Source organism: Pseudoalteromonas rubra, from assembly GCF_005887095.1.
GTDB classification, from domain to species: domain Bacteria; phylum Pseudomonadota; class Gammaproteobacteria; order Enterobacterales; family Alteromonadaceae; genus Pseudoalteromonas; species Pseudoalteromonas rubra_E.
Map to the genome: position 1 here is coordinate 1 of NZ_PNCI01000050.1, position 57,671 is coordinate 57,671.

Annotated in this window: 50 protein-coding genes and 1 pseudogene (1 of these 51 running past the window's edge); 20 read left to right on the top strand and 31 right to left on the bottom strand. The window is 48.3% G+C overall.

Going from position 1 to position 57,671, the window contains the following annotated elements; all coding sequences use genetic code 11:
- Nucleotides 1-235: 235 nt before the first annotated feature.
- From CWB99_RS19135 to prlC, 3 genes are all read right to left on the bottom strand, one after another.
- A complete protein-coding gene (locus CWB99_RS19135; RefSeq protein WP_138551471.1) occupies nt 236-991 on the bottom strand; it encodes a class I SAM-dependent methyltransferase in 756 nt (251 codons plus the stop codon).
- An 86-nt stretch (nt 992-1,077) separates the two neighbouring features.
- On the bottom strand, nt 1,078-2,217 hold the full coding sequence (locus CWB99_RS19140; RefSeq protein ID WP_138551472.1) for a response regulator transcription factor: 1,140 nt from the start codon (nt 2,215-2,217) through the stop codon (nt 1,078-1,080).
- 157 nt (nt 2,218-2,374) lie between these two features.
- On the bottom strand, nt 2,375-4,420 hold the full coding sequence (prlC, locus tag CWB99_RS19145) for an oligopeptidase A (RefSeq protein ID WP_138551473.1): 2,046 nt from the start codon (nt 4,418-4,420) through the stop codon (nt 2,375-2,377).
- A 254-nt stretch (nt 4,421-4,674) separates the two neighbouring features.
- Between prlC and gorA the strand changes: the two genes are divergently transcribed.
- Complete coding sequence (gorA, locus tag CWB99_RS19150) at nt 4,675-6,033, top strand: glutathione-disulfide reductase (RefSeq protein ID WP_138551474.1); 1,359 nt, start codon at nt 4,675-4,677, stop codon at nt 6,031-6,033.
- A 62-nt stretch (nt 6,034-6,095) separates the two neighbouring features.
- Here the strand turns inward: gorA and CWB99_RS24905 are convergent, their stop codons facing one another.
- Nucleotides 6,096-6,275 carry a DUF6693 family protein gene (locus tag CWB99_RS24905; RefSeq protein ID WP_432760837.1) on the bottom strand — a complete coding sequence of 60 codons (180 nt, stop codon included), beginning with the start codon at nt 6,273-6,275 and terminating at the stop codon, nt 6,096-6,098.
- Nucleotides 6,276-6,328: 53 nt separating this feature from the next.
- Nucleotides 6,329-7,549 carry a helix-turn-helix domain-containing protein gene (locus tag CWB99_RS19155; RefSeq protein WP_138551475.1) on the bottom strand — a complete coding sequence of 407 codons (1,221 nt, stop codon included), beginning with the start codon at nt 7,547-7,549 and terminating at the stop codon, nt 6,329-6,331.
- 131 nt (nt 7,550-7,680) lie between these two features.
- Here CWB99_RS19155 and CWB99_RS19160 point away from each other — a divergent pair, with 131 nt between their 5' ends.
- Nucleotides 7,681-8,067 carry a hypothetical protein gene (locus tag CWB99_RS19160; RefSeq protein WP_138551476.1) on the top strand — a complete coding sequence of 129 codons (387 nt, stop codon included), beginning with the start codon at nt 7,681-7,683 and terminating at the stop codon, nt 8,065-8,067.
- A 430-nt stretch (nt 8,068-8,497) separates the two neighbouring features.
- Nucleotides 8,498-8,787 (top strand): annotated as a pseudogene (locus CWB99_RS19170) (glutathione-disulfide reductase); the annotation flags it as partial.
- A gap of 63 nt (nt 8,788-8,850) precedes the next feature.
- On the opposite strand, the gene CWB99_RS19175 reads toward CWB99_RS19170, so the two are convergent.
- From CWB99_RS19175 to CWB99_RS19200, 6 genes are all read right to left on the bottom strand, one after another.
- Entirely contained in the window at nt 8,851-9,855 is a 1,005-nt protein-coding gene (locus tag CWB99_RS19175; RefSeq protein WP_138551477.1) for an alpha/beta hydrolase family protein, read from the bottom strand.
- Between the two features lie 279 nt (nt 9,856-10,134).
- Nucleotides 10,135-11,424, bottom strand: coding sequence for an FG-GAP repeat protein (locus CWB99_RS19180; RefSeq protein ID WP_249332002.1), 1,290 nt, complete (start codon nt 11,422-11,424; stop codon nt 10,135-10,137).
- A gap of 158 nt (nt 11,425-11,582) precedes the next feature.
- Complete coding sequence (locus tag CWB99_RS19185) at nt 11,583-12,947, bottom strand: TrkH family potassium uptake protein (protein WP_138551479.1); 1,365 nt, start codon at nt 12,945-12,947, stop codon at nt 11,583-11,585.
- 53 nt (nt 12,948-13,000) lie between these two features.
- The gene (locus CWB99_RS19190; protein WP_138551480.1) at nt 13,001-13,654 is read right to left on the bottom strand and encodes a potassium channel family protein; all 654 of its coding nucleotides are present in this window, start codon (nt 13,652-13,654) and stop codon (nt 13,001-13,003) included.
- A 66-nt stretch (nt 13,655-13,720) separates the two neighbouring features.
- Nucleotides 13,721-14,398: a response regulator transcription factor gene (locus tag CWB99_RS19195; protein ID WP_138551481.1), complete on the bottom strand. Its 678-nt coding sequence runs from the start codon at nt 14,396-14,398 to the stop codon at nt 13,721-13,723.
- 3 nt (nt 14,399-14,401) lie between these two features.
- Nucleotides 14,402-15,430, bottom strand: coding sequence for a sensor histidine kinase (locus CWB99_RS19200; protein WP_138551482.1), 1,029 nt, complete (start codon nt 15,428-15,430; stop codon nt 14,402-14,404).
- A gap of 349 nt (nt 15,431-15,779) precedes the next feature.
- On the opposite strand from CWB99_RS19200, the gene CWB99_RS19205 reads away from it, so the two are divergent.
- From CWB99_RS19205 to CWB99_RS19220, 4 genes are all read left to right on the top strand, one after another.
- On the top strand, nt 15,780-17,279 hold the full coding sequence (locus CWB99_RS19205) for a calcium-binding protein (RefSeq protein ID WP_138551483.1): 1,500 nt from the start codon (nt 15,780-15,782) through the stop codon (nt 17,277-17,279).
- A 126-nt stretch (nt 17,280-17,405) separates the two neighbouring features.
- On the top strand, nt 17,406-18,002 hold the full coding sequence (locus CWB99_RS19210; protein ID WP_138551484.1) for a hypothetical protein: 597 nt from the start codon (nt 17,406-17,408) through the stop codon (nt 18,000-18,002).
- Nucleotides 18,003-18,049: 47 nt separating this feature from the next.
- Entirely contained in the window at nt 18,050-18,421 is a 372-nt protein-coding gene (locus CWB99_RS19215; protein ID WP_138551485.1) for a hypothetical protein, read from the top strand.
- Nucleotides 18,422-18,574: 153 nt separating this feature from the next.
- Nucleotides 18,575-18,964, top strand: a complete 390-nt coding sequence (locus tag CWB99_RS19220; protein WP_138551486.1) for a MerC domain-containing protein — start codon at nt 18,575-18,577, stop codon at nt 18,962-18,964.
- A 27-nt stretch (nt 18,965-18,991) separates the two neighbouring features.
- Here the strand turns inward: CWB99_RS19220 and CWB99_RS19225 are convergent, their stop codons facing one another.
- The 5 genes from CWB99_RS19225 to CWB99_RS19245 all read right to left on the bottom strand — a co-directional run bounded on the left by CWB99_RS19225 (nt 18,992) and on the right by CWB99_RS19245 (nt 26,088).
- Nucleotides 18,992-19,894: a GTP-binding protein gene (locus tag CWB99_RS19225; RefSeq protein ID WP_138551487.1), complete on the bottom strand. Its 903-nt coding sequence runs from the start codon at nt 19,892-19,894 to the stop codon at nt 18,992-18,994.
- Nucleotides 19,895-19,963: 69 nt separating this feature from the next.
- A complete protein-coding gene (locus tag CWB99_RS19230; RefSeq protein ID WP_138551488.1) occupies nt 19,964-20,464 on the bottom strand; it encodes a DUF6702 family protein in 501 nt (166 codons plus the stop codon).
- The gene (locus tag CWB99_RS19235; protein ID WP_138551489.1) at nt 20,457-22,931 is read right to left on the bottom strand and encodes a M1 family metallopeptidase; all 2,475 of its coding nucleotides are present in this window, start codon (nt 22,929-22,931) and stop codon (nt 20,457-20,459) included. Before CWB99_RS19235 ends, CWB99_RS19230 begins: the two co-directional genes overlap by 8 nt.
- A gap of 51 nt (nt 22,932-22,982) precedes the next feature.
- Entirely contained in the window at nt 22,983-23,657 is a 675-nt protein-coding gene (locus tag CWB99_RS19240) for a DUF1826 domain-containing protein (RefSeq protein WP_138551490.1), read from the bottom strand.
- Between the two features lie 277 nt (nt 23,658-23,934).
- Nucleotides 23,935-26,088 carry a M3 family metallopeptidase gene (locus CWB99_RS19245; RefSeq protein WP_138551491.1) on the bottom strand — a complete coding sequence of 718 codons (2,154 nt, stop codon included), beginning with the start codon at nt 26,086-26,088 and terminating at the stop codon, nt 23,935-23,937.
- 200 nt (nt 26,089-26,288) lie between these two features.
- On the opposite strand from CWB99_RS19245, the gene CWB99_RS19250 reads away from it, so the two are divergent.
- Nucleotides 26,289-27,620: a dihydroorotase gene (locus CWB99_RS19250; RefSeq protein WP_138551492.1), complete on the top strand. Its 1,332-nt coding sequence runs from the start codon at nt 26,289-26,291 to the stop codon at nt 27,618-27,620.
- Between the two features lie 16 nt (nt 27,621-27,636).
- Nucleotides 27,637-28,530 carry a GTP cyclohydrolase FolE2 gene (gene folE2, locus CWB99_RS19255; protein WP_138551493.1) on the top strand — a complete coding sequence of 298 codons (894 nt, stop codon included), beginning with the start codon at nt 27,637-27,639 and terminating at the stop codon, nt 28,528-28,530.
- Nucleotides 28,531-28,578: 48 nt separating this feature from the next.
- Here folE2 and CWB99_RS19260 read toward each other — a convergent pair whose 3' ends face one another.
- The gene (locus CWB99_RS19260; protein WP_138551494.1) at nt 28,579-29,064 is read right to left on the bottom strand and encodes a DUF1579 domain-containing protein; all 486 of its coding nucleotides are present in this window, start codon (nt 29,062-29,064) and stop codon (nt 28,579-28,581) included.
- Between the two features lie 71 nt (nt 29,065-29,135).
- Nucleotides 29,136-32,708, bottom strand: coding sequence for an amino acid adenylation domain-containing protein (locus CWB99_RS19265; protein ID WP_138551495.1), 3,573 nt, complete (start codon nt 32,706-32,708; stop codon nt 29,136-29,138).
- Between the two features lie 277 nt (nt 32,709-32,985).
- On the opposite strand from CWB99_RS19265, the gene purU reads away from it, so the two are divergent.
- Nucleotides 32,986-33,816 (top strand): formyltetrahydrofolate deformylase, encoded by an 831-nt coding sequence (gene purU, locus CWB99_RS19270; RefSeq protein WP_138551496.1) that lies wholly within the window; start codon nt 32,986-32,988, stop codon nt 33,814-33,816.
- A gap of 57 nt (nt 33,817-33,873) precedes the next feature.
- Here purU and CWB99_RS19275 read toward each other — a convergent pair whose 3' ends face one another.
- Both CWB99_RS19275 and acs read right to left on the bottom strand, forming a co-directional pair.
- Complete coding sequence (locus CWB99_RS19275; protein WP_054014446.1) at nt 33,874-34,527, bottom strand: response regulator transcription factor; 654 nt, start codon at nt 34,525-34,527, stop codon at nt 33,874-33,876.
- 86 nt (nt 34,528-34,613) lie between these two features.
- On the bottom strand, nt 34,614-36,551 hold the full coding sequence (gene acs / locus CWB99_RS19280) for an acetate--CoA ligase (protein WP_138551497.1): 1,938 nt from the start codon (nt 36,549-36,551) through the stop codon (nt 34,614-34,616).
- Nucleotides 36,552-36,875: 324 nt separating this feature from the next.
- Here acs and CWB99_RS19285 point away from each other — a divergent pair, with 324 nt between their 5' ends.
- The gene (locus CWB99_RS19285) at nt 36,876-38,054 is read left to right on the top strand and encodes a DcaP family trimeric outer membrane transporter (RefSeq protein ID WP_138551498.1); all 1,179 of its coding nucleotides are present in this window, start codon (nt 36,876-36,878) and stop codon (nt 38,052-38,054) included.
- A 64-nt stretch (nt 38,055-38,118) separates the two neighbouring features.
- Here CWB99_RS19285 and CWB99_RS19290 read toward each other — a convergent pair whose 3' ends face one another.
- From CWB99_RS19290 to CWB99_RS19300, 3 genes are all read right to left on the bottom strand, one after another.
- Complete coding sequence (locus tag CWB99_RS19290) at nt 38,119-38,811, bottom strand: DUF3581 family protein (protein WP_138551499.1); 693 nt, start codon at nt 38,809-38,811, stop codon at nt 38,119-38,121.
- A gap of 135 nt (nt 38,812-38,946) precedes the next feature.
- Entirely contained in the window at nt 38,947-39,591 is a 645-nt protein-coding gene (locus CWB99_RS19295; RefSeq protein ID WP_138551500.1) for a cytochrome b/b6 domain-containing protein, read from the bottom strand.
- 113 nt (nt 39,592-39,704) lie between these two features.
- Nucleotides 39,705-40,859: an iron-containing alcohol dehydrogenase gene (locus tag CWB99_RS19300; protein WP_138551501.1), complete on the bottom strand. Its 1,155-nt coding sequence runs from the start codon at nt 40,857-40,859 to the stop codon at nt 39,705-39,707.
- A gap of 152 nt (nt 40,860-41,011) precedes the next feature.
- Here CWB99_RS19300 and CWB99_RS19305 point away from each other — a divergent pair, with 152 nt between their 5' ends.
- The 3 genes from CWB99_RS19305 to CWB99_RS19315 all read left to right on the top strand — a co-directional run bounded on the left by CWB99_RS19305 (nt 41,012) and on the right by CWB99_RS19315 (nt 42,900).
- Nucleotides 41,012-41,887: a LysR family transcriptional regulator gene (locus CWB99_RS19305; RefSeq protein ID WP_138551502.1), complete on the top strand. Its 876-nt coding sequence runs from the start codon at nt 41,012-41,014 to the stop codon at nt 41,885-41,887.
- 85 nt (nt 41,888-41,972) lie between these two features.
- Nucleotides 41,973-42,455 (top strand): glutathione peroxidase, encoded by a 483-nt coding sequence (locus CWB99_RS19310; protein WP_138551503.1) that lies wholly within the window; start codon nt 41,973-41,975, stop codon nt 42,453-42,455.
- A 1-nt stretch (nt 42,456) separates the two neighbouring features.
- Complete coding sequence (locus tag CWB99_RS19315; RefSeq protein ID WP_138551504.1) at nt 42,457-42,900, top strand: MarR family winged helix-turn-helix transcriptional regulator; 444 nt, start codon at nt 42,457-42,459, stop codon at nt 42,898-42,900.
- 90 nt (nt 42,901-42,990) lie between these two features.
- Here the strand turns inward: CWB99_RS19315 and gltX are convergent, their stop codons facing one another.
- The 4 genes from gltX to proB all read right to left on the bottom strand — a co-directional run bounded on the left by gltX (nt 42,991) and on the right by proB (nt 47,209).
- Nucleotides 42,991-44,478: a glutamate--tRNA ligase gene (gene gltX / locus CWB99_RS19320; RefSeq protein ID WP_138544207.1), complete on the bottom strand. Its 1,488-nt coding sequence runs from the start codon at nt 44,476-44,478 to the stop codon at nt 42,991-42,993.
- A gap of 100 nt (nt 44,479-44,578) precedes the next feature.
- Nucleotides 44,579-44,944 (bottom strand): glutaredoxin family protein, encoded by a 366-nt coding sequence (locus tag CWB99_RS19325; protein ID WP_138551505.1) that lies wholly within the window; start codon nt 44,942-44,944, stop codon nt 44,579-44,581.
- Between the two features lie 69 nt (nt 44,945-45,013).
- On the bottom strand, nt 45,014-45,967 hold the full coding sequence (locus CWB99_RS19330; RefSeq protein ID WP_138551506.1) for a GGDEF domain-containing protein: 954 nt from the start codon (nt 45,965-45,967) through the stop codon (nt 45,014-45,016).
- Between the two features lie 117 nt (nt 45,968-46,084).
- The gene (proB, locus tag CWB99_RS19335) at nt 46,085-47,209 is read right to left on the bottom strand and encodes a glutamate 5-kinase (protein WP_138551507.1); all 1,125 of its coding nucleotides are present in this window, start codon (nt 47,207-47,209) and stop codon (nt 46,085-46,087) included.
- A gap of 180 nt (nt 47,210-47,389) precedes the next feature.
- Between proB and CWB99_RS19340 the strand changes: the two genes are divergently transcribed.
- Nucleotides 47,390-47,593 carry a hypothetical protein gene (locus tag CWB99_RS19340; RefSeq protein WP_138551508.1) on the top strand — a complete coding sequence of 68 codons (204 nt, stop codon included), beginning with the start codon at nt 47,390-47,392 and terminating at the stop codon, nt 47,591-47,593.
- 18 nt (nt 47,594-47,611) lie between these two features.
- On the opposite strand, the gene CWB99_RS19345 is transcribed toward CWB99_RS19340, so the two are convergent.
- A complete protein-coding gene (locus tag CWB99_RS19345) occupies nt 47,612-48,112 on the bottom strand; it encodes a DUF1543 domain-containing protein (protein ID WP_138551509.1) in 501 nt (166 codons plus the stop codon).
- Nucleotides 48,113-48,246: 134 nt separating this feature from the next.
- On the opposite strand from CWB99_RS19345, the gene CWB99_RS19350 reads away from it, so the two are divergent.
- On the top strand, nt 48,247-49,890 hold the full coding sequence (locus CWB99_RS19350) for an amidohydrolase (RefSeq protein ID WP_171045400.1): 1,644 nt from the start codon (nt 48,247-48,249) through the stop codon (nt 49,888-49,890).
- A 53-nt stretch (nt 49,891-49,943) separates the two neighbouring features.
- Here CWB99_RS19350 and CWB99_RS19355 read toward each other — a convergent pair whose 3' ends face one another.
- A complete protein-coding gene (locus CWB99_RS19355; protein WP_138551510.1) occupies nt 49,944-50,174 on the bottom strand; it encodes a YgjV family protein in 231 nt (76 codons plus the stop codon).
- Between the two features lie 316 nt (nt 50,175-50,490).
- On the opposite strand from CWB99_RS19355, the gene CWB99_RS19360 reads away from it, so the two are divergent.
- The 3 genes from CWB99_RS19360 to CWB99_RS24195 all read left to right on the top strand — a co-directional run bounded on the left by CWB99_RS19360 (nt 50,491) and on the right by CWB99_RS24195 (nt 53,986).
- On the top strand, nt 50,491-51,147 hold the full coding sequence (locus tag CWB99_RS19360) for a Crp/Fnr family transcriptional regulator (protein WP_138551511.1): 657 nt from the start codon (nt 50,491-50,493) through the stop codon (nt 51,145-51,147).
- A gap of 243 nt (nt 51,148-51,390) precedes the next feature.
- The gene (locus tag CWB99_RS19365; protein ID WP_138551512.1) at nt 51,391-53,331 is read left to right on the top strand and encodes a hypothetical protein; all 1,941 of its coding nucleotides are present in this window, start codon (nt 51,391-51,393) and stop codon (nt 53,329-53,331) included.
- Nucleotides 53,332-53,836: 505 nt separating this feature from the next.
- The gene (locus CWB99_RS24195) at nt 53,837-53,986 is read left to right on the top strand and encodes a hypothetical protein (protein WP_171045401.1); all 150 of its coding nucleotides are present in this window, start codon (nt 53,837-53,839) and stop codon (nt 53,984-53,986) included.
- Between the two features lie 6 nt (nt 53,987-53,992).
- Here CWB99_RS24195 and recA read toward each other — a convergent pair whose 3' ends face one another.
- Nucleotides 53,993-55,045, bottom strand: a complete 1,053-nt coding sequence (recA, locus tag CWB99_RS19370) for a recombinase RecA (protein WP_138551513.1) — start codon at nt 55,043-55,045, stop codon at nt 53,993-53,995.
- A 65-nt stretch (nt 55,046-55,110) separates the two neighbouring features.
- Nucleotides 55,111-55,602, bottom strand: coding sequence for a CinA family protein (locus CWB99_RS19375; RefSeq protein ID WP_138551514.1), 492 nt, complete (start codon nt 55,600-55,602; stop codon nt 55,111-55,113).
- 24 nt (nt 55,603-55,626) lie between these two features.
- On the opposite strand from CWB99_RS19375, the gene mutS reads away from it, so the two are divergent.
- Nucleotides 55,627-57,671: the 5' portion of a DNA mismatch repair protein MutS gene (gene mutS / locus CWB99_RS19380; protein WP_138551515.1), read on the top strand. 544 nt of this gene lie beyond the right edge of the window; only the first 2,045 of its 2,589 coding nucleotides appear in the window; the start codon lies at nt 55,627-55,629; the stop codon falls past the right edge of the window.

Genomic DNA, 57,671 nt, shown 5'->3' on the forward strand with positions numbered 1-57,671 from the left:
AGTGCAGGATGACCGGAGGTGGTTTTAGGGCTAGTGCCATTAGTGATCAGCTGAGTCGTCTGTGAGTAGTTCCCGCATCAAGTGCAGGATGACCGGAGGTGGGTTGAGGGTTAATGCCATTGGTGATCTGCTGAGTCGCCTGTGAGTAGTTCCCGTATCAAGTGCGGGATAACCGCCTGTTTCTTAGCACTCAAATCGAATACGAGATAACAGGCAGGGTTTTTGGAGGTTGGTATTACTTCATTGCCGCTTTAACATACACATCAAAGCGGTTCTTTTTGGTCTCGACCTGCATGCTAGGTTTTTGCTCATTCAGAAATGGCGCATAGTCGGGTCGCTTGACCACCACACGTTTCGATGCCAGTGCATGAGCAAACGGTAGCAAGGCATCGGCGTCGGCATCTCCGCCTACCAAAGACTGGAATACCCGCATTTCTTTTTTAACCTGTGCTGATTTCTCACGATGCGGAAACATAGGGTCCAGATACACCACATCTGGCTGTAGCTCGCTCTGTGCCAACAGGTCGTGGCTGGAGCCAAACACCATACGCATATTTTGCTGCATCCAGCTGCCTATCTCAGCGTCCTGATAAGCGCGTTCCAGACCATCAAACAATAAAGCCGCCACAACCGGGTGACGCTCGTGTAAGATCACCTCACAGCCCAGCGCAGCCAACACAAAGGCATCTCGCCCTAACCCTGCTGTGGCATCCAGCACCACGGGAGTTGCCCCTTTATTTAGCCCCACCGCCTTAGCTATGGCCTGCCCTTTACCGCCGCCAAACTTACGACGATGTGCGCTCGCACCCGTAACAAAGTCAACCCTGATACCGCCCAGCTTAGGCTCATCAAGCTTTAAAAGCTGCAATCCGGCCTCATCAAAGGTTAAACGAAAATTAGGATTGTCCTGCTGCCAGGTATGCAAAGCAAACTGCTGTTCAATACGCGCTAAATAGGGACGGTTTTCGGCAAAAGGGGTATGAATGATCAACAGCAGGCTCCGCAAATAGTAACGCGTAGATTATATCTGGATCATCACGGTTATGAAATCTCTGTATTGCGCACGCTGAGCTGCGATTAAAACAACTCTATGTCTGTCTGTGCTGGCACGTCTTCTTCACCCCAGGGTTTGGCCATCTGGTTTAAACTCTGGATAAGTTCATGCCGAACTTCGGTGATTTCACCCAGTTTATAGCGAATAATCGAAAATTCGTCATTAACCAATGAAAAGTGCTCATACAACTGTTTTATTTCAGCTTGCTTACCATTGGCCTGCTCATCGGCCACATACTCCGAAAACTCGGTCAGCTTGCTGTTAAATGCCGTAGCAACATCGCCCAGTTGATCGCTCAATGATTCGAACGCAAGGCCAATTTGCTCTACTTTATTCAAAGCCACCTCACTGACTTCCATATCCTTGATTTTAGCATTGGTGGCTTCGAGGATATGCGGCAGCAGATCTTTGTAACGGCCGTATAATCCTACGTCATCCATCGGCATGTTCTTGATCAGCAGAGATACTTTAGGATAATTAATAATAGTACGACGACCAAAATCCACAAAGCGGTCGCCATCACGGTGTTTTTCAAGCAGCTCCTGCTCCAGTGGCTGAATGGCCCCTTCCTGCGAATAAAACACTTCGCCCTCGTGATACCAAAACGCTACCGCAACCTGCAATTGCAAGGGTACAAAGAATTCAAAAAAGTACTCAGACAGAGTATTAAGGTCATGAGCATGATATGACTGACCCACATAGCGCATGATCCGGCCCATATCGCCAGAATCCGACATCGCAATTTCGGCTGTGATCTGTGCTTTTTGCACATCCTGCTTAAGCTTAAGCGATTGGCGACGATACTCATCCAGCACTTTGATACGCGCCAGCATTTCATCGCTGTCGAAAGGTTTAACAATGTAGTCGGCCCCACCAGCATTGTAGCCACGCATTCGCTCAGAAATGGCACTCTTAGACGACAAAAACATCACCGGAATATCACACAACTGAGGATTGGCTTTGAGCCGCTCACACACTTCAAAGCCCGAAGGGCCAGGCATTTCTATGTCAAGCAGAATAATATCCGGCTGCTGCTCCTGGGCCATTTTCAGCCCTTCTTCCCCACTGTATGCGTGGATAACTTTGCAGCTGTGCAATAAGGATTGTTCGACAATGTGATGTACCAGTTTATCGTCATCAACGGCCAGTACTAAATTGCTCATGCAGCGGTCCCTACAAGGTTGGTTCTCTAAAACAGCATAGCGCGAACTGTCTAATTTGCGAATGGAAAACACCACACAAATGACTTATGTGGTGTTTTTAAGCTAACTCTGGCGACATGCGGGGAACAGGTGTTCAAAAAGCCGCCAGCAAGAGGGGTTATGCCGCTTTTTCGATGCCACTGTGACGCAGCAGCGCATCGACACTGGGTTCACGACCACGGAAACGAGTGAACAGCGTCATAGGATCTTCAGACCCCCCTTTTTCAAGGATATGCTGCATAAAGTCGGAACCTGTCTGGCCGTTAAAGATCCCTTCTTCCTCAAAGCGCGAGAACGCGTCGGCCGACAGTACTTCTGCCCATTTGTACGAGTAGTAGCCAGCGCTGTAACCACCTGCAAAAATATGGCTAAAGCTGTGCGCGAAGCGGTTGAATTCCGGCGCCTTCACAACCGCAATTTTCTCTCTGACCGCATTCAAAGTGTGCTGAATCTGACATGGCTTAGCCGGGTCAAAGTCAGCATGGATATGAAAATCGAACAAAGAGAACTCTAACTGACGCAGCATCTGCATCGCTGACTGGAAATTTTTCGCCGCCAGTAGCTTGTCCAGTAATTCTTTTGGCAATGGCTCACCCGTCTCATAATGACCGGATATAAACGCCAGAGCTTGTTCCTCGTAGCACCAGTTTTCCAGGAACTGACTTGGCAGCTCTACCGCATCCCAGGCAACCCCGTTGATACCCGCAACCGGTGCCGCATCAATTTGGGTCAGCATATGGTGAATACCATGACCAAACTCATGGAATAAGGTCGTTACTTCGTTGTGAGTAAACAGTGCCGGTTTATCACCAACCGCTTTATTGAAGTTACACACAAGGTAGGCAACTGGCGTTTGTAACTCGCCACTGGCACGCACTTTACGACCCATGCAGTCGTCCATCCAGGCGCCGCCACGTTTGTGCTCACGGGCATACAGGTCGAGATAAAAGTGACCGCGCAGGGTGCCTTGTGCATCATGAATTGCAAAGAAGCGCACATCCGGGTGATAGGTATCAAAGTCCTGAATTTCAGTCACTTTAATGCCGAACAAACGATTAACCGTTTCGAACAAGCCGTTTAATACGGTATCCGCCGGGAAGTAGGGACGCAATATTTCGTCAGAAATGGCATATTTGGCTTGTTTCAGCTTCTCACCATAATAGGTATAGTCCCAGGCAGCCAGCTCAGTGGCACCGTGTTCTTTTTCAGCAAATGCTCTTAGCTCCGCCAGTTCTTTCTCGGCCTGAGGCTTGGCGTGCAGCGCCAGATCGTTCAGGAAGGTAAATACCTGCTCAGGAGACTGTGCCATCTTAGTGGCCAGTGATTTATGCGCATAGCTGTCAAAACCCAGTAGCTGAGCAAGTTCATGGCGCAGTGCCAGCTCTTCACTCATCAACTCCGAGTTATCAAATTCTTTGGCGTTCGGGCCTTGATCAGACGCTCGGCTCACATAGGCACGGTACATTTCTTCACGCAGCTCACGGTTATCGGCATACGTCATGACCGGCAGGTACGAAGGGATGTCAAGTGTGAATACCCAGCCTTCGAGCTCTTTGCTCTGTGCTGTATGTGCCGCCAGTGCCAGTGCAGACTCTGGCAGACCCGACAAAACGGCTTCGTCGGTCACATGCTTAGTCCAGGCTTGTGTTGCATCCATCACATTATTACCAAACTTAGACGACAGCTCAGACAAACGCGCACTGATTTCGCCATAACGCTTTTGTTGTTCTGGTGCCAGTGCAATGCCCGACAGCTTGAAGTCACGCAACGCATTTTCTATGGTTGTTTGCTGGGCAGTGCTCAGTGTTGCAAAGGTGTCTGACTCTTTCAGCGATTTGTATGCCTGATATAGGCCCTGATGTTGGCCCACATAAGTACTGTATTCTGAGATCAATGGCAGACAAGCATCAAATGCCTGACGTAATGCGTCGTTATTAACCACCGAGTGCATATGCGAAACCGGCGACCACATGCGCGACAACTTATCGTCAGCTTCTTCGAGCGGCAGCACCAGGTTTTCCCAGCTGTATGAATCGTTTTTCAACACCTCGTCCATAGTGTCTCGGCAATGTGCGATGGCTTTTTTCAGTGCCTCCACAACATGTTCTGGTTTGATTTTTGAAAACGGTGGCAAGCCTTCCATACCAATTAACGGGTTAGTCATAACGCCTCTCTGTTGATCTTTGATTATCTTTTGTATTTGGGGTGTTTCTTTAAAAAAAACAAGGTATACCAGCCAATCCAGACAAATTAAATCGGGGTTGGCTCATTGAGTCATAGATTGACCTGGTGGGCCACACCTGTGTGCCATCGAAAAAAGCGATGCCCCCTATCGGAAAAATTTATCCCGCCAGACTTTGCCCCGGCAGATATAGTGTTAAGCTAGGGCCATTTATCAGCATTTACAGAGATTAAAGCATGGCACAACATTTTGATTATATCGCCATTGGTGGCGGCAGCGGCGGTATTGCTTCAGCTAACCGGGCAGCAATGCGTGGCGCTAAAGTCGCGCTTATTGAGGCCAAACACATGGGCGGCACCTGTGTAAACGTGGGCTGCGTGCCTAAAAAGGTAATGTGGCACGGTGCCCAGGTGGCCGAAGCCATTAAGCTGTACGCACCGGATTATGGCTTTGATGTGGAAGTAAAAGACTTCGACTGGAGCAAACTGGTTGAAAGTCGCGAAGCTTACATTGGCCGTATTCACCAGGGCTACAACAAGTATCTGGCCAGCAATGGCGTGACCGTGATCAATGGCTTTGCTAAATTCGTCGACAACAACACGGTAGAAGTTAACGGTGAGCACTACACCGCCGACCATATCTGTATCGCCGTGGGTGGTCGCCCGTCTATCCCGAATATTCCGGGCGCTGAGCTGGGCATAGACTCTAACGATTTCTTTGAACTCAAGGCACAACCTAAAAGCGTGGCTGTGATTGGCGCGGGCTACATTGCCGTTGAGCTGGCGGGCGTACTGCACAGCCTGGGCACAGAAACGCACCTGTTTGTGCGTAAACATGCCCCGCTGCGTAACTTTGATCCTATCCTGGTCGACACCCTGACCGAAGTCATGGACAAAGAAGGGCCAACACTACACACTCACAGCGCACCTAAATCACTGAGCAAAAACGACGACGGCAGCGTGACTTTGCACCTTGAAAACGGCGAATCACATACGGTTGAGCACGTGATCTGGGCGATTGGTCGTGAGCCAGTGACTGATAAAATCAATCTGGCTGCCACCGATGTGGCCATCACAGAAGGCGGCTACGTCAAAGTAGATGAATATCAGAACACCTCGGTATCTGGCATTTATGCTTTGGGCGACATTATGGACGGCGGCATTGAGCTGACGCCTGTCGCGGTTAAAGCTGGTCGTATGCTGGCAGAGCGCCTGTTTAACCCGGATATGCCCAACGCAAAAATGGACTACAACCTGGTCCCGACCGTGGTCTTCAGCCACCCGCCCATCGGCACTATCGGCCTGACCGAACCAGAAGCTGTTGCGCAGTACGGTGAAGACAACATCAAGGTCTACACTTCAACCTTTGCAGCCATGTACACAGCTGTGACCCAGCACCGTCAGCCTTGTAAAATGAAACTGGTGTGTGCCGGTGAGGATGAAAAAATCGTTGGCCTGCATGGCATCGGCTTTGCGGTTGATGAAATGATCCAGGGCTTTGGCGTGGCCATGAAGATGGGCGCAACCAAAGCAGACTTTGATTCGGTTGTAGCTATTCACCCGACGGGTTCTGAAGAGTTTGTTACTATGAGGTAGTTCTCTTCGAAATCAGAAAATAAAAAGCGCGAATTTGTAAAATTCGCGCTTTTTATTTTTTACTAGTTTAATCTGTCTGATATCGAATATTTCTTAACCGTTAGGTTATTTAAAACGAGTTTAATTAGATAAAGTAGAAAAAAGGGAAGTGCAATACCAAAAGTCATCACAACAACTAACTGCCAGAGCAGAATAGGAATAAATACATCAGAAAACTTTAAATTAAGATTGAATTTGTACATAAATTACCGCCATTAAAGACAAACACTTACACTATACCATGCTGAACTTCCACTCACTTTGGTACCCAGGGTGTTTCTGCCTTGCTTGTTTTAACCAGATCACGGTACTGACTTGGCGTTTTACCAGTATGCTTTTTAAACACCTGATTAAAGCTAGATTTTGAATTAAATCCACAATCGTAGGCAATACTAATTAACCTGTCACTTGTAGGCCTTTTTATCAGTTCCTCAATCACCGCATCCACCCTTAATTGGTTTATCAACTCATAGAAGCCACCTGAAGAATGCAGGGCCAACACGTCAGACAGCTGATGTCTGCTTATATTGAGTTTTTCTGCAAGTTGAATTTGGCTGAAATCAGGTTGTAAATGGTGTTTGTTCGTCCTGAGTTCTTGCTCGACCAACATTAAAAGCCTTTTCTGTTGTGCTGATACCCCAGGTTTAATTCGCTCTGCGGAGCCTTTATCAGTATCAGTCACCTCCTCCTTTACGAGAGCACGATTAAAGCCTGCTGGCCGCCCATAGCAAATCAACAGATAACTTAAAGAAAATATACCTACCACAGTAGACAAATAACTCAACGCAATCAGCTTATCTGATTTATCAAGTTCCATAATGACTGCTGTCACAGAGACGATAAACACACTCGCCATCATCAGGTAGCAAATCACAGTGACGGTAAGCAACCAACACAGCTGGCGAAAAATACGATTGTCGCGTTGTTGCCACCAAAACATAAAAATTTGCCAGCTACCGTAGGCCAGATAAAGACAAAAATGCCCTGCGGTTACCAGAGATATCATGGAAAACCGCTCAGTAAAGGGTCTGGTTGATACCGTTTGTAAGTTGACAGCTTGCTCAGTCAGAAAATCACTTTGCTCATACAGTGATACTGAAATGAAATACCCTACCCACACAAGAAAGGGTAATAGGTGGATCGCATCTTTTTTATCAAACCGATACGCTGAATTTGTCATTGTCATTACAAACGCCATAAAAATGGGACCCAACAACAAATAACTGTTTAATCGCTCCCACATCGTTATAAGCAGCATATCCGATTCAAAAAGACCACTGTCTACATAGAAGCCAACACACATGTTGATTGAAACAAGCAATATAAAAGCGGCAAGCCATCTGCCCGGACCAGAAAACCTCAAGAGATACAAGGATTGAATGAAGGCTTGAATACAGCCTAAGGCAACGATATTACTAAAACTGAACATCAAGACTCCCTTGTATTCAAAAACACGTCCATTCTGGCCTCTTTGCACCTTTCAACAAGAAATTAAAAACTGATAAATCAAAAAGATAAAAATAAACAGTCCATACTGGCCAGTATCACCGAAAAGCGCTCGGCACGAGCTTAACATACAAAACCACACCAACAAATCAGAAGTTAAGTATGAAGTCAAAGGTAGAGTTATTATTAAATTACATTGTTATCGTAATCGCAGTGGCTTATGGCGCTATGGTATTTATAAGCCTTAATTTTAAACTAACGCCAGAACAGATGAGCAACCCGGGCATGGTCATCGCATTTTTGATCTCCTGCACATTCAACATTGCAAGGGTAAAAGAAAAAGCAACAAGCTTTAGAATTCACCTTACTTCTCTGTTTGCGAACATACTCACGTTTAGTTACGCAGCAGCATTCACGGTCCAAGATCCATGGATAGCGAAAGTCGTCACGACTATTTTAATGGGAATAATACTGGCGTTTTCTTTATCTGGCACAATTCAGTGGAAAAAAGGTGCTGCCAGTCAAAAGGCATATCGTACTCAGCATTGATGAGACACAGGCACGGACAAGCAGAGGCAGATGTTAACCTCTGCTTGTTAAAGTTCACATCGCTTTTAAGTAGCTGACTTATCAAAACCAGCCGTAATAAAAACCCACTTATTCATTAAAAGGAAAGTCATGAATAAAACTTCAACAAGCGTTTCTATTGCAACAATACAAAACGGCGTCGTCCGCTCTGAAGGTTAACTCTCAGCAACAAAAGAAGCCTTGATTTTCGAGCCGTTGAATAAAAAGTACGGATTAGGGCCGTACCATATTGAGCGAAGCGCCATATCAAAAATAGAGATGTGTTATGGTAAGGGCGCAGGTGTATTGCCTGTTACGACTGAGGCAATCAGAATTACGCTGGTAAGCGGTCATAGCTATGAGTTTATCATTGCTAATGCGAAAGAATGGCTGGCTATTTAAACCCACTCAGCCAACCGGCACTACCTGCCTGACCGAGCCAGAAGCCATCGCACAGTATGGTGAAGACAACATCAAGGTCTACACTTCAACCTTTGCGGCCATGTATACCGCAGTAACCCAGCACCGCCAGCCATGCAAAATGAAACTGGTGTGTGCCGATTAGGACGAAAAAATCGTCGGCCTGCACGGCATCGGCTTTGGCTTTGGCTTTGTCATGAGATGGGCGCCACCAAAGCCGACTTTGACTCGGTAATGGCGATTCACCTTACGGTGTCTGAAGAGTTTGTAACCATGAAGTAGTTCTCTTATTGATATAACAAACTTGAACTTTAAGTGCCTGTTTTTTTGCTATGCCCTCATCTGCTATAAGTGCGAATGAAACCAGCCAGACAGCTCTGCAAATACCGCACGCCTGTTTTTCTCAAGAAAGTGATTATCATTTTTATAAATAATCAGTTTATTCGGTATTTTCCCAGCGTTAAGCGCTTCTGAGAATCGTCTCGAGTTATCCACTGAAACACGCTTATCTTGATCTCCATGCAGTAATAATATCGGAGTTTCTTTCGATAACTTTTCTACCCATGAAATCGCGGAACGACTTAGCAGTTGAGCGTCTTTATCAGATTCATAGAGTGGAATCCTGTTTTTATACACTTTCTCCATGTTTGGACGATATTCTAGCTCCTTTTTCAAATCAACAACACCAGCCACTGCCGCGATTGCTTTTATACTTGGAATTTTCTTTGCCGCAAGGTATGTTTGCATCGCACCACGACTTACGCCATACATCCCCACTCTTTTTATATCAACACCTTCGATATGAGGGATAATATCCATAAGCGCAACGATGTCATTGACATCCTGACCGCCAAACTCATCAAGGTTGTCTTCCTTAGTAAATGTCCCTCGATATTGACTGCCCACAATGACGAAGCCTTCTTTGGCCAATGGAAATAGGTTGGCCATCATACTGCCAAAGACAACCGCCCCATAATTTCCATTGCCTCCGCGGTTATAGATGATGACGGGGGCTTTTTCAGAAAGCACTATTGGTTTAATTACAAAACCCTGAACGTCTATGCCATCTACACGGTATGTGAATGTCTGACATGATAGTTTGCTTTTAAAGTAGTTAAAATCTTCCTCTGTGAACCTGGATTTGAATCCAGAGAGCTTTTTCATTGCTTTACTCGTCTCAATACCGTTTGACGAAAACTTCCTCTGCATTGCACTCTCCCAGGTAGAATACTCAGAAAAAATTCCTCGATAGCAACTTTTTACATTATTTAGCTCACTTTTTACTTCACTCCCAACAGCACTCGTACTTGCAAATGAAAGTAAAAGTAAAACAACAACAAATCTATACATAAAAATTCCTAGAATGGGCTTATTTTTAACTCTCTTAGCTTTTCAAGTGAGTATGTTTCAGGATATTGGTAGTACCATTTTACAAAGGTCTCCTCACCAAGTAGGTCATAGATCAACTCATACTGAGTTCTCTTTCGATCCATTACTTCGTCTAAACTTCTTTCTTAGAACGCAATTACTCAATGATTAATGATGGTTAACACGCCAGAATACGCTTGGCAAACTAAAAATTGCCCAGAGTAAACAAGTTAAACGTATGCCATATTTCATCTGTCACTATTACTGCGAAGACTTCACTTTCCCTTTCTCCGCGACAGAAATATGGTTTTCAATATGAAATGCGCTGTACTGGTTCAGGTCCTGTACGTAGACCGCACCGGACTCTTTACCATTGGCGTCATGATGTGGAGTGGCTATCACAGCTTTACCGTCGGAGAGGCCGACATTCCAGCCGAGCTGATCGCCTGGCTGCGCATTTTTAGCGACCACTTTGGATGAATAGTACCAGCCATCAGCGCGCTTTTTATAAACATATAACGCGCCGGTGTCTTTGCCTTGTGCGTCATGGTTCATCGCACTGATGATCGCCATGTCACCACTGAGTGCCACACCGCGGCCAAAGCGATCATCAGCTGCACCATCAGGAGAAGTCAGTTTTTGCGCCTCGGTCCAGCGTGTGCCGTTGCGCTCAAAAATATAGGCAGAGCCGGCATCCACGCCCAGACCCTCTACGTCATCGCGTCGTGCCGAGATGAGTGCCGTATCTCCTGAAATTGCGACCCTGACGCCAAAGATATCGGTATCACCGCCATCGGACGCCATTAACTTGGCTTGTTGTTGCCATTGATTATCTTTGAGCACATACACGTATACAGCTCCGGCGTTTTCTGCCGTTTTGTCATGCAAGTCAGCGCCAACGACTATGGTATTGCCATCAACCGCGACGTCGATGCCAAACAGATCGCCCGCCGTGCCATCACTGGCCATGATTTTGCTGTGGTAGCGCCAGCCATTCCCTGTGCGCTGAAAAATATAGGCCGCGCCCGCGTCATTCGCTTTTGTATCGTTGCGTGGTGCACCGATGACCAGTGTCGTGTCTGTTAATGCCAGGCTCTGGCCAAAGGCATCTCCGGGTTTGGCATCGGGCGCGGTAAAAATCTGCGTCTGTGTCCATGTATCGGCATTGCGCTCAAAGGCCACCACCGCGCCGGCATCTTCGCCTTTATCATCCCGCCTCATACCACCGAGCATGGCAATATTGTTGTTCAGGACCACCTTGCCACCCAGCGTACCGTCGGCGAAGAGTGGCTCTGCAACCAGCTTGCCTTGTTGCTGCCAGCCTTTATCACCGAGCACATACACATACCCGACACCGCCATCTTTGATGCCATTCACATCAGCCTGATGTGCGCCCACCAGCACAGTATTGCCGTCAATTGCCGCACCGTAACCAAAATAATCTTGCGCCTTGCCATCATTGGCCAGTAATCTATCTTGGGCAACGCTGTGGCCAGCCAGTGCAGTCAGTATGACGCAGACGCTCAGCTTTATCGTTGATCTTACTGTCACGTTCCTTCCTTTTATTTTTATTGAGTCCAGCATAACTTGTCTGACTTTGGATTATTTTTCAACAGTCTGCACAATTTCTGCCTATAAAATAGGAACGCTGTGCGATGGCCTCCCCTGAGCCAAGCGCAACCAAATGGGTTATTGTTTTCATGCAGCCACTATCCTATCGCCAGCTTTGTCTCGGTATAACGGAGTTTCTTACGTCGCGGGCTGGCAAGAAAATAAGCCAAAGTTAACGGCCCTAGACGACCCATAAACATCATAAATATAATGATCAATTCACCCGCTTCAGATAACTCAGCAGTCAGCCCTCGAGACAGCCCAACAGTTCCCAGTGCAGACACAGTTTCAAATATAACATCTATCATGGGCGCATCCTCAACGAGGAGTAACGCAAATATTGCAAACCAGGTCACAACGATAGAGATCATGGTTAAAGCTAAAGCCTTACTGACAGTTTCTTTTGCTATTTCTCTTTTGAATACATAAACCTGTTCATCACGCTTCAAATAGGCATAAGTGGACAATATTAAAACCATAAAGGTGACCACTTTAATACCACTTGCGGTACTCAGAGAGCCCCCGCCGATAAACATTAACACCAGCATAACCGAGGTAGTCGCATCTTCGAGCTGATCGATTGCAAGTGTGTTAAACCCGGCCGTTCTGGGTGAAACGGCCTGAAACCAAGATGCCAGCCACTTACCTGACTCACTGAGAGGTGCCAGGGTGTTCGGGTTATCGCGCTCTATCAGATAAATCACCAGCAGTGCCAGTACATTGATAAGCAAGGTGCCTGTGATCATCATTCGGCTGTAAACCGACAGCTTTGACCAACACCGATTGCGTCTTAAATCCATCCACACCGAAAACCCCAGGCCACCAACAATAAATAATCCGGTAATCGTCAGATTAACAATTGGGTCTTCAACATATGGCATCAGGCTGTCAGCGTGTAATGCAAAGCCCGCGTTGTTAAATGCACTAATTGTATAAAAAAAGCCATGGAACAAACTCGTTTTCCAGCCCAGTTCACTTTGCCAGTGCCAGCTCAAAATAAGCATACCGAGCAGCTCGACCACCAATGCAAACAGCAAAACAGATTTAGCCGTCGAAACCAGAGTCGATGAGTCAGTTTGATTGAAGGCTTCCCGGGCAACTGTGCGTTGTAAAAAGCCAATTTTTCCACCCAATGCAATTAAGGTCACAATTGCAAAAGTCATCAGGCCCAGGCCACCGCATTGGATCAGCAAAGCAATCACAACTTGTCCAAACAAAGTAAATTGCGTACCTGTGTCAACGACCACCAGGCCGGTCACAGTGACCGCAGAAGTCGCAGTAAACAAACTTTGTATCCAGGTGATTGGCTCGTGTACCGCTATGGGTAGTTTGAGCAGACAGGTGCCAACAAGGATCAACAGCAAGAAGCTGGCACATAAGATCAGCGGAGGGGCGCCCGCTATTTTTTTGCCAGACTTTGGCTTGCGCTCAATTGGCGTGACTGATGGGTGCCACAAAATCATATTTTTCTCGTACAGTAAATCGCTAACTAAAAGGGCTGCTTTTCAGGAATATGTCACAACAATCTGGGAGCCAGATACTTTAGCTCTGCACGTGTGCCACACAGCAAGACGATGTCATTGGCCTGTAAGACAAAGTCATGACCCACCTGATTGAACACCTCTTGCTCGCGCTTTACCAAAACAACTTGCACACTGCCTCGGGCATCGGCAACAACCTGCTCAAGCGGGCTGTTATTTAGAGATTTACGAATATGTACTTCAACAACATACAAACCATGACCTATCGACAGATAGTTATTTACCATAGGGTAATTTAGCGCCTGTGCAACACGCGCTCCCATTTCTTCTTCGGGATGAATGATCCGCTGCACACCAAGCTTAGAGACAATGGTATGATGTGCACGTGTGCTTGCTTTAACCCAGATTTCTTTAACTCCGAGGTTTTTTAACGCAAGTGTACATAACAAACTAGCCTGCATGTCCTCGCCTATTGCAATCAAAACCGCCTCGCTCTTATCAAGCGCAAGTTCACGCAGTGCACTCTCGTCGGTGGCATCACAGATCACGGCTTGAGTCAGCTCTTCTACATACCTTTCGATGATTTTTGAATTATGATCTACACCCGTCACGGTATGACCCAAATGGACCAGTTCAAGGCTGGCTGCGACCCCAAAACGTCCCAGACCGATAACAGTAAAATGCGCCATATTTATACCTTAAGTTGTTTTAATCACTGTACCCCGCCAGATTTGATGAGGTATTCGAAAGCGTACTTATACCAGGCGATAGCCAATGCCAGGCTCAGTTTTTATCACCCTTTGTTCATCCGCATTATCATTGAGCTTTTTACGCAATTGGCTCACCAATACGCGCAAATAGTGCGTATCCTCTACGTGTGTCTGCCCCCAGACCTCTCTTAACAACACACTTTGCTCAACCAACTGGCCGGGTCGGTCCAGCAGCATTTTTAAAAACGCAAATTCCTTTTTGGTCAGGACCACTTCTTCTCCTGAGACCCAAAACTGATGGGTACTTGTGCGCATTGCAAGGGCACCAAAACACACTCTGTCGTCGACAGGCTCAAGACTTACTAAATCTCTTATCAGTACTTTGATCCGCACGATTAACTCTCTAATCGTAAACGGTTTACTGAGATAGTCATTGGCACCGGCTTCTAGCAGTCGTATTTTCTCGTCTTCCTGATCTCTTGCCGTAAGAACCAGCACTGGCGTTTTGTGGGTTTGGCGCAGCTGAGTAAGAAAGCTCAAACCGTCCCCATCAGGTAATCCAAGATCGAGTATGATCACATGAGGCTGGAAATGCGCCAGATGCTCATTGGCCTCTGCAAGTGTGCCAGCCCCAAGATAGTCAAACCCTTCAGCAGCCAATGAAATACGAATAAAGGTGTGTATTTGGGGCTCATCGTCAATCACCATAACTTTATATCGCACGCGTCACCCCTCTGTGTGGTTAGTAGGCAGCGTAATACGGATTAAGCATCCGTGTGACAAATCAATGCATTCAATTGTTCCCTGATGAGCAGAGATCACACCTTTAGCAACACTGAGACCCAGCCCAGAACCGGAGTCATTGCTTCTGTTTGCGGCACCACTATAAAAAAGCTCAAACATATTTTTCACTTCATCCTTATTCAGTGATTCGCTCTGGTTGAAAATATCGACCTGAGTTTGCCCCTGGGATTGGCGTAGTGTGACGGTCACAGGGCTAGCCTGTGGAGAATATCGCAGTGCGTTATCCAGAATATTGAACAACGCTTGCTCAAATAGCGCCCGGCTCACGGCAACTTGTTGTAAGCCCTGCTCAGCGACGACCTGTATACGCTCAGCCGTATTTGAAAAGCGGGCAACCACAGTGTCTAAAATGCTGAGAACAGATTCCGGCGTTTGCTTTATCCGGATCACGCCATGCTGAAGCTTGGTGGCTTGCAGTAGGTTTTCAATATACTGATGCAGCCTGTGGCTCTCTGTTATCGCACAGTCCAGTAGTTCGTTCTTTTCAGTGTCATTCAGTTGCGCCTGATACTCTTTCAGGGTGGTTACGTTACCAATAATACCAGCCAGTGGCGTACGCAGATCATGTGATACCGAGAGCAAAATTTGATGACGCAGCTTAACCTGCTCTAATGTATTTTGCTGTTTCCGATAACGCTCAGCGAGCTGACTCGTCGTGAAAGCCACAATCAAAAAAACCAGCAAGTTCACTATGTCATCGAAGTGGAACATTTCCAGGGAGTAACGCGGCATAGTGAATAAAAAATTAAAGCACACCGCTTCTGCGACCGCAGCAATATAGGCCAGTTTAGCGCCGCACTGTAGCACGACAACAACAACCGAAAGCTGGAGTATCAGCAGCACCGCAATGGTGGACCCTATCCAAATGCTCATTCCCCAAGATACCGACATTGCGATTGCAAACATAGATACAGCGGTAAAATGACGATTCATGAACCAACCAACTGCCATATAAATCACTTTAGACAAGAACTTTCAAGACACTGTAACAAATGCGCCGAGCGACTTCGCGTAAAAAAAGCGTAAAAATCCCTCCCCTATTCACTCTGATGTTCTCTTCGCACAAGCTACCAACTAGCCAAATTAGCGGCCTTACTCACTCTGTGCGTGAGTAAGGCTTGTGTCAGATACAAATAATTGCACCACTTGCGAAGAGGCAAAATACACATGAACAACACAATTGCGATTGTCATGTAGCTAAATAGCCTGTCAATACAATTCCAAACTCCATATTCCGTGCAGATTTTTCCGCTACCCTCGCAATAAAAGTACCTAAAACAAAAAATCTAAGGATTTCATAATGAACACCAAGTTAAATGCGCTCTGTCTGGCGGTTGCGCTGGGCGTCTCGGGCCAGGCGATGGCAGCCTGTAGCGGGCTTGCGGGCGGCGCTTCGGCTTATCTGGACGGCGAGACACTGAAAGTTAAGGGGTCACGCCACAGCGAACAATTCACGCTCAGTAAATCGGGCGATACCCTGACCGTAACCCGTAAAGTGGGTAGCAGTAGCAGCTGTGAAGTCTTCTTTATGAGCCAGATCAGCGCGCTTGAAGCGCGCCTGGGCAATGGGGCCGATTCGTTCAATGCCAGCAATATTTCGGTGCCGCAAACCTTGTATGGACAATATGGTAACGACACCCTGATCTCCGGCAATCAGAACGATCGGCTCTACGGTGGCCGGGGCAACGATACCCTCAAGGGCAACAGTGGTAACGACCAGCTGTTCGGTGAAGATGGCAGCGACACTCTGCACGGCGGCTGGGGTAATGATCAGCTCAAAGGCGGCAACCACCATGACAAGCTGTTTGGTGATTATAACGACGACACCTTATGGGGCGACGATGGCGGCGACTTGTTAATGGGCGGTCAGGGGACCGATGTGCTCTATGGTGGCAACGACAACGACTATCTGGGCGGTGGCTGTCGCCTGTCTAATGCTAACAATAGCTATATTTATGAACAAAGTAGCTGTAACAGCAATCGCGATGGCAACGATAAACTCTACGGCGGCGCGGGTCATGACGTGCTCAGCGGTGACAAGGGCAACGACACCTTGTATGGCGAGGATGGCAATGACTACCTGACCGGTAATGGCGGTCGTGAAGATCGCCTGCACGGGGGCAACGGCAATGATGCCTTATATGAAAATGGCGATGGCAATCCAAACAGTCTGCGCTGGCACAAAGCCTGGGGTAATAATGGCGATGATATCCTCTTTACCAATGGCGAAAACTCCAACCAGGAAGGCGGTAAAGACAATGATGTGATCATCACTTCTTCCAGTGGCTATGAGGCAAAAATCCATGGCGGAAAAAGTGCCGACTTCATATGGACTGCCGATGCTGCGCCTCAGGGCACCTGTGGTAAAGGCGATGATAAGGGCATGGTATTCCTGAACAGCTGTGAAGGCACCACCTGGGTGAAAGACTATCAGGGATTGCTGTCCAAGGTAGACAACAGAAGTAACTTTAATAACCCCTATTACGAGGCGGCCAACGCAGTAGTTGAAATGTCTGGTGAGTACTCAGGCTACAACAATGGCTGGCGTAGTCTGGGTGTACGCCCGACTCCCCTATACGACATTGTATCCAGTGCCGTCTTTGGCCGCTGGCTGAGCGATCAGTCCACTTTGCCATACTCTTACTATGAGTGGCGGGTTGATTATAATGTTGGAAGCTCAGGCATTTACGGCACTTACTTTAACTGTATGGAAAACAATGTGGCCTATATGTGCCGCCACATTATTCAGCAAACTGAGACCTGCTATAACAGCAGCGGTGATTCAATTAGTTGTAGTTAGTCAATTTTTGTTCTCACAGGCAAGGACGCCAGTCAGGAACTATTGCTCAAGCATTCATGTCAGGCATAGCCATGTCTGTGTAAATAAGGTACAAAGAAAGCCTGTCGAGCCAAGGACTGTGATCTTATGAACCCCCATCCCGGTTGTTACCTGCTCCCCGCTTTACTCAGCGGGTGCATGACCTCACCAACACACGTTGCTCAACCCGCCACCGAACGCCTGACTGAATCTTTCATTCGTACCCAAGTGGTGATGCCCGGCTATCAGTTGATCTGGCATACTTGCAGAAATCACGTATCAACAGGAAACTGGCCAACCATGACAGGCCAGAAAGACAACTCTATTTTCAGCGAGTTAACGACCACCCGAACAACAGATAAGGAATACCAGCAGTCCTTTCAGTTATCCGTTATGAATACACCAATGCAGTATAGTCTTACCCGTGAAGGCCCGATATCTGAATCATACCAAGTGCTAATCCAGGCCAGCTTTGACCAAGGTGACTATACACACAGCGTAAATTTTAATTGTACAAAGGATGGCCTGACGGAAGAAGCGTTAACGCGGCTAACACAATATACGACTTCAGTTTTCAACATATATAAAACAGTGCAGAGCGGGCAGATATTCCTGCCACAGAAGACTCAGCCGGTAACAGATTACGTGATCAGAGCAACATTGTGCACCTTGCTGACGCTGACACCTGACCAATGCCGAACTTAGCCCAAAAAGAAAGTTAATGTAATAACTTACAAACCAGGAGGTTGTTTATGACTGTACTGCTTTATATCGCCGCTGTGCTGCTCATTTTAGTCTCACTGGCTCACTCTTATCTGGGCGAGCGCTTTATTCTCATCCGGCTGTTTAAGCGCGATAACCTGCCACAGCTGTTTGGCAGTAGCGATTTTACCATCCGCACGTTGCGCTTTGCCTGGCACCTGACCTCCATTGCCTGGCTGGGGTTTGCTGCACTTTTGCTTGCGCTGGCTTCACCTGAATTCACACCAACTATGCTGCTACTAATCATCGCGGCGACATTCGTGTTACACAGCGCACTTGCGCTGTTTTTATCAAGAGGAAAGCACTGCTCATGGTTATTGTTTGCCGTAGTGAGCGTGCTGCTCATAGTGGCTGAAAGATAACAGGCTTAAGCGACATAACCCCACGTATGATCTGCTTCAACAGGCTATTCAACCACAGAATATTGATATAATATAACAACTCTTTTTTTATACTCAGCCACTCGTTTGATGTCTCTGCATAAGCGGCTGCAAAAATTAATCAGGTGAGAAACCATGAAAAACCTGTCTGAACGGTTAGACAAATATGCCATCAGCCTGTCTGCAATGTGCGTTATTCATTGCTTGTTTGTACCTCTGCTGGTTGCCCTGCTTCCAGCTTTCGGTGCAACTTTCCTGTCAGATGAGGCATTTCATCGCTGGCTACTTGTCGGTGTACTGGTGACCAGTAGTAGCGCATTGTTCCTTGGGTGCAAGAAACATAATCAGTGGCGCATTTTAGGCTACGGCACCGCAGGTATCGGCGTGTTATTCTTCGCCGCATTCTTTGCCCATGACTTAATGGTAGAGGAAGGAGAAAAACTGCTGACAATTTTAGGCAGCGTGTTGCTGGTGATAAGCCATTATAAAAACTTTAATCTGTGTCAGACGGGGCGTTGCCACTAACCCACCCTGCATGGCCGCACTTTGCAATCAATGTGCGGCCAAAACCTGAGTAACAATCTCATTCAATTTGCCAGGATCACTGCCCGGTCCCACAACCAGTAATTTACTCCCCGTAACCGGTTCCCCTTTAAAGGGCCTTATCGACACGGCGCCATCCGGGCATCGCTCAAAATAGGTGTAATCAGAATTTGCACCAATTCGTGTGCAGCCTTTAACGCGCAGAATGGTCTTAGGAATGCGTGCACATAAAGCCTCAATACAGGCCTCGTCTGGCAAAGCAAGTAACACCACAGAGCAAGACGACCAGTGAGATTTTTGATGCTCAAATACATCAACACTGCCCGACACCGGCGACAGCTCTGGCAGCTGCCAAAGTGCAAGTTCATTGACGCGCTGAATTGTTGCGTGCGGGTTCACCTGGTGCAGTTCATCCTTAACAGTCTGTATGCGCGCTTCCGATAAACCTGTGGTATGTGTGAGCACAATAAGCGAAGAGACCTGCACCTGATTGGCTTCCAGTGCATTATGTTCACCTCGACGTTGCCAGTTTTTGGCATCGACCACCGCAATTTGTACTGGTGGCTTAAAACGAGCATCCAGCCCCACACCCAAAAATCCCATTAAACGGCAGGCATCGGATGTGCCATTCGCTTCAATCAGTGTGATCCCTCGCTTGCGCTGTGGAATACGATTAATGCTGTCGCGCAATGCCGTGATACCGCTGCAACAAATGCAGCTGCCATCAAGCGGTTTTAGTGCGCCCTCACTTAGCTGTCCGGCCAGTTGCCTTGCATCCAGCTCGGCATGCTCATAATCATTGAGGATCACATAGGGATCCCAGTCGGCTTGCTGAGCCTCAAGTAGCAGACGTTTTAACAGCGTGGTTTTGCCTGCGCCCAAAAATCCCACCAGTACAAGGACAGGTTCCACTCTACCTCCGAAAAAGCCCTATCTGAGTAGGGCAATAAAACGAAAAAAACACAAGTAACTAGCGCCAAATCAATGCTCGAATATGACCTGTAGCCAGTCAGCCTGATCAGCAAAATACAAGGTTTTTACCTTACCCTTGCCCTCTACATTGACCATATTAACTTGCGTTGGCCACAGTTCTCGCAATGCGCCATTGAAAAGTTTAAGCCCTTTTACCTGCTCAGGGATTGCCGACTCCTGGTATACCCAGAAAAACTTACCTTCAGCTTCGAACCCTACGTCCGCAAGAGGTAAGGCTCTATCTTGCAATGACATAATAGCAAACTGCCCGGCAACATACTGAGAGAACTGCGCCTGTGTTTGGGCAGAGCGAAGAATATCCGCTCCCCCACCAAACAAGTGCTCAACTGCATGCTCAGCATCATGTAGATAAAAACGATGTATTACCTCCAGCAATCGTGTCTGTTCGTTAAACAATACCGTTGTCTGGGCAGCTTTTAGCTGATGCGCATAAGCGGGCCCTATCAAAAATAATAGCGCCCCCAGAACACTCAGTAATCCCTTAATCATGTCGCTCTTGTGCCTCATTTTTTTCATTCTCAGGCGCTAATTCAGTTTTAATGTCCTGCATAATGTCACGATGCACTTTTTGCGTGCGCTTTTTGGCTTTAAACGCTTCCAGACGTGATGGAATGATCTGTCTTGGATAGTGGTTGTTTTCGACGTCAACATCGGCGGTTTCCCAACCAGGATCGACAACCACACTTTGGATCTCTTTCTCTTTGTCTGTGACAATGAGTTTTCGTACTTTTTTCGGGGTCCGACGCCATATCTCAGCGGGTATGTATTGCTGCTCTTTGGTGCCATCCATATAAGTCAGCTCCAGCAAGATGGGCATCACTAAACCACCCAGATTAGAAAACTCCAGGACATAGTAGTTTTTATCCTCCTGAACAGCACGTTCCAGAGTACGACGCTCCCAAGGTTTGAGGGATTTCAGAAACTCCTGATACTTATTTCGTTCCTTATTCGTGACTGTAAAGCGGTCATGTTCATCATAAAAATCACGAACATCTGGGTTACTGTCAATCCACAATTCACGTCCCTCGGCCTTATTGCGCTCAACAAACAAAGAAGATGGCTTGTTCTGTTCAATCGTGCGTAAACGGGCAAAGTCGATATCCGGGTTATGGGTATCCAGACGCAGCTTATATACTTTGTCGATAGCGATATCTACATGATCTGTCGTATAAAACCAACCACGCCAGAACCAGTCGAGATCAACACCTGACGCTTCTTCCATGGTTCTGAAAAAGTCCGAAGGCGTAGGGCGCTTAAACTTCCAGCGTTGTGCATACTCCTGAAAAGCGAAATCAAACAACTCACGTCCCAGAATGACTTCTCTGAGAATATTCAAGGCAACTGCAGGCTTAGTATAAGCATTAGGCCCTAAGCGAAGCACACTATCAGACTGGGTCATCACCGGCACCTGGATTTCAGACTTCATATAGTCCACGATGTCTCTGGGCTCTACGCCCCAGGGAATATTGGGATCCCACTCCCGGCCAGCAACCCCATCTAAAAAGCTGTTAAGGCCCTCATCCATCCAAGTCCACTGACGTTCATCAGAGTTAACAATCATAGGGAAGTAGATATGACCAATTTCATGGATCACGACCCCTATCAGAAAGCGTTTTTCAGCCTGAGAATACGTACGAGAACCATCTTCTTGCAGTTCAGTACGGGGGCCATTGAAGGTGATCATGGGATATTCCATTCCGCCAACCGGACCATTAACTGATTGAGCTGTCGGGTAAGGATAGTCGAATGAGAAACGAGAATAGACCTCCATGGTATGAATAACAGACTCAGTCGAGTATTTCTTCCACAAGTTTCCACCCTCTTTAGGGTAAAAAGACATGGCCATCACCATCGGCGTTTCTTCACTGTCCTGATGGTATGCCTTGGCATCCCACATAAATTTGCGTGATGTACCCCAGGCAAAATCCCGCACATTGTCTGCTCTGAATTGCCAGGTTTTTTGTTTCGAGGTGCCAGCCTTTTCGTTTTCCAATGCTTCGTCCTCAGTCACAATAAAGACCGGACGCTTAGCGTGCTTGGCTTGTTCAAGACGCTCAAGTTGTGTTGCAGTCAGCACCTCCTGAGCATTGACCAATTCACCCGTCGCGCTGACGATGTGGTCTGCAGGCACAGTAATATTCACCTCGTAGTTACCGAACTCCAGGGTAAACTCGCCGCGACCTAAAAACTCTTTATTGGTCCAGGCTTCATAGTCAGTATATGCATGTAAACGCGGAAACCACTGCGCTAGCAAAAAGATGTCGTTACCGCCAGGGCGAGCATCGTCAGCAAAATGTTCATATCCGGAACGTGCCGATACGGCGTCTTCTTCTACAATATTAAAAGCAAAATCAATGTTAAATGTGAGCTGGCTGTTTGGTTTTAATGGCTGCGGTAAATCGATCCGCATTTGCGTACCTACTGTGGTAAAACTCAGCGCCTTACCAACAGCATCAGTCACAGAATGGATCTCATAGCCAAGTTCATTATCCGCCATAAACTGTTGGCGACGTAACTCACCAAGGCTAAGCTTGGCTGGCTCTTTGCCATTACTTATCTTGGTTTTTGGTCCCCTGCGCCCAATACCACCAAAGTTATTACTCTGGTTAGCCATTGAATCTGGCTTAAAGATGTTCTGATCCAGTTGTACCCACAGATACTTCAGTGTGTATGGTGAGTTATTGTGATAAGTGATTTCTTCCTTGCCAGAGAGACGGCGATTCGCTTCATCCAGGGTCACATTGATTTTGTAGTCAACCTGCTGCTGCCAGTATCGCTCTCCAGGCTCACCTGCGGCATTCCTGTATCCATTTGGTGTCGGCAATACTTCGTCAAGTTGACGAAATTTGTCCTCAAAACTGCCTTTAGTCTGATTAACCACAGATGCCTTAGCTGCATCAGTCGCGCCCAGAGTAAGCAAAGCTACAAAGGGAATTATATATTTTTTATTATTCATATCATTATCTTAAGTTAATGGTGCACTCAAACAGCAGACAGTAACGACTACTTAGTCAATGAAGTCCAGTGTAAGCAATAAGCGCGTTTCACCCGCTGCGGGGGCCGGTGAACGGTGTACCAGTGCGCCCTCTTCATTGCCAAGCCAGCCGGACCCTTTCAACAGGGCAACATCGCCAGTATTGAGTTGCTGAATGTCAGACTGACAGGTATAAATCCCGGACTCATGGTCCTTTTTGCCTTTACTTCCCGCGCCCAGCTTGCTGCGATCCACTTTGTTGTGCGGCAACCACTGAGAGGCAACCCCGCCCAATGTACTCACCAGCCGGCAGGGAATATGATCAACGTGGAATTTAGGACACATGGCTTTATTGAGTACCGTGAGCCTGAGCCCGGCACGTTTGAGTTCAAACAGCGTACAAAACATATCCACCAGCATTGCCAAATGCTCGCTCAATGCTGGCTTATCAATAAGCAGAGCAGACGCCGCGTGCAACTCACCCAGGGTATGCTCAGGTGTCGCCGCAATCGACAGCTGCAACTCACTAGCAGAGTAAAGTAGATCAGCCACTTCTGAGCTAAGTGCTTGACTCAGTTCACATTGCCAGACACTCAGGTTGATGTCTTCGCGATAAATATCCGTCAGAATATTCGGCTCAGTGGATATGGCAGCATACCGATTGGCTGGGATTTCTGGGTTTTCATTGGTGGCTAAAGCATTCGTCATGATCTTCTCCTACATCTGTATCTGGTTGTACGGCTTTCACAACAAGAGTTACAGTATAACATATCGAAGAAATTTAAACTGGTAATGCCAATCCGCATAATTAAGTAGTCAATCTCGGCGATAACGAGGCAAAAATTTGCGCACTGATACCTCAGGTAAAGGTTCTAAATGAGGAATTTTTAACACTGTTATCGGCAGATTTAATCTCTCCAATTGATTATGTATTTATGTGAATTGGTATTAGGACTGCCTGATGGCAGTCCTTCAGTCGTAGGCTTTATGGTGCGACGTTTAGTCCGCGGCGTTTAAGCAGCGCTTCGGTCGTCGGCTCTGTACCACGGAACGCTTTGTAAGATTCCATCAGGTCGCGGGAGTTACCCACTTCAAGAATGTTCTTACGATAGTGAGTACCAATCTTACGATTGAGTCCACCCTGTGACTGAACATAGGCAAATGCATCTGCCGCCAGGATCTCACTCCACATGTAGGCATAGTAACCTGCTGAATAGCCGCCACCCATTGAATGGGCAAAGTAAGCTGACTTATATCTGGGCGGTACATAGTCGATGTTCACGCCATGCTTAGTCAATGCGGCTTGCTCGAACTCAACCAGATCCTGCAAAGGCGCATCCGCCGCCAGCGCATGCCACTCCATATCCAACAGGGCAGCGGCAACATATTCCAGTGTATCGAAACCCATATTGAAGCTGCGGCTGGCAATGACTTTGTTCAGCAATGCCTGCGGGATCGCTTCTCCGGTTTGATAATGTTTGGCATAGTTTTGGATAACTTCCGGGTGAATTGCCCAGTCTTCTTCAAACGTTGACGGGAACTCCACAAAATCACGGGATACAGACGTCCCCGCTAAGCTTGGGTAAGTCACCTGAGACAGCATACCGTGCAGGCCATGACCCAATTCATGGAACATGGTCGTCGTTTCAGAGTAACTCAGTAATGTTGGCTGGCCTTCAGGCGCTTTTTCGATGTTCATCACATTGATCACAACCGGGCGCTGATTATCCAGGCCTGACTGTTGGACAAATGAGCTCATCCAGGCGCCACCACGCTTGCCATCACGGGCAAAGTAGTCAGCCATGAAAATAGCCAGGCTGGTACCATCGGCATCAAAGACTTCATAAGCTTTTACATCCGGGTGGTAAACCGGAATATCGTTGCGTGGCTTAAAGGTTACGCCATACAAGCGCTCCATCGTAAAGAACAAGCCATCTTCCAGAACGCGATTAAATTCAAAGTAGGCTTTCACCTGTGACTCATCCAAATCGAATTTATCCTGACGCACCTTGTCCGCATAGTACAACCAGTCCCAGGCCTGTAGCTCAAAGTCACCGCCCGTGGCGCGGATCTTGTTTTTAATAGCCTGAGCTTCTGATTCTACGTTCTTCAACAACGCAGGCACCATACTGGCAAACATGTCATAAACCGCGGATGGTGTCTTGGCCATTTGCTCATCCAGGCCATAGTGTGCCCAGCTCTCATAGCCCAATAGCGCCGCCTTTTTTGCTCTCAGCTGTGCCAGTTGTGCGACAATTTCGCGGTTGTTGTTGTCACCTTTTAAGCCACGATAAGCCGATGCACGCCATACCTGCTCACGCAGCTGACGGTCGTCCAGTTTGGACAGAATAGGCTGACGCGTGGTATTGGTGATCTTAATCAGGTACTGGCCAGGGTGTCCGGCTTGTTCAGCAGCCTCGGCCAGCTGGGCAATATGCGCATCAGACAGGCCAGCCAGTTTTGCTTTATCCTCAACCAACACGACATTGCTTTTCGACAGTGCCAGCAAATGCTGCGAGAACTGCGTGGTTAATGACGATAATGACGCATTGATCTCGCGGATCTCTTTTTGTTGCGCCTCATTGAGTTTGGCACCCGCTCTGACAAACCGCTTGTAAAAGACTTCTGTCAGGCGCTTTTCTTCGGCGCTGAGATTAAGCGCATTCAGCTGTCCGTAAACCTGGGCTACACGCTCATACAAGGCTTTATTCAGGTAAATGTTGTCGTAGTGACCGGCCAGTTTAGGAGCCAATTCAGACTGTAGCGCCCGGCGCTCTGCATTGGAGTCGGTGCCAGACAGGTTAAAGAATATCGCCTGGGTCCGCTTTAGTAATTCACCACTTCGCTCCAGCGCAACAATGGTATTACTAAAACTGGCAGGGTCTGTTTGGCTGATAATTGCATTCACTTCAGTCATTTGTTCAGCCATGCCCTGTTCAAATGCCGGCGCGAAGTGTGCGTCGTTGATGGTATTAAAATCCGGTGATTGATATTGCAATGTGCTTGATACCAGTAGTGGGTTCCCTTCAGTTACCGTCGCAGAGGCTGCGCCTTTTTGCAAGCCTGAAGTACGATCCCCACCCGTGCAGGCCGTTACAAGTAAGGCGGAACTCACCGCCAGTGCTAGCAACTTTTTCATCGTTGTTTCTCTCATCTGTAAAATAGAACAGATATGTTATAATATAACAAAACAATCAACAATCTTTGTTGCGCTAAACAGACCCATATGTGAGTTGGGTACGCAAAGAAAAGGCATGCGCAATGTCGCCTGGGCCTGCGTCGTGGCCCAGTTGAACCGCCTTAAGTTTTTGTTTATCTGTATAATTAATCAGGATACCAATGGCACGCTTAATAAAACACGCCACCTTAGTGAATGAAGGTAAGCTTTACGTTTCTGATCTCAGAATTGAAAACCAGTATATTGCAGAAATTGGCCCGGACTTATCGGCCAAGCCAAATGAAGAAGTCATCGATGCCCAGGGCATGTGGCTACTGCCCGGCATGATAGATGACCAGGTCCATTTCAGAGAGCCGGGCCTTACGCATAAAGGCTCCATTGCCAGCGAGTCGGCAGCTGCCGTCGCCGGTGGGATCACTAGCTTCATGGAAATGCCCAATGTCTCCCCTTCCACAACAACCCGCCAGGCACTGGCAGACAAACAAGCCATTGCACAACGAGATTCAGTCGCTAACTACGCATTTTACCTCGGCGCCACGCCCGATAACTTAGATGAAATCAAAGCCGTTGACCCACAATCGGTGTGCGGGGTTAAAGTGTTTATGGGTGCATCGACCGGCGATTTACTGGTAGAGCATCCCGCTGCCCTGGATGCGATTTTTAGAGAGTGTCCCACGCTTATCGCGACGCATTGTGAACAAGGCTCAGTGATCCAACACAATGCCAAGCGTATCGAGCAGCAATACGGCACACCGCAAATCATCCATCACCCAATGATCCGCGACGACGAAGCCTGCTATCAGTCATCTTCTTATGCTGTAGCGCTTGCTAAAAAATACCGCACTCAGCTACATGTGCTGCACTTGACCACAGCGAAAGAACTGAGCTTGTTCAGCACTGCCCCTTTGGCAGAAAAGCACATCACAGCAGAAGCCTGTGTCCATCATTTGTGGTTTAACGAGCAAGATTATCCGGCGCTTGGGAATCTGATCAAATGTAACCCGGCCATTAAAGCAGAATCCGATCGACTCGCATTGCTAAAAGCCCTTCATGACGGACGCATCGATATCATAGCCACCGATCACGCACCACACACCTGGCAAGAGAAAAACGTGCCCTATCCGCAAGCCCCTGCTGGCCTGCCACTGGTTGAGCATGCCTTGCTGAGCTTACTGGAGCAGGTCAAACGCGGCGCAATGACACTGGAACAGGTGGTTGAGAAAACAGCACATAACGTTGCAACGCGCTTTGCCATCGACAAACGTGGCTATCTCAGAGAAGGTTACTTTGCCGATCTGGTGCTGGTTGATCCAAATCACTCAACGCACGTACAACACGAGCAAACCCGTTACCTGTGTCAGTGGAGCCCGTTTCATAACACCACTTTCGCGCACCAGATCCGTGCCACTTTTGTAAACGGTACGCAGGTGTTTGATGGTGAAAAGGTAAGTTCTGAACACAATGCCGCACAGGCACTACGTTTTAACCGTTAAGTGAGACTCATAATTTATGATGCAACTTCCCGATATCGCGACTCATTTTGAACCAGACAGCCAGAGCCCGTTAAAGTGGGTCGGTATGGAAAAAATTGCACTGCCGATGCAGGTACGCTGCGACCAGAGCAGTGTCAACATCAACACACTCATGGATGTGTTTGTCAGCCTGGATACAGGCGCAAAAGGCATTCATATGTCGCGCCTTTACCTGCTTGCCAACAAAGCACTGGTGGGGACAGAGCTCACTTTCGCACAGCTCGATAAAGTACTCAAAGAGATAGTCGCGTCTCAACAGGGCCTCAGCCAGTCTGCCAAGTTAGTCCTGAAGTTTGAACTCCCATTGAACAGACCAGCGTTGAAAAGCAGCTACAGCGGCTACAATGCTTATCCGATAGAGCTACACTGTGAGCATCATGAAGGCAAAACCCACTGTAAGCTCATCAGTACAATCACCTATAGCAGTACCTGTCCGTGCTCTGCGGCTTTGTCTCGCCAGCTACTGAGTGAGACTGTTGCACAGCAGTTTGCCACGCAGGACAATATAGATAAAGCCCAGCTGCTGGAATGGCTGAAAGGACCGCACGGCTCTGTCGCAACACCGCACAGCCAGCGCTCTTATGCGTACATTGAAGCCGATCTGGCTGGCGGTCACTTGCCGGATCTGGCGCACTGGCTTGCGCTGTTTGAAGAAACCCTGGCAACACCTGTACAAACAGCGGTGAAACGCGAAGATGAGCAGGCATTTGCTGCACTGAATGCGAAAAATCTGATGTTTTGTGAGGATGCGGCAAGGCGTATTAAAGCAACGCTGGAGTCCATTTCTGAAGTCGTGGATTATCAGTTTAAAGTGGAGCATCAGGAAAGTCTGCATGCGCACAACGCCGTCGTATACGACCGCAAATCATAAAGGAAACAGCACATCCGCTTAGCATAATGCGCGGATGTGCTGTAAGGGTTAGAGACGGGTAAAGCTCATTTCCCAGTTGGTTTCCCAGCTCTGGCCACCATCTTTGGAAAAAGCCTGTGCCCAGGTTGGTTGTCCCGGATTAGTGGCATCCCAGATAAAGCGCACTTTAATGGCTTCGCCGTGATACTCCTCGTCGGCATAAAAACGCCCTACGCCATCTTGAAACTCGCCTACCACCGGGGTATCCATCATGCCTGGGTTGCGCCCATCCAGCCACCAGATTGACCACTGACCGGTGCGCTCGTTATATGAACGGATCGCCTTTGCCCGCACAGAGCCTTCTGGAAAATGCAGATGATTGTCTTCCACGTTGCCAAATCCGCCCAGCGTGTTGAGCGTTGAGGATTCCCCTGTGAACTCTATCCACTCATCGCCGCCATTAAGTATGTCCTTCAGACGGCGGTGCTGTACCGACCATTGGCCAACCATAAAATCGAAGTCGCCGGGTGCACCAGGTGCATTGGATTGAAGCATAGTCATCCCTTGTTTTATTATCGTCACTGGCTGCTACTCTAGCATGGACACTGTATAAGTAAACAGTGCATTTATGACGAAATCCCGACAGTTTCAGACATGGCAATGACTGGTTCTGGCTTGGCGCAAAATGCCAGTAACCGGCCCATAAACCAGCTGAACACTTCGCTCTGGCCGCTCAAGTTGCATTCACCGTTGCATATGCCCTGTAACACCTGCTGCACATCTGCGCAGATCAGAGCAGCGACCGCCTCTGGTGTTATAAGACGTATACGGCATTCGGGTAACTGCGCCCTGATTTTACTATCCTCGCTGACCTTGCCCTGCAACAAAGTCAGCGTATATTTACTGGCTGATGTGCTGATCTTCAGTCGTAAGTCAGGTCCATTGCCAGGCTGCGTCTTTTGCCACCTTTGCAGATTGGCTAAAAATTCAGCCCACCAATTATCCAGCGCCGTTGCCTCAATCGACCTTTTAGGCCCGGATACCGATGCTCTGGCAAACAATGCTTCCACTTCTTGCACCGCATCTTGCAATGCCGCCAAGGTCGCATCTACATCGTCTTTAGTGTGCGCTGCAGAGCAGATAAACCGCAAACGTCCGCGGCCGGTTTCGACTATCGGATAAGTCACGGCTGAAGCCTGAATGCCTTTTTCAAACAAGCGCTGCACAATCGCATATAGTTTATCTTTGTCGCCAAAATGTGGGGTCACAATGGGTCCGTCCCCACTGCCTAAATCAAACCCGGCGGCACTGAATTGAGCCCGCATATAACGGGCAGTGTCCCACAACCGTTCACGCAGTGCGTCATCCTGACTGATCCGCTGCAGTGCCGTAAGCGCTGCGGCGATATCTGCCGGACTCACTGACGCCTGAAAAATATAGGCTCTGGACGAGGCTTTTAGCAGCTCGACATACTCAGCACTGGTTGCAACGACGCCGCCCAGACTGCCCAGCGATTTGCTCAACGTGGTCATGATAAAGTCAACCTCCTCGCTTACCCCCTGCTCAGCGCAGATCCCGGCGCCACGCTCACCATAAAACCCAAAGGAGTGCGCTTCATCAACCAATACCAGTGCCTGATAACGTTTAGCCGTGCGAACGAGCTCGGCCACAGGCGCGGCGCCCTCTCCCATGCTGTACACGCCTTCGATAACGACCAATACAGTGCGATAGGGAGAAACCTCTGTCTCAAGCACTGAAGCCAGATCGTTAACGTCATTATGTTTAAAAGTACGTACTTTGGCACCGCACAAACGCGCACCATCAACGATGGAGGCGTGGCAGAGCTGATCGATCACCACCACATCGTTTTCACCCAATAAGCCGGCAACGGCACCGACATTGGCGGTATAGCCCGTTGGAAACAAACAAGCGGCGGGCTTACCTACCAGGCTGGCAAACTCTTGCTCAAATGCCAGATGCAGATCCGTTAACCCAGACGCCGCCGCAGAGGTGCCCATGCCAGTGCCAAACTCGGTCACGGCCTTATGTGCAGCGTCAATAACGGCGGCATCGCGATTCAGCCCCAGGTATAAGTTAGTGGTCCAGATAATCGCCTCACGTGCATCGCTGTGCCGGGCATCGGCTACCGTGCCACGCGTCCCACTTCCGGTGCGCAGCACCTTGCTATAGGGATTAGCGCGACGCTTACTTACCATCTGAGTGGCAGCCTGAACCAGTTTACTTTTATCCGCGGCCGACCATGACGGGGCCTTAGCCAAAGCAAAGGGAGGATGACTGGCACGCAATTGAAATTGTAACTCTTCGAGCGTCTCGCGTAGTGGGCTCTGCTGGGCCGTTAATGATCTACCTGCGCTTAAACTTAAACTCAGCAGATGCTGAGCCAGACGCTGGGGCGTATTAAACTCATAAATTGCCTGCACGGAACAAGCTACACCAAGTATATTGCCCAGACGATTGCTCAGTTCCAGCGTCGTTAATGAGTCCAGCCCTGCCTGCTCAAAAGTTTGCGACAACACAGCATCAGCAGGGTGGCCGAGTAAAGTGCTCAGCTCATCACAGATCATCTCTATTACTGCCTGTTCAGAATCGCCAGTGTTGCATGACTCCCGCGGTTCTCGATCCTCTGATGTATCAGGTAAACGGCTGCGATCCAGCTTGCCATTTGGCAAATAAGGCAATGCATCAACAAAACGGACGCTGCTTGGGACCATGTGATTTGGCAGGTGACGGGCCACAAAGGATAAAATCACATCCGGGCTGAGTACCTCCCCCTGCTGACAGACAACACAAGCTTGTAATCTGGCCTGCCTGTTTTCTCCCTGCAACACCTTCACAGCGGCCTCTGCGATCCCCGGCATGGTGCTCAGCACCGTTTCGATTTCTTCCAGCTCAATGCGAAAGCCACGGATTTTAACCTGTTGATCGACACGGGATATAAAGCGCAATTCGCCATGTTTGGTCCACTGACACTCGTCACCGGTTTTATATAAACGCGATTCTTCAATGCCACTGTCTGGTGCTGGGCTGACGAAGCGCGCATCTGTGCGCGATTTATCAAACAGGTAACCCGCTGCCAGCTTGTCTCCTGCAAGATAAAGCTCTCCCGCTGCACCTTCAGGTACCGGTTGCAAGTCTTTATCCAGCACGTAAGCCCGGGTATTTGCCACAGGCTGGCCAATGGTGATTTCTGCCATGTCTGGATGCAGTTGTACAGCCGTCGAAAAGACGGTATCTTCGGTCGGGCCATAAACATTGATCACACGCAGGCCCGGCTGCTGGTTATAGACCTGTTTAACCAGTGCAGGATTAAGCACCTCACCACCAAAAATCACACAGCGCAACGTATTCGGCAGGGTATAACCACTGAGCATGGCCCGGATGGCTGAAGGCACAGCAATGCAAGTCCGAACACGTGACAAATGCGGTAAATCAGGCAATGCCAGAATATTTTTTGCCAGGATCACCGTCCCCCCGAGTAACAGGGTACCAATGATCTCCATCACGGATGGATCAAAACACACCGAGGTGGCCGCCAATACGCCGCTCAGCTCTTCCTCACAAAGCAACTCGCCCATAGCATTACACATCGCAAGGACATTGCTTTGTGTGACTGCGACACCTTTTGGCTCACCTGTCGACCCCGAGGTGTAAATCACATACGCCAGTGATTGTGGATCACAGTCAGAAACTGACAGAGACAGTGGCTCATCATTTATGTCGGCCAGCACAATATGCGTGCTGACTCTTTGGCATAACTCGGCCGACGCAGTGCCATCTACAATCACCGCAGCGGCTTTGCTGTGCGCCAGCATATAGTCAATGCGGGCACGCGGATAGGCCGGATCCAGCGGTACATAAGCGCAACCCGCCCTGAGCACACCGAGCAAAGTGGCTACCAACTCCCAGCTGCGCTCCATACACACGCCTACTAATGCACCGGGAGCAATGCCACTGTTTGTCAGTTTAGCGGCTATCGCCTCTGCACGGCGCAATAACCGCTGATAACTTATTTCCTGTGTGCCATCAATCATGGCGGTTTTGCTGGGGTGGCGATTCGCCTGGGCGGTAAATACATCAGCAACCGAATCTGTGATAGCCATTGCATTATGGGTTATATCTTTTCTTTGTAAGTGCGTTGATTGATAAGGTGAGACTAACGAGTCCGTTAACTGATCCATATTTGGTTCCTTTGTTTTTATTATCAAGCTTGTCGATACTTTAGTGGGTGCTGATTGCGTTACGCCGCCTTAGTGACCTTGCGGATGTGTGATATGAAAGCAGACTTTTGTAAAACCCGCGGTTATTCATATAAATTCAACACCAACACTAACACTTATTAACACAAGGAAGCCAGTAACCTGAAAGACTCAGATACGGCGGACTTTTGTCTGGTTGTTTTTTACGCTCAACGGGGTAAGGTGGAAGGTTCATAAAAAGCGCATATGGAATGAGGATATGAGTATTGTTTTAACCACCCAGTGTCGTGATGATGTGGGATTAATAGCCAAAGTGACCGGGCTCTGTTTTGAGCATAACCTGAATATAGTCCGTAACAACGAATTTGTAGATAAAGCAGGTGAGCGCTTTTTTATGCGTACAGAACTGACAGGTGATGTAGGTGACCAGTTTTTGCCGCAACTACGCAGTGTGCTGCCAGACGGTGCACAAGTACACTTGCATGGTAATGAAAAAACCAAAGTGGTCCTGCTTGCCACCAAAGAGGCCCACTGTCTGGGTGGTATGCTGCTAAAACAATACGAAAATGCCTTTAACGTTGATATCCAGGCGGTGGTAGCCAACTATGATACCCTCAAGCCGTTGGTGGAGGGCTTTGGCGTGCCTTTCCATCTAGTTTCTCATCAGGGACTAACACGAGAGCAACATGACGACGCCATGGCTCAGGTCATAGAGCAATACCAGCCAGACTTTATCGGTCTGGCCAAATATATGCGGGTGCTCAGCCCACAGTTTGTTGCGCGTTTTAGCAATCAGATCATTAATATTCACCACTCTTTCCTACCAGCGTTTATCGGAGCAAAGCCTTACCATCAGGCGTTTGAGCGCGGGGTAAAAATCATTGGTGCGACAGCACACTTCGTCAACGACGAATTGGATGAAGGTCCGATCATCATGCAGGATGTCACTCAGGTGAGTCATGCCGATAGCGCCGAGGCCATGGCTAAAATGGGCCGGGATATAGAGAAAGTGGTGTTCTGCAAAGCCATTCAATTAGCAACGGAACATAAGCTGTTTATCAATGGTAATAAAACCGTGGTGTTTGCCTAGCGCGATAACAAAAACGCCAGCATCTTTGTGCTGGCGTCTCACTTTAATAATGGCTGGCTAACTCTGACTGTCAAGGGGTTCCAGTTGCAGCTTAGCGGCAATCAATACCGCCTGAGTACGGTTATACACACCCAGTTTACGGAATATCGCCGTAATGTGTGCCTTGACCGTCGCCTCTGAGATATTCAGTTCATAGGCGATTTGCTTGTTGAGCAGTCCTTCGTGCAAATATTGCAGCACCTTGTATTGTTGTGGTGTCAGTGACGCAATTTGCTGCGCCAGCTGTTTATCTTCTCCGTCAAGTTCAGCAATCTGATCTTTCAGGCTGGCCGGCAACCAGACATCCCCCTCAAGCACCTGATTAAGTGCCTCGACAATCTCCTTTGATGAAGACGCCTTAGGAATAAAACCCATGGCTCCATAGCCCATCACTTTAGAGATCACATTGAGGTCTTCACTGCCCGAGACCACCACAATGGGCAAACTCGGATAATCCTCACGGATGCGGATCAGGCCATACAAATCGCCATTGCCCGGCATATGTAAATCCAACAACAGCAGATCCAGCTCGTCCTGTTCGGATAATTGTTGCAAGGTTTGCTCGAAGTTTTCAGATTCGAAAATCTCCAACCCGTCAAACTGGTTTTGCAGCGCCCCTTTTAATGCTTCGCGAAACAAAGGGTGATCGTCCGCAATTAAAAACTGGTTCATGCTTGGCTCCTAAAAAATCGGCTGTCATGTCGACAGCCGATATAGTAGGTCAATATTTTGTCATAATTCAAGCGATTAACGCTCAATTAACGGTTTAGTCTGTTTTCGATCAATTCATCGACCACACTTGGGTCCGCTAAAGTCGAGGTATCGCCCAGTTGCTGATACTCATTGGCGGCAATTTTACGCAAAATACGGCGCATGATTTTACCCGAACGCGTTTTCGGCAGACCAGGTGACCATTGGATCATATCCGGTGAAGCAATTGGGCTAAGCTCTTTACGTACCCAGTTACGCACTTCTTTGGTCAACTCGTCTGTGACTGCAACGCCTTCGTTCGGTGTCACATACACATATATGCCCTGCCCTTTAATATCGTGCGGATAACCCACTACGGCGGCCTCTGCAACGGCTTCATGTGCGACCAGGGCACTTTCAATCTCAGCGGTGCCTAAGCGGTGCCCCGAGACATTCAGCACATCATCCACACGACCCGTGATCCAGTAATAACCATCTTCATCACGACGACAACCGTCACCGGTAAAGTACACGCCCGGATAGGCTGAGAAGTATGTCTGTTCAAAGCGCTCGTGGTCACCATAAACCGTACGTGCCTGAGATGGCCAGCTATCGAGGATCACCAGATTACCTTCAGCTGCCCCCTCGAGCGTATTGCCCTCTGCGTCGAACAAGGCCGGTGCAATACCAAAGAAAGGACGGGTCGCCGAGCCCGGTTTCATATCCGTCGCTCCCGGCAATGGCGTGATCATGATGCCACCGGTTTCAGTCTGCCACCAGGTGTCCACAATCGGGCACTGGCTGTTACCAATTTTCTCGTAATACCAGCTCCAGGCTTCCGGGTTGATCGGCTCGCCCACCGATCCCATGATCCGCAAACTGGTGCGTTTCGAGCTGGCAATTGGCTCATCGCCTTTGGCCATCAGAGCACGGATCGCCGTTGGCGCGGTATATAGGATAGTGACATTGTGTTTATCAACCACTTCACCGATGCGTCCGGAGCTTGGGTAAGTCGGCACCCCTTCAAAAATCACCTGAGTACAGCCATTCACCAGCGGTCCATAAGCCATGTAACTGTGGCCGGTGATCCAACCCACGTCGGCGGTACACCAGTAAACATCGTCGGCTTTGACATCAAAGACATACTCGTGCGTCATGGATGAATATACCAGATAACCCCCTGTGGTATGTACCACCCCTTTTGGCTGGCCTGTTGAGCCGGACGTGTAAAGGATGAATAAAGGGTCTTCGGCATTCATCGGCTCTGGCTCGCACTCGCTGGCGACATCTGCCACCAGATCATGCCACCAGACATCATGCGCCTGCCACTCTACTTCACCACCAGTGAGCTGGTGTACAATCACATGTTCAATGCTGACGCCATCCTGACTGACTGCCTCATCGACATTGGCTTTCAGTGGCACACAGTTTCCGCCGCGACGCCCTTCATCAGACGTGATAACCACTTTGGCGCCTGAGTCTTTGATCCGGTCCGCAATGGCCGATGGCGAGAAGCCACCAAACACAACAGAGTGTACCGCACCGATACGGGCACAGGCCTGCATGGCATAAATCGCCTGAGGTGTCATTGGCATATAAATGGCTACGCGATCGCCTTTTTCTACCCCCAGCTTTTTCAGACCATTGGCAAGCTGCGCCACTTCATCGTGCAACTGTTGGAAAGTAATGTGCTCACTTTGTGTTGGGTCATCACCTTCCCAGATCAGTGCCACCTTGTCTGCGTTATCTTTGAGATGGCGGTCGATACAGTTATAGGACGCATTGAGTACACCGTCTTCATACCATTTGATGCTGATATGACCTTTGTCAAAAGAGGTGTTCTTTACTTTGCTGTAGGGGGTAAACCAGTCAAGGCGCTTTCCGTGCTCGGCCCAGAATGCCTGAGGATCGTCAATGGATTGTTGGTATAGTTTTGTATATTGATCGTTATCTACCAGCGCTGCGCTCCTGATGGCTTCAGGAACCGGATAAATGCTCTGTGACATAGTCATCTCCATGTTGATTTTTGGCCAGACGGCGATGCACCAAGGATCGCCCACTCTTTTTATATTAAGTATTAGACCTTAGTTGTACTTGCACCTATATTGCAAACATAGTAGATAAGTTAGCCCCTTCTCAAGGTGTACTGCCAGTCACAAGTAGCGCAAAGTACAAGACTCCTCTATCCACATCCCACCTTAGTCGTATAGACCAAAGGTTAATTGAGTAAAAAGCCGCCATCAACAACATTGAAGGGTAAGAGGCACATTCGCTGATCTCAGCCGGGGCATGTCTGCGCAACCCGGAGCAATGCAAACAGGAATTCAACTATGACAACAGCAAAAAAAAATCATTTAACGCTCAGCGCCCTGGCTGTGCAAAGCGCGCTACTAAGCGGCCTGCTCGTTTCCAATGTCAACGCAGCAGAACTGGGTAGTACCGAAGTAAAGTATGGTGGATATATAAAACTCGATGCCATCTGGAGCGATTTTTCCGATGGCAGCTTGCCCTCTCAACACATTGGCCGAGATTTCTATGTCCCCGGTACGACACCGGTCAGCGGTGGCGAGCCCAAAGATGCGGTATTTGACATGCATGCTCGTCAGTCTCGTTTCAGCCTTGCAACCGATACTAAACTCGATGATGGCAGCAGTATTCAAACCAAAATTGAGCTGGACTTTATCGCTTCAACGGGTGGTAACGAACGAGTGACGAACTCTTATTCTCCTCGGATCCGCCAAGCCTATGTAACCTATAAAGGCTGGTTGTTTGGTCAGGCCTGGTCCAACTTCCAAAACGTCGGTGCATTACCTGAAACACTGGACTTTGTCGGACCGGCTGATGGTACAGTGTTCGTGCGCCAGGCCATGGCAAAGTACACTGTGGGTAACTGGTCCTTCTCGGTAGAAAACCCGGAAAGCACCATCACCTCGGAAGGCGGTGCCCGTGTTGTTACCGATGATGCCAGTATGCCCGACTTTACCGCCCGTTATACCTATAAAGCGGATTGGGGTCACCTGGTCGTCGCCGCTCTGGGCCGTGAGCTGACTTATAAAGTCGCGACGGCTGATGAAAGCGAAACCTCTTTTGGTATCAGTGCGTCCGGTCGGGTCAACTTTGGTAAGAATAACCTTAAATTTATGCTGACTCAGGGCCAGGGGTTAGGTCGTTATGTGGGTCTCAATGCGGCACATGGCGCTGTCTATGATGGTCAAGCGTTACACGCGATTGACTCAACATCTGGCTTTGTTGCATACCAGCATTACTGGAACCCACAATGGCGCTCTACGTTCCTTTATTCGTTCTTCTCCGCAGACAATGACAAAGATCTCTTAGGCGTCACCGTAGATCCTACAGAATCTACCACCAGCTATAGCGCAAATATTCTTTACTCGCCGGTGAAGAAACTGACTTTTGGCGCAGAATATAAGGTCGCAACGCGCGAAACCGAAAGCGGTGCCGAAGGGGATCTGGACCGACTGCAATTCTCCGTGAAATATGTTTTTTAAACTCCCGTAGCAAAAAGCCCGCAACAGCGGGCTTTTTATTTTGTTTGTGTCTTGTCGAGCGAGCTTATAAGGTCGCCTTACGCTCGTTGTAATACTCAACCAGCTTATCTACGGCTTCCTGACAGTATTCACGCACGCCCGCAACCACCATATGCTTCTCACCCTGGCCAACGCGCTCATCACCATGGAACAGGTTGAATCGCAATACGATTTTCCCGCGTTTGCCTTCAAAAGTAAACTCAGGCTCCGCAGGCTGAAGTGCTACTTCTTCAATATCGAGTCTGTCCAGGTGGATAGACATAGACTCATAGATCACCATGGGACGTGCCGGGTTAATCATCACATCCTGCTTTGCCATCAGTGGAATAATCACATGAGGAAAGGTGGTGCCAGAGAACTCGACATAATTTCTGATCAGGCTAGTGGTCAAACTGTCACATTGTTTGCGCTCACCATCACGCTTTACAGACAGCATGACCTTACCCTCTGAGGTGATATCAAAGGCATCGCTCAGGGGAGGAAATTGCAGGCGGCTGGTTTCATCCACCATACCGACAAAGTCAAAATGCATATTCTCACTTACACCGTAGCGTTCAAGCACTAACGAGAACAGCAAGTCACCCGGTACACAGAATTTCTTAGCATCGACATCGTGCAAAGGGTTAAAGTCATCCGCCACCTGTTTAGCAAACTGGCTGGCCTGCTCGCGGCTAATCGCCACGCTATCCATTTCTTGCTGGTAATAAGGAGTTAGCATAATTCACTTCTGTATTGCTTTAAAACCGCGCTATGTTAACAGAATTATGACTCTGAGAGGTCATATCTGTTTAACTTTCCTGAAAAGGACGCTTTATGTTACTAAAAGTTTAGCCTTTGCAGTAACTTAACTAAATTAAAATAAAGCCATCAGAGGCTCATAGCCCCATGTGAACAACAACACTGCGCTCAGCACAACAAAAATCACATAGGCGATCAGTCCGCTGCGCATAGTAGGCGCAGATGATACAGGCTCCGCAGTTTTACCTGTTAGTAATGGCTTGACCAGGTTCTTGCCTCTTAATCGGTAAATCACAATCGCACTAATGTGGATGGCAATGGCAATCAATAAAATATCGATATTGGTATGATGAATATCTCCGGCAAGCTCGGCCCAACTATAAGGCACATGCGCCACCAGCGGCCCTTCGACCAGAATATCATCCGTAGTAAATAAACCAGAAACGAGCTGCACACTGATCAAGACAAAAAAGGCAAGTACCATCAGGCTGCCGGCCGGATTATGACCAACATAAGACGCTGACGACCTTAAGGAAGCCAAAATTGCTTTAGGTGAATGAAATAAGCTACTGAGTTTTGCAGTCTGGCTGCCGATGAGCCCCCAGATCAAACGCGTTGCCATGAGTGCCAGTAACACATACCCAGTTACAAAGTGGATCTCCAGCCACCCTTCCTCGCCGCTGAAATACAGCACAGCGATACCAAGAACCAGTAACCAGTGAAAGCCACGTATGAATCCATCCCAAACTTTAGTTGCCATTTTATTACCCCGAGTGATTTTGCTTTTAACCTTCGCAGAGTATCACAGGCAGGTAAAATACGTGAAGACAGGGCGATGATTTGTGCTCACCGCCCCAAACAGTGAGATTAGTCTTACAGGCACGCTTGCAAGATCGCGCGCGATTTAGTCAAATCAACCTGCTGATGTTCACCCAGTGCAGTCATACCATGACGTTCAAGCTGCGCCACAATTTTATCGGCTGCATCTGCGCCTACACCGTAATCACTGAGACGGGTTTTCATGCCCAGAGACTGAAAGAAGGCTTCGGTTTTCTCAATGGCCAGGTCAATGGCCTGCTCTTCATCGCTGATATCCAGCCCCATAACGCGCTCGGCGTATTGCAGCAGCTTGCCACGCTTGGCATCACGCTGCTCATGCATCATACGGGGTAACACAACCGCCAGTGTCTGAGCATGATCTAAGCCGTAAACCGCAGTCAGTTCATGACCAATCATATGCGTACCCCAGTCCTGTGGTACACCAGAACCAATCAGGCCATTGAGTGCCATGGTTGCTGACCACATCACATTGGCACGGACTTTATAATCCACTTGCTCAGAGAACAACTTAGGTCCTTCTTCCATCAAAGTCAGCAACAGGCCTTCGGCAAAACGGTCTTGTACTTTTGCATCAATGGGGTAAGTCAGGTATTGCTCCATGACGTGAACAAACGGATCGACCACGCCATTAATAAGTTGACGCTCAGGCAGTGAGGCCATGACCTGAGGATCCAATACCGCAAACTTGGGCTGCACCTTAGGCGAAGCAAATGGCAGTTTGTCATTGGTTTCTTTGTTGGATACCACGCTGAAGCTGTTCGATTCAGACCCAGTTGCAGGCAGGGTTAACACGACCCCCAAGTCCAGTGCAGACTTTATTTCAGCGCCTTTGGCAAGAATATCCCACGGCTCACCATCAAATTCAGCGGCTGCAGCAATGAATTTACTGCCATCAATAACCGAGCCACCACCCACAGCCAGCAAATAGGTATAGCTTTCCTGGCGGATCAACTCCACCGCCTGCATACAGGTCTGATAACTGGGGTTTGGCTCAATACCGCTAAACTCTCCCCAGCTATGATTGGCCAATGCATCGCTCACCTGCTGGTAAATCCCATTGCTTTTAATACTGCCGCCACCGTAGATAACCAAGACTTTGGCATCGGCCGGAATGCTGGCTGACATCGCCCCTATCTGGCCTTCCCCAAATAGGATTTGCGTCGGATTGTGAAAACTGAAATTCAACATGCTCTGTTCCTGTTAATAAGTGACTCGATATGAAACGACCCTCAGTCTAGCTTGCCCGTCTGTGATGATCATTAGTTGGCAGGCAAATTAATTTTGCTATACAGCAACAATGTAAATATTATATTTGAATTACTTGCACTGGAGAGATAAAAATGTGGCAGGGTTTGGATATTTTTCTCGCCGTTGTTGAACATGGCAGCTTTAGTCGAGCCGCACAGGCACTTGATGTATCGACCTCTCATGTCAGCCGTCAGATCCAGCAACTGGAACAACGACTGGGCACCTTGCTCCTGCAGCGCACTACGCGCAGCATAAACCTCACCGATGCAGGTAAACACTATGCCGCCAAGCTGAAACTGATCCAACAAGAGCTCAGTGAAGCCAACGATCAGCTGCTCGGTGGTCAGCAGATCCCCAAAGGGCACATACGTATTACCGGTGCCGGAGATTTTGTGGCCAACAGCGTTGCCCCGGTGATCGCTGAGTTTTGCCTGCAATACCCGGAAGTCACCATAGAAATTGATTTTAATAACCGTAATGTCGACCTGGTCGAAGATGGCTTTGACCTGGCCATTCGCTTTGGCCGGATGCGCGACTCCAGCCTGATAGCCCGAAAACTGACTCCCAGACCCATGACTCTGGTTGCCAGCCCTAACTATCTTAATCAACACCCGGCACCCACACACCCCCATCAGCTGAGTCAGCACAACTGCCTGCTGGCAGCCAATAACCGCTGGCGCTTTGCTATCGACCACAACATTGAAGAAGTCAAAGTCAGCGGTAACTGGCGGACCAATCACCCACACGCGCTGTTACAGGCCTGCCTGCAAGGTCTTGGCATTTCACACCTGGCGCGCGATATTGTTGAACCGCATCTTGCGTCGGGCGCGTTGCTCACCCTGCTGGACGAGTTTCAGGTCACGGACAATGCCTCCTGGCTGGTTTACCCGCGTAAAGATTTGATGCCGTATCGAGTGCGCTTACTCATTGATTTTCTGTTAGATCGCTTTGATACATCGATTGACTAAGGAAAACCCGACAGGATAAAACTTGATCTCCTCGCGGTGTTATACTAAATTAAATCGCACGCGATATAATCATGAGAGATTTAAAATGACCAAACTATACGAGTTCAGTGCCAATACACTGCAAGGACAACCCTTTGAGTTTAGTTCATTGCAAGGCAAGGTTGTGTTGGTTGTGAATACCGCCAGCCAGTGTGGACTTACACCTCAATACGAGGGGCTTCAGGCGCTGCACGAGCAGTATGCTAAGCAGGGCCTGACCATTATAGGCTTTCCCTGTAACCAGTTTGGTCAACAGGAGCCAGGCAGTGCTACTGAGATACAACAGGGCTGTTTGATCAACTACGGGGTTGATTTTCAGATGATGGAGAAAATTGAGGTCAATGGAGACAATGCTCATCCATTGTATGGCTACCTGAAAGACGCCCTGCCCGGTTTGTTCGGTAACAAAATCAAGTGGAACTTCACTAAGTTCCTGCTGGGTAAAGACGGTCAGCCATTGGCGCGCTATGCACCAACCACAAAACCTGAGAAAATCAGTAAAGATATTGAAAAAGCATTAAGTGCGTAAGATGAAAAAGCAGCCCACGCAATTGCGCCTGGATAACCAGTTATGTTTTAGCCTGTATGCCGCGTCACGTCAGGTCACCCGGCTGTATCAGCCGCTGTTGAAGGCCCATGGCCTGACCTACCCGCAATACATAGTCCTGATGATCCTGTGGCAACAGGATGGGTTATTAGTCGGAGAGATAGGCAAACGAGCACAGCTGAACAGCAACACGCTCACGCCACTGCTCAAACGACTGGCGCAACAGGATTTAGTGACACGGGTACGCTCCGAGCGCGATGAACGTCAGTGTCATATTTATCTGACCGATGCAGGTAAAGCACTGGAGGCCGCCTGTAGCTGTATTCCCCAGCAAATGCTGGCACAGACCAATATGCCAGCGGCAGATTTGCAACAGCTTAAGGCACTGCTGGATACCTTTCTAAGTAGCCAGCTCAGTGATAATTAGGCAATAAAAAAGGCTGAACCTGAGTTCAGCCTTTTATCATGCGTTTCATACAACCCCGACATTGCGGGGTTAATGATACCCAGGCGTGCATTACCCGATGCTGGGGTACTCGCGGTATGCTTTTTCCAGCTTCTTCGCTTGCTTCTTAGATACTCCCAGGTGGTTCAGTGCCACACGTAAACGTGCACGCGACAAGTCTGAACCAAGAATTTCCATGGCATCAACCACTGAGGTCGATGAGGTTTTGCCAGTAATAGCCACGAAGATTGGCTCTAGGAAGTCTTTGATCTTCAGTTCGTGGAAAGTCGCGACTGACTTAGCCACTGCGAAGACCTCACTCTTGTTCCACTGACGCAGCTTATCCAGCTCCCAGATGAAGAATTGCAGTGCCTGACGCACCGTTTCTTCTTCTGCCTTTCCGGCTGTCAGTAACGCAGGATCATACTCTGGAATACCACCCACAAAGTGACCAGCAAGGCCTACCAGATCTGACAAGGTGTTAATACGTGTCTTCGCTTCCGGCAGCACACGCGCCAGCATCTGGCCATTGAGTTTCCAGTCAACGAAGCGCTCAATGAGTTGCTCGTCACTTAGATCTTCACGGATCCACAGACCATTCAGCCAGCTCAGCTTATCGATATCAAATACCGGTCCACCCAGTGACACGCGCTTCATGTCGAAGTGTTCAATCATCTCGGCCAGAGTAAACTTCTCGCGCTCATCCGGCATAGACCAGCCCATACGGCCCAGGTAGTTCAGTACGGCTTCAGGCAGATAACCCATTTCTTTGTAGTAGTTAATCGAAGTTGGGTTCTTACGCTTAGACAGCTTAGACTTATCCGGGTTACGCAGCAGTGGCAAATGGCCCAGTACCGGCGCCTGCCAGCCAAAGTCTTCGTACAGCTTCAGCAGCTTAGGCGCTGAGTTGATCCACTCTTCACCACGGAAGATATGGCTGATCTGCATGTGGTGATCGTCAACGACATTGGCCAGGAAGTAAGTTGGGAAGCCATCGGCTTTGAGCAGTACCTGCATATCGACATTTTCCCACGGGATCTCAATCTCACCGCGCAGGTAATCGTTAAACTTGAAGCTGCCTTCTTCCGGGATCATCATACGGATCACATACGGCTTACCTGCATCCAGGTTTGCCTGAATTTCTTCCTGGCTCAGCTTCAGACCGCGACCATCGTACTTAGGGCGTAACCCTTCAGCCATTTGCTGTTCACGCATTTCGTCCAGCTCTTGCGCCGTTGCGAAGCAGTAGAACGCCTTACCTTCTTCAACCAGTTGGTGAGCATATTTTTTATATAAATCGCTGCGTTCAGACTGACGATAAGGACCAAAATCGCCGCCCACATCCGGTCCGTGATCCCACTCAAGGCCCAACCAGCGCAGGCTGTCCATAATGGCCTGCTCAGATTCAGGTGTGCTGCGTTGCTGATCGGTATCTTCAATACGCAGTACGAATTCACCGTCTTGCTGTTTCGCAAAGCAGTAGTTGAATAACGCAATATAGGCCGTGCCTAAATGAGGATCGCCCGTCGGTGACGGGGCAACACGCGTGCGGATAGTCATGTTTTTTCTCTTAAATTATGTCTAATGAGGTCATGAGGCTAATGCTAGCATAGCCCCTTGTACGGGCAAACTGCTGATATGCAGTTTACAGCTGTCGCGCTCAGGCAGCCTGTTCAAGCTTTTGTAAGTAAGCAACAATATCGTTCGATTCATACAACCAGGTCACTTGGTTTTGTTCTTCAATGCGAAGACAAGGCACCTTAATTTTACCGCCCTGCTCTTGCAGCTCCTGACGGTATACCTGATTATTCATCGCATCACGGGTTTCCAGTTTCAGCCCTTCACGCTTAGCGGCGCGGCGTACCTTGACGCAAAACGGGCAGCCCTTGAACTGATACAATTTCAATTTAGCAGTTTGCGCATCCAACTTCGCCTGCGCATCTGCCGGGCGTTTTTTACTGCGCGGGGTAAAGATAAAATCAAACAGTAAGATCAGACTGCCAAGCAGCATACGGATTAATTTCATAGGTAGACTCCAGGATTTTCATGGCGCGTAGAATACCACAAACTTCCCAGATAATTGGTACATATTGGCTTAAAAAAGTTCGATATCTGAGCTTACGACCTGTTCAGATTCAAGCCCCAGAGCATCGAAAAAGACGACTTTATTTCGGCCATGCTGCTTAGCATGATAGAGTGCCCTGTCTGCCTGATTAACTAACTCAGAGACTTGCATCACGTCCGTGACTTCGGTGTAGCCTCCACTCAGTGTGACGGTCTTTACCTGAGGAAACGTAGCCTGGCCTACGACATCGCGCCCCCTGTCCAACAATGACTGCGCCTCTGCATCTGAATGTGCCTGAAACAGAATGGCAAACTCCTCACCACCGTAACGAAAAACATAGTCTTCTGCGCGAAAATTCTCTTTAAGGTATTGCGCAGTCAGCAAGATCACTTCGTCACCAATGACATGACCGAAGGAGTCATTCACACGCTTAAAATGGTCGATATCAAACAACGCCAGATACCAATTGCGCGCATTATGTGCTTCTCTTGGCTGCAAAAAGCCCTGCCCTGATGCTATCTGAAGCACTCTTTCGTCGAACGTTTGCCTGTTGAGTAACTGAGACAAAGGGTCAATTCTGGCCAATGCCAACGTATGCCACTGATGAAAGAAGACATTCATTAGGTGTGCCGTCAGGTTACAGTTGGCTGGGGAGAGCGCTTCGCAGACCCAAAGTAAGCCAATAACCTGGTCGTCAAGTCGCAAAGGCATGCAGGTGTAGGATTTGCTGATCAACGCGGGCTTGCCTCTGCACAGCTGGGCTTTTTCGAGCATATCTTCCAATGCCAGCGAATGCTCTACATGTTGTTGATAGACCAGCTTCAGGGACTCTTTGCGCGACAGGCTGGGGCGAATAAAAAAGCTCAGCGCCGAATCTGGCAGCAAAGATGCCAGAATGTCACAAAACTGCTGATACAACGCCTGCTCTTCTTTGAGCTGCAATAAGCTGATGGTGTATTCGTGTCCGCAAGTGGATGTAGTCACATGGTTGCCCGGTGATCAGATTCACTCTAAAGATTAGCGTTTATTTACCAGCTTTCAATAATCCCTTGCAAACATGCCTGCGCAATGAATCCTATGCAATTGGCGCAGGTGGAGCGCTTAAACTGAACCGGCATACACATCCAATAACACCAAGTCATCGCGATGTACAACAACGTTGGACGCTGGGTAACCCAGTGTTAAAGGGATCTCACTGCTGTGCAAGCGTTTAATCTGATCCATTTCCTGATGATCAAATGCCACTAACCCTTTTGCAACCAGCTGACTATCCAGGTCTCGTATTTCTATCACATCGCCACGGGAAAACTCACCTCCGATAGCAACAACCCCTTTGGCCAGCAAGCTTGCCCCCTGGTGCGTAATAGCCGTCACAGCGCCGGGATCACATTGTACATACCCCGTTGATTTAGGACCTGAAAGCAACCATTTTTTACGTCCCTCCAGGGGCGCATCAAACCGGACAAAGGTGGTACTTTCTGCCGTACCTGCCATCACCTGTTCGATCACCTGCGGCTCAGCACCTTTAGCAATAATAGTCTCTATACCGGCGCGTTGTGCTGTACGCGCAGCTTCGAGTTTTGTATACATCCCCCCAGTGCCAAGCTTGCTACCTGCGCCTCCCGCTAATGCCATTAAAGACTGGTCGATAAACTCGACTTCCGAGATCAGTGTTGCCTTGGGGTTGCTGCGTGGATCGGCAGTGAACAAACCCGGCTGATCCGTCAACAGCATGAGCTTGTCTGCATTGGCCAAAATAGCCACGAGCGCTGACAAGTTGTCATTATCACCGACTTTAATTTCAGACGTAGCGACAGCATCATTTTCATTCACAATGGGGATCACCTGATGTTTTAACAACTGAGTGATAGTATCCCGGGCATTGAGATAACGCTCCCGATCTTCAACATCTGCACGGGTTAGCAACAACTGAGCCACCGGCTGATCAAACAAGGAAAACAACGACTGCCACAGATGGATAAGCTGGCCCTGACCAATGGCGGCCAGCATCTGCTTCTCTGCAATTGAAACACCCACACTGTGCGCGACCGCATCTCTTCCGGCTGCCACTGCACCGCTGGACACCAACACGGGTAAATACCCCTGTTGTTTTAATGCCATACACTGGGTGACGATATCGACCATGCGCGGCTTATTCAGCTTATCTGTACCAGCTGTTAATACACTGGTGCCCAGCTTGATCACTACTACCTTACTTTTTTTCATTCCTCATTCCTTCACTGTACAAATGACAGGCACTGAGCCCTGTTATAACACGAAGGTGAACGCAAAAAAATCGGTGACCATAAAAAGCGCTGGATCAAAGAAAGGCCCACTATCGCTTGCGTTGTAAGGCCAACTCGTTTAAAAAGCCAGTGACATTAAGTATTGAATGGGGCTGACACCATGAGCAAACCAAATAGAGAACTGAAAATGCTACCTTTACTCTTCGTGAGTATCGCATTGTGTATTGGTGGGCACTTTATTTTGCAGCCCAACTACCAGGATAGCCACATCGCAGAATATGCCTTAGCGGCCCTGCCTTTTCTGATGTTTGCCATCGTCATAATCGCCATAAAAATCGCTATCAAAGCAGATAAAGAGGACTAAACAATGGCGCTTTGATGGTCACAGTTTGTGATAACCAAACCACTGTGGGGCAAGCGATTGTGACTGACCACTGGGTGTCAAACGAACATAGTGTTGGCCATCAATGAGATCTAACATCATGCAGTCGTCTACCTCATACAAATCATCTTTGTGACGCAACTCGACCTGAGGCAGCAAAGTGTCTAAAGCGCGTGCCTTTGCGGCCTGGGCTGTGGGTGCAACAAATAACCCAAATTCATGGCGCTCTGCCAGAGTGTCGCGCTGATATCCACCCAGATTAACGAAATACAGGTTAGATTGCTGCTCGGGTGGCTCGCTGACCAAATCAATCTGATATCCATCAATATGCTGCAGTGTAACATAGCTGTCCATATGTACTTTGTCTTTGTCCCCAACCCATTGTTGTTTCAGAGCACCAAAGGTCTCTTCGATACGTTCACCAACAACAAACCGTATGTCGTGCATTTCAATATGGCAGCCACTCAACCGCCCTCCCAGGTACACCATAAATAACTGCATGTTTGTTCCTCATAAAAGTACTTGTCATCGTTTATGGTACCACATTCACTTTTCTGTCTCAGTTCGATGTCTTTTTACGAGAAAATGCGGTATTGGTGGGTAAACAAATAAAATAACACAAGGAAAACCCCGTCATGATCCGGTTAATTTACCTGGCTCTGATCTTGTTCAGTGGGATCAGCATGGCTCAGTTCACACTGATACACAATGTCAACGGTTACACACCAACCCGAAGTGGAGAGATCAACACCTTTTCCACCTTAGTGATCAAAGATGGCAAAGTCGTCAGAACTGGCGACAAACAACTGGCTAAGCAATATCCCAAAGCCAGTAAGTTTGATGGCCAGGGAATGACTTTACTGCCTGGCCTGATTGACGCGCATGGCCATATTATTGGACTGGGGAATAACCTGTCTCGACTCGATATTCGTGAAGCCGATTCAGTCGAAGAGGTCGGCAAATTATTAGCGGCTTTTAGTGAAGAAAATCCCAAAGGATGGATCCTGGGACGAGGCTGGGATCAAACTCGCTGGACACCCAGCACATTCCCAACAGCGGAGGACCTGGATAGATTTGTAAAAGACAGGCCTGTTGTGCTTACTCGTGTTGATGGACATGCAATCTGGGTGAATAGTAAAGCCATGGCACTAGCCGGAATTGACGCCAAAAGTCAATCTCCTGCCGGCGGAGAGATCATTCGCCATGCATCAGGTAATCCGACAGGCATATTTATCGATAAAGCTGAAAGCCTGGTTAGAAAATACATCCCCCCTACCTCATCTGCACATTTGAGCCAGTCTCTGAATAAATCCGGCGCGCATCTGCTCAGCCTGGGGATTACCAGTGCACATGACGCAGGCATAGACAAACAAACCTGGAAGCTGTACCGAAGCCGTGCAGAAACTCAAACCTTACCGCTGCGCATCTATGCTATGCTCAGCGCAGCGGATCCACAGCTGGATAGCATGCTACAAGCCGGTGTCTACAAAGATAAGCGCGATATGTTGTCTATCCGCAGTGTCAAAATTTATGCAGACGGGGCTTTGGGTAGCCGTGGCGCTGCGCTGCTCAAAGAGTATAAAGATCGTCAGGGATACCGGGGGCTGATGCTCGAACAACCGCAACACCTTGAACAACTTATCACACAAGCAGTTAAGCATGGTTTCAGTGCTCATACTCATGCAATAGGTGACCGGGCCAACCGTCTGGTGTTGGATAGCTACGAGAAAGTCTTCAAAACAACCGGGGGGAAACTGTTAAGGAATCGGATTGAGCACGCCCAAATCATTGAACCGGCCGATATCCCCCGTTTTAAAACACTGGATATCATTCCGTCGATGCAACCCGTACACGCGACATCGGATATGCATATGGCAGAGCAAAGGCTCACCGACGAACAATTACAAGGTGCCTATGCCTGGCAAACTTTCTTGCAGCAAGGCAGCAAAGTCGCGGCAGGATCAGACTTTCCCGTTGAACTGGCTAACCCATTCCATGGCCTGCATGCAGCGGTTACCCGTATGAATGCCCAACAATACCCGCAGCAGGGGTGGCGCAATCACGAACGGCTAACCCGTAAGCAAGCTTTACAGGCGTTCACCCTGGATGCCGCCTATGCTGCTTTTCAGGAATTCAAATTAGGGAGTCTGGAGCAGGGGAAATGGGCTGATTTTATCTTACTGGATAAAGATTATTTCAAAGTGCCAGAGCAGGAAATAAGGGATATTCAAGTCATGCAGACCTGGATTGCAGGTCAGTTACGTTATTCGAAAGATTAATCGATGACAGTAAAATAGAGACACAGAGCGACCGTGTATACCGCGCTCGCTCTTTATGACTGAGGACTGTTTTCTGCTCTGTGCAGCTTAGCCAGGTGATAAATGTTCACCACTGCCAACAAGCCATTGGTTAAAGCAACTGGCCAGGCCGTGATCATCACCCCATATATGGTAAAACATATACACCCTGCGAGGTTGAACCAGCGTAACTTAACCACATTGGACATCATCAGAGAAATGACTAAAAACGCAGACGCTACATAACCTAAAAGTTCCCAAGTCATTTGTTCTCTCCTCGCAAGTGAGTTAGCATTATTCAGTGTAGACGCCAAGGCTCAGAATGCTGGATAATGATATCAGCTTAGCTGGCGTCGACCTGCGTTAATTGCAAAAGCAGTTGCCATCAACACAGGCTACATGAATAAAAAGGCTAACTCACTAAACCCCACAGAAATTAGGACCTGAAATAAGCTCTAACACGGGAACGGGGGTGAAAAGCACTTAGCCTCTCAATCGGGTGAGTTAGCGTGAAACCGATAAGTGTCATGCTATCTTCATAACAAATTAATAAATAGGACAATTGTCCGAAGAGCCATCCAGATGTTTCAATATCATTTTTCAACCACTTTGGTGGAACAACTGCTCAGTTTTGCAGGTAACAGTTTTCAGCACACAAAAAAAGAAGTGCTAATCCACCAGGATGAGCCTCTCACAAAGCTGATCCTGGTGAGAAGTGGTACGGTGTCTTTCAGTTACGATGTCGGAAATGGTCGGCGCCTGTTGCTTGGCCAGCTGGACTGCAATAATACCTTGATAGGTGAAATTGAAGCGCTCAATAATCAACCCTGTATATACACAGTAACTTGCCTCAATGACGTTCAATACAATTTGATAGAGCTCAAACATTGGCGGCAGCTGCTGCTTTCTCAGCCTGAGTTGAGCCTGTATACCGCACAAACCATTGCAGCAAAATTCACTGAAAACCAAAAAATAAACCTGGACAAATTGTTACTGCCACTGAGCTATAATATTGCCAAAGACTGTTTGCTCAGAGCCGAAAACAATCATCCCGCGCTTTTACGCGCCTATTCAACGGTCAGTGCTGAAGCTGAACGGTTCGCCACAACTGAGCGCGCATATCGCCGAGTGGTCACCGAGCTTGTTGAAAAAGGGTTAATAGTGAGAACATCAGAGGGCTTAAAGCCCGTAGATTTGACTAAATTGCAAGCTTTTATTGACGCTTTTGCACAAATTTAATCGTTCATTATTCTTCAGAAAAATGGATTATTAACACATATGGCGTAATAACCTAAAAGTACATCAGTAGGTTATTATTTTATGTGAAATTTTGGATAAAGTTCGAGCAGTTCACTTGACGAAAAATTAATGTCGGCTTATCCTCTAAACACTAATTTGCATGCGGGGCAAGGCTCTCTTACATCTGCAAAGCATTAGTGACTACTCTCAGTTTACTTGGATTTAAAGGAAAAGGTAAAAATCATGGGAAACAAACAATTCAAACTAACTAAACTTGCCCTTGCACTGGGTTTGACAGTTAGTTTAGCAGGCTGCTTTAGCGACAATGACAACAACGTTGATATCAAGCCGCCACCGGAAGACAAAACAGTTGCAGTTTTACCTGGCGACATTGTGGTTGAAAAGCAAGCAGGTTCATTCTCAATCGTAGTTACAGACTCCAAAGGTGTGCCACTGAGCGATGAAGTTAGCGCTACTATCAACTTCACCGGCGACAACACTGCGAGTATTCTGAACACTGCTGGCGATGCACTAACAGATGAAGATAAAGCAGCAACAGGTGGTTCATTTGCGTTTACTGTAAATGAAGTTCCTGCTGACGGTCTGTCCTTTGATTTCGTGATCACAGCTGACGGCTTCCTTTCGAATTCAGGTACAGTTGAACTGTCAAGCACAGACACAGACGTTGCTGATCAGGTCCGCCTAACAGCGCGCTCTCTTGAGCAAGCAGATGACGCAGCACCTATCATTGCGACTACAAGCTCACTTGCTGACGTTGCTGGCGAAGGCGTAACAACGTCTTACACAGCTGAAGGCGGTCTGGCACTTGAAGGCGCGGATAGCATCACTCTGAGCAAAGATCTTGACGCAACTAAAAATGCTAACAAAGCAGCCGGTGGTGTATCGGTTACTTTGAATAACGGTACTAAGTTCCGTGACAAAAACAACCAGGAACTTCAATCTGTACCAACTCTGACTGTTGCTTACTTCGGTAACGAAGCGACTCGTTCAACTTCTGAAGAAGATACAGTCGCTACACAAGAGTCTTCTCTTGATGCTTTCCCTGGCGGCCTTGGTCTGACAGTCTCTGAAGACGAAACAACTAGTCGTGAAGGTTCATTCGCTACGGGTGGTTTTGTTGCAATCGAGCTGGTTGACGAAAACGGCACTAAAGTTGACAACTTCGCTGATGGTGACATCAAAGTTGCAATGAAAGTTGACAAAAATACGTCAAACACCTGTCCGATGACTTTTGACGGCGATGCATCTGATGCAGCGGCAGTTAAAGCAGCAGCTGAAGCTGGCATGTTTAAAAACGGTGTATGTACTCAAGCTGTAGCACCACGTCAAATTGCAGTGAACGATATCTTCCCTGTGTGGAGCTACGACGAAGATGCAGGTAAGTGGTCTTTCGAAAGCTATGGTGTAGTTAAAGCTGATGCAAACGCTGAAGCAACAACACACAACGTAGCAGTATCGGTTAACCACCTGTCTTACTGGAACCTGGACTTCTTCACTTACATCCTGGATGCTGAAAAGTGTGACAACCGTCGCCTAAGCTTCGACATCAAGGATTCAAACGGCAATGACAGCCAGGTCTATGCAGATGTACTGGTTGAAGCTAACAGCTACCGTTTATTGATTGGTGCATACAACCGTACCAATCTTGCAAAAGGTACTTTCAGAAACCCACCTTCATTCCCAGTTAAACTGAAGATGATGAAAGACGGTGTGAACATTCTGGATGGTGTCACGCTTGCTGATAATACAACGCTTAACCTAGATGATGATGGTGCAGCATCAGGCGTACAATTCACTAATCTGTGTGACCTGAATGGCGGTACTCTGCAGCTGACTACAGCACCTGCTACTAACATTGTTAAGCCACTAACACCTCAGTTTGTGTGTGCAAGCAATGATGCAGACGAGCAACCAACACCAATCTCTACACCAACTATCGCTCAGCTGTTCCGCGGTGGTCGCTTCGTTAAGACCTTCTATCCTTCAGGTCAGTTTGAAGTAAGCCTGGAAAATGGTGATTCGGCAGCTTACACCGTTCGTTATAAGAACCCGAACAACAACACTTGGTTCACTCAGGCCATTGAAGCTAACACAACAGCTGCAACGCTTGATATTCCAGTTACTTGTACTGTTCAGACCATAACTGGTACTGGCGGTAGCTAATTACTAGAGTAAACTGAATTAAAGCCGCGTTTACGCGGCTTTTTTATTGCCTGCAGTTTTACGAAAGCGCACTCGATTTAAACTGCTATTAAGTGAATTTGGTATAATTATACGTACACAATATGCACCAATCTGAATGCAATCCGCACTTTCTAGAATGATTGAGCGCGCATTTCGAGCCTGACGTCCATAGTCCTACGCAGGTTTGCATTGCCGGTCGCCATGGGAGTTTGCAAGTTGACGCAGCAACAATACGAGACGACACGCAAGCAACGGGTATGTCGATAGCTTATAACGCGTCAGTCATGCAGCATAATTTTTACAATGGTGGCAAGCTTACTTTACAGCGCGCTATGTCATGTCTGTACAAGCATGGCAGCTTGTCAGTGTAGATGAAAATCAAAACGACTTTGTTAATAAGCGCTCTATGATAAGGTTGTTTTGATGAAGTGACTCAGGCGACTGCTCATCCATATTAAAAAGAATCGCAATAAGATGGTCAAAGATGAGAGATAACTATTCTGCCAATAACGCTGCACTGGCGTTTAAACGGAAAAAGGCTCTTCGTAGTAAGGGAGTTGTTGATAACGACCTGTATATCAAATACTGGCAAAAGGAGCACCCATATGAACTGCTGAGTGCTCCGCTACGCTAGTAGTCTTTATAGCTCCAGATCTTGCGTGTCAGCCAGACCTTGGTCTTCACCTTCTTCCGGCTTAATGGTTGCCTGAAGAAGTAACATTTCACGTAACTTGCCTTCAATTTCGTCAGCAATTGCCGTGTTTTCTTTTAAGAACTTAATCGAATTCGCTTTACCCTGGCCGATCTTATTACCATTATAGCTAAACCATGCGCCAGCTTTATCAACCAACTTGTGCTTCACACCCAGGTCAATCAGCTCACCCTGCTTAGAGGTACCTTCACCATACATGATAATGAATTCAGCTTGTTTAAATGGCGGGGCAACTTTGTTCTTAACAACCTTAACCCGGGTTTCGTTTCCAATAACCTCATCGCCTTCTTTAACTGAGCCAATACGACGAATATCCAAACGTACTGAAGCGTAGAATTTTAGTGCGTTACCACCTGTTGTGGTCTCCGGGTTACCGAACATCACACCAATCTTCATACGAATTTGGTTGATGAAGATACATAGGGTGTTTGAGCGCTTGATATTGGCCGTCAGTTTACGCAAAGCCTGAGACATCAGACGTGCTTGCAAACCTACGTGGGTATCACCCATTTCACCTTCAATTTCAGCCTTTGGCGTCAGTGCTGCAACAGAGTCAACAACAACTACATCTACCGCACCTGAGCGTACCAGCATGTCACAGATCTCAAGGGCTTGTTCACCCGTGTCAGGCTGAGATACGAGTAGGTCATTGACGTTGACACCCAGTTTCTCTGCGTAGACAGGATCCAGCGCGTGCTCAGCATCCACGAACGCACACGTTTTACCTTGCTTTTGAGCTTCTGCAATGGCTTGTAGTGTCAGCGTTGTTTTACCTGATGATTCAGGACCATAAATTTCTACAATACGACCAGTTGGCAAGCCGCCGATACCCAAAGCAATGTCCAGTCCCAGTGAACCTGTTGAAACGGCTTCGATGTCCAGCGCCTGGCTGTCGCCTAGTTTCATGATAGAGCCTTTACCAAATTGTCTTTCTATTTGAGACAATGCAGCGTCGAGCGCTTTTTGTTTGTTATCGTTCATTTGCTTCTCCAATCTAGCGTAGTGACGACAAGTATACTGTATAGAATTACAGTATCAAGCATATTTTAAGCATTTAGCAGAGAAATTATTTTTCTTAAAGAAAAATCAATAGCTTGCTCTCTAATCTCAGCTCTACTGCCACTAAAATAGCCCCGTTCACACAGTACTTTCCCCTGTAAATAGAAACCAAACCATACAGTACCCACAGGTTTTTCCGGTGACCCACCTCCAGGTCCAGCAACACCGGATACCGCGATAGCTACATCTGCTTGCGCCGCTGCGGCCGCGCCCTGAACCATCTCATAAACCGTTTGCTCACTGACAGCACCAAACTCTGTCAGGGTCTTTTGTGCAACGCCTAATAACTCTGATTTTGCATCGTTGCTGTAAGTAACAAAGCAACGCTCTATATAAGCTGATGAACCAGGTGTATCTGTTAACGCATAGCTAATGCCACCGCCAGTACATGATTCTGCAGTAGTGATTGTCATCGCGTTATTCGTTAGAATAGTGCCCAATTGTGCCGCCAGCCCGGCTATCTCAGTATGAAGCTCCATACTCATTTCCTTTAGGTATAAGTAATGTCGTTAGATCTTTATTCCGAACATACTATAAAACAACAAACCCCTATGATGCAGCAGTATCTTAGGATCAAAGCACAACACCCGGATATTCTGCTGTTTTATCGTATGGGTGATTTCTATGAGCTGTTCTTTGACGATGCCATCCGCGCCGCCCAACTGCTGGATATTTCCCAGACTCATCGAGGTAAAGCAGGTGGAGCACCTATTCCAATGGCTGGGGTGCCTTATCATGCAGTTGAAAATTATCTGGCTCGGTTGGTCCAGATGGGCGAGTCTGTAGCGATCTGCGAGCAGGTCGGCGACCCCGCGACCAGCAAAGGCCCTGTTGAACGCAAAGTCGTGCGCATCGTCACTCCGGGAACGGTGACCGATGAGGCCTTGCTGCAAGAGCGTCAGGACAACCTGCTGGCAGCTCTGTGGCAAGACAAACAACTGTATGGTGTCGCTTACTTAGACATCAACTCCGGACGTTTTAACATTGTTGAGCTGGCCACCGATGAAGCCCTGACTTCCACGCTGCAGCGATTGCAGCCGGCAGAGCTGCTCTACCCCGAGTCATTCAGCAACCTACTGGTACTTGAACAGGTGAAAGGGGCCAGACGCCGCCCTGACTGGGAATTTGATCTGGATACAGCTACTCATTTGCTATGTCAGCAGTTTGGCACACAGGACCTGATAGGGTTTGGTGTCGCAGATGCCAAAGCGGGATTAGTCGCAGCGGGTTGTGTCATGCAATATGTTAAGGACACTCAGCGCACTGCACTGCCGCATATTCGGGCCATTACCCTGGAGAAAAACGAACACGCCGTCATTTTGGATGCTGCCACGCGTAAAAACCTTGAGCTGACCATTAACTTGTCTGGCAGTATTGAAAACACCCTGGCACAGGTGCTGGATAAAACCGCCACGCCGATGGGCTCGCGATTGCTAAAACGGCGCATTCACACACCGGTACGCAATCGTGACGAACTCAATGCCCGGCTCAATGCCATTGCCAGCCTGATTGAATCCCAACTCAATATTGAGGTGTACGACGGTCTGCGCCAGATTGGCGATATTGAGCGTGTGGTTGCCCGCCTGGCGTTGTGTAATGCCCGCCCAAGAGACTTAACGCGATTGCGCAATGCATTGCAGGCACTGCCCCCATTGCATCACCTGCTGGGAGAAAGCAGCGATCCCAGGTTGCAGCAGATCCGCGCACATTCTCCGACTTTGCCAAAACTTCAGGATTTGCTGGAACGCGCTATCATAGATAACCCACCGGTACTGATCCGCGATGGCGGCGTGATTGCTCCCGGTTACAATAGTGAACTGGATGAATGGCGTGCGCTCAGTGAAGGGGCTACGGATGTGCTGGATCAGCTCGAAGAGCGTGAACGAGCGCGCACCGGGATCAGCACACTGAAAATTGGCTACAACAAAGTACATGGCTTTTATATTGAGATCAGCAAAGCCAACTCACATCTGGCGCCGCCCGAGTATATTCGCCGCCAGACACTGAAAAACAACGAGCGCTATATCATTCCTGAGCTCAAAGAGCATGAAGACAAAGTCCTGGGCAGTCAGAGTAAGGCACTGGCGCTTGAAAAGCAGCTGTATGAAGAGCTGTTTACTTTGATTGCACCTTATATCGAGCAGCTACAAACCATGGCGGCGGCGCTGGCCGATTTAGACGTGCTCAATACTCTGGCAGAGCGGGCGCAGACACTGGATTACTGTAAGCCTGAGCTCGGTAATGGCGATGAGATCCACATTGAAGCCGGTCGTCACCCGGTCGTGGAGCAGGTCAGTAAAGAACCCTTTATTGCCAACCCGGTTCATCTCAATGCGGATCGCAAAATGCTGATCATCACGGGTCCCAATATGGGTGGTAAATCGACGTATATGCGTCAAACCGCTCTGATAGTGCTGATGGCACACATTGGCAGTTATGTTCCTGCCAGTACTGCACAAATAGGTAAAGTCGACCGTATCTTCACGCGAATTGGCGCCAGTGACGATCTGGCTTCCGGGCGCTCCACCTTTATGGTGGAAATGACGGA

What these genes read in the sequence shown, in the direction of transcription:
- CWB99_RS19175 (WP_138551477.1), bottom strand. Translation starts at nt 9,855, where the DNA reads ATGTATAGATTTGTTGTTGTTTTACTTTTACTTTCATTTGCAAGTACG.
- CWB99_RS19375 (WP_138551514.1), bottom strand. Translation starts at nt 55,602, where the DNA reads ATGGAGCTTCATACTGAGATAGCCGGGCTGGCGGCACAATTGGGCACT.
- CWB99_RS19235 (WP_138551489.1), bottom strand. Translation starts at nt 22,931, where the DNA reads ATGAATAATAAAAAATATATAATTCCCTTTGTAGCTTTGCTTACTCTG.
- CWB99_RS19275 (WP_054014446.1), bottom strand. Translation starts at nt 34,527, where the DNA reads ATGAACCAGTTTTTAATTGCGGACGATCACCCTTTGTTTCGCGAAGCA.
- recA (WP_138551513.1), bottom strand. Translation starts at nt 55,045, where the DNA reads ATGAACGATAACAAACAAAAAGCGCTCGACGCTGCATTGTCTCAAATA.
- folE2 (WP_138551493.1), top strand. Translation starts at nt 27,637, where the DNA reads ATGATGCAACTTCCCGATATCGCGACTCATTTTGAACCAGACAGCCAG.
- CWB99_RS19350 (WP_171045400.1), top strand. Translation starts at nt 48,247, where the DNA reads ATGATCCGGTTAATTTACCTGGCTCTGATCTTGTTCAGTGGGATCAGC.
- CWB99_RS24195 (WP_171045401.1), top strand. Translation starts at nt 53,837, where the DNA reads ATGAGAGATAACTATTCTGCCAATAACGCTGCACTGGCGTTTAAACGG.
- CWB99_RS19245 (WP_138551491.1), bottom strand. Translation starts at nt 26,088, where the DNA reads ATGAAAAAGTTGCTAGCACTGGCGGTGAGTTCCGCCTTACTTGTAACG.
- gltX (WP_138544207.1), bottom strand. Translation starts at nt 44,478, where the DNA reads ATGACTATCCGCACGCGTGTTGCCCCGTCACCGACGGGCGATCCTCAT.
- purU (WP_138551496.1), top strand. Translation starts at nt 32,986, where the DNA reads ATGAGTATTGTTTTAACCACCCAGTGTCGTGATGATGTGGGATTAATA.
- CWB99_RS19295 (WP_138551500.1), bottom strand. Translation starts at nt 39,591, where the DNA reads ATGGCAACTAAAGTTTGGGATGGATTCATACGTGGCTTTCACTGGTTA.
- CWB99_RS19325 (WP_138551505.1), bottom strand. Translation starts at nt 44,944, where the DNA reads ATGAAATTAATCCGTATGCTGCTTGGCAGTCTGATCTTACTGTTTGAT.
- acs (WP_138551497.1), bottom strand. Translation starts at nt 36,551, where the DNA reads ATGTCACAGAGCATTTATCCGGTTCCTGAAGCCATCAGGAGCGCAGCG.
- CWB99_RS19160 (WP_138551476.1), top strand. Translation starts at nt 7,681, where the DNA reads ATGAAGTCAAAGGTAGAGTTATTATTAAATTACATTGTTATCGTAATC.
- CWB99_RS19185 (WP_138551479.1), bottom strand. Translation starts at nt 12,947, where the DNA reads ATGATTTTGTGGCACCCATCAGTCACGCCAATTGAGCGCAAGCCAAAG.
- CWB99_RS19140 (WP_138551472.1), bottom strand. Translation starts at nt 2,217, where the DNA reads ATGAGCAATTTAGTACTGGCCGTTGATGACGATAAACTGGTACATCAC.
- CWB99_RS19290 (WP_138551499.1), bottom strand. Translation starts at nt 38,811, where the DNA reads ATGCTAACTCCTTATTACCAGCAAGAAATGGATAGCGTGGCGATTAGC.
- CWB99_RS19285 (WP_138551498.1), top strand. Translation starts at nt 36,876, where the DNA reads ATGACAACAGCAAAAAAAAATCATTTAACGCTCAGCGCCCTGGCTGTG.
- CWB99_RS19220 (WP_138551486.1), top strand. Translation starts at nt 18,575, where the DNA reads ATGAAAAACCTGTCTGAACGGTTAGACAAATATGCCATCAGCCTGTCT.
- CWB99_RS19345 (WP_138551509.1), bottom strand. Translation starts at nt 48,112, where the DNA reads ATGCAGTTATTTATGGTGTACCTGGGAGGGCGGTTGAGTGGCTGCCAT.
- CWB99_RS19215 (WP_138551485.1), top strand. Translation starts at nt 18,050, where the DNA reads ATGACTGTACTGCTTTATATCGCCGCTGTGCTGCTCATTTTAGTCTCA.
- CWB99_RS19340 (WP_138551508.1), top strand. Translation starts at nt 47,390, where the DNA reads ATGAGCAAACCAAATAGAGAACTGAAAATGCTACCTTTACTCTTCGTG.
- CWB99_RS19190 (WP_138551480.1), bottom strand. Translation starts at nt 13,654, where the DNA reads ATGGCGCATTTTACTGTTATCGGTCTGGGACGTTTTGGGGTCGCAGCC.
- proB (WP_138551507.1), bottom strand. Translation starts at nt 47,209, where the DNA reads ATGAAAAAAAGTAAGGTAGTAGTGATCAAGCTGGGCACCAGTGTATTA.
- CWB99_RS24905 (WP_432760837.1), bottom strand. Translation starts at nt 6,275, where the DNA reads ATGTACAAATTCAATCTTAATTTAAAGTTTTCTGATGTATTTATTCCT.
- CWB99_RS19200 (WP_138551482.1), bottom strand. Translation starts at nt 15,430, where the DNA reads ATGGCAGTTGGTTGGTTCATGAATCGTCATTTTACCGCTGTATCTATG.
- CWB99_RS19365 (WP_138551512.1), top strand. Translation starts at nt 51,391, where the DNA reads ATGGGAAACAAACAATTCAAACTAACTAAACTTGCCCTTGCACTGGGT.
- CWB99_RS19230 (WP_138551488.1), bottom strand. Translation starts at nt 20,464, where the DNA reads ATGATTAAGGGATTACTGAGTGTTCTGGGGGCGCTATTATTTTTGATA.
- CWB99_RS19210 (WP_138551484.1), top strand. Translation starts at nt 17,406, where the DNA reads ATGAACCCCCATCCCGGTTGTTACCTGCTCCCCGCTTTACTCAGCGGG.
- CWB99_RS19315 (WP_138551504.1), top strand. Translation starts at nt 42,457, where the DNA reads ATGAAAAAGCAGCCCACGCAATTGCGCCTGGATAACCAGTTATGTTTT.
- CWB99_RS19360 (WP_138551511.1), top strand. Translation starts at nt 50,491, where the DNA reads ATGTTTCAATATCATTTTTCAACCACTTTGGTGGAACAACTGCTCAGT.
- CWB99_RS19310 (WP_138551503.1), top strand. Translation starts at nt 41,973, where the DNA reads ATGACCAAACTATACGAGTTCAGTGCCAATACACTGCAAGGACAACCC.
- CWB99_RS19205 (WP_138551483.1), top strand. Translation starts at nt 15,780, where the DNA reads ATGAACACCAAGTTAAATGCGCTCTGTCTGGCGGTTGCGCTGGGCGTC.
- CWB99_RS19240 (WP_138551490.1), bottom strand. Translation starts at nt 23,657, where the DNA reads ATGACGAATGCTTTAGCCACCAATGAAAACCCAGAAATCCCAGCCAAT.
- CWB99_RS19300 (WP_138551501.1), bottom strand. Translation starts at nt 40,859, where the DNA reads ATGTTGAATTTCAGTTTTCACAATCCGACGCAAATCCTATTTGGGGAA.
- prlC (WP_138551473.1), bottom strand. Translation starts at nt 4,420, where the DNA reads ATGACTAACCCGTTAATTGGTATGGAAGGCTTGCCACCGTTTTCAAAA.
- CWB99_RS19260 (WP_138551494.1), bottom strand. Translation starts at nt 29,064, where the DNA reads ATGCTTCAATCCAATGCACCTGGTGCACCCGGCGACTTCGATTTTATG.
- CWB99_RS19250 (WP_138551492.1), top strand. Translation starts at nt 26,289, where the DNA reads ATGGCACGCTTAATAAAACACGCCACCTTAGTGAATGAAGGTAAGCTT.
- CWB99_RS19305 (WP_138551502.1), top strand. Translation starts at nt 41,012, where the DNA reads ATGTGGCAGGGTTTGGATATTTTTCTCGCCGTTGTTGAACATGGCAGC.
- CWB99_RS19355 (WP_138551510.1), bottom strand. Translation starts at nt 50,174, where the DNA reads ATGACTTGGGAACTTTTAGGTTATGTAGCGTCTGCGTTTTTAGTCATT.
- CWB99_RS19265 (WP_138551495.1), bottom strand. Translation starts at nt 32,708, where the DNA reads ATGGATCAGTTAACGGACTCGTTAGTCTCACCTTATCAATCAACGCAC.
- gorA (WP_138551474.1), top strand. Translation starts at nt 4,675, where the DNA reads ATGGCACAACATTTTGATTATATCGCCATTGGTGGCGGCAGCGGCGGT.